The 56,030-nt window shown below is 64.7% G+C and carries 54 protein-coding genes, 1 tRNA gene and 1 pseudogene (2 of these 56 running past the window's edge); 25 read left to right on the top strand and 31 right to left on the bottom strand.

Going from position 1 to position 56,030, the window contains the following annotated elements:
• The 6 genes from QX094_RS21720 to QX094_RS21745 all read left to right on the top strand — a co-directional run.
• Positions 1-667, top strand: partial view of a S49 family peptidase gene (locus tag QX094_RS21720; protein WP_316188119.1) — the 3' portion only. It extends 236 nt beyond the left edge of the window; only the last 667 of its 903 coding nucleotides appear in the window; its start codon lies off the left edge, out of view; its stop codon occupies positions 665-667.
• A 105-nt stretch (positions 668-772) separates the two neighbouring features.
• On the top strand, positions 773-964 hold the full coding sequence (locus QX094_RS21725) for a hypothetical protein (RefSeq protein WP_315717238.1): 192 nt from the start codon (positions 773-775) through the stop codon (positions 962-964).
• Positions 965-1,092: 128 nt separating this feature from the next.
• Complete coding sequence (locus QX094_RS21730; RefSeq protein WP_316183782.1) at positions 1,093-2,052, top strand: glycine--tRNA ligase subunit alpha; 960 nt, start codon at positions 1,093-1,095, stop codon at positions 2,050-2,052.
• 280 nt (positions 2,053-2,332) lie between these two features.
• The gene (locus QX094_RS21735) at positions 2,333-2,776 is read left to right on the top strand and encodes an endonuclease domain-containing protein (protein WP_315717236.1); all 444 of its coding nucleotides are present in this window, start codon (positions 2,333-2,335) and stop codon (positions 2,774-2,776) included.
• A complete protein-coding gene (gene glyS / locus QX094_RS21740; protein WP_315717235.1) occupies positions 2,769-4,976 on the top strand; it encodes a glycine--tRNA ligase subunit beta in 2,208 nt (735 codons plus the stop codon). The genes QX094_RS21735 and glyS overlap by 8 nt, the downstream gene beginning before the upstream one ends.
• 2 nt (positions 4,977-4,978) lie before the next feature.
• A complete protein-coding gene (locus QX094_RS21745) occupies positions 4,979-5,572 on the top strand; it encodes a class I SAM-dependent methyltransferase (protein WP_316183781.1) in 594 nt (197 codons plus the stop codon).
• A 170-nt stretch (positions 5,573-5,742) separates the two neighbouring features.
• On the opposite strand, the gene QX094_RS21750 is transcribed toward QX094_RS21745, so the two are convergent.
• On the bottom strand, positions 5,743-6,096 hold the full coding sequence (locus QX094_RS21750) for a DUF1236 domain-containing protein (RefSeq protein WP_315717233.1): 354 nt from the start codon (positions 6,094-6,096) through the stop codon (positions 5,743-5,745).
• A 248-nt stretch (positions 6,097-6,344) separates the two neighbouring features.
• Between QX094_RS21750 and QX094_RS21755 the strand changes: the two genes are divergently transcribed.
• From QX094_RS21755 to QX094_RS21765, 3 genes are all read left to right on the top strand, one after another.
• Positions 6,345-6,500, top strand: a complete 156-nt coding sequence (locus QX094_RS21755) for a DUF3096 domain-containing protein (RefSeq protein WP_012042558.1) — start codon at positions 6,345-6,347, stop codon at positions 6,498-6,500.
• A gap of 106 nt (positions 6,501-6,606) precedes the next feature.
• Positions 6,607-9,570, top strand: a complete 2,964-nt coding sequence (gene ppdK / locus QX094_RS21760; protein WP_315826960.1) for a pyruvate, phosphate dikinase — start codon at positions 6,607-6,609, stop codon at positions 9,568-9,570.
• A 438-nt stretch (positions 9,571-10,008) separates the two neighbouring features.
• Positions 10,009-11,490 (top strand): cell wall hydrolase, encoded by a 1,482-nt coding sequence (locus QX094_RS21765; protein ID WP_316188120.1) that lies wholly within the window; start codon positions 10,009-10,011, stop codon positions 11,488-11,490.
• Positions 11,491-11,494: 4 nt separating this feature from the next.
• On the opposite strand, the gene QX094_RS21770 is transcribed toward QX094_RS21765, so the two are convergent.
• The 3 genes from QX094_RS21770 to QX094_RS21785 all read right to left on the bottom strand — a co-directional run bounded on the left by QX094_RS21770 (position 11,495) and on the right by QX094_RS21785 (position 17,335).
• Entirely contained in the window at positions 11,495-13,840 is a 2,346-nt protein-coding gene (locus QX094_RS21770) for an ABC transporter substrate-binding protein (protein ID WP_316188217.1), read from the bottom strand.
• Between the two features lie 152 nt (positions 13,841-13,992).
• Positions 13,993-14,886, bottom strand: coding sequence for a hypothetical protein (locus QX094_RS21775; protein ID WP_316183779.1), 894 nt, complete (start codon positions 14,884-14,886; stop codon positions 13,993-13,995).
• 850 nt (positions 14,887-15,736) lie between these two features.
• Positions 15,737-17,335 (bottom strand): L-aspartate oxidase, encoded by a 1,599-nt coding sequence (locus tag QX094_RS21785; protein ID WP_315826957.1) that lies wholly within the window; start codon positions 17,333-17,335, stop codon positions 15,737-15,739.
• A gap of 358 nt (positions 17,336-17,693) precedes the next feature.
• On the opposite strand from QX094_RS21785, the gene QX094_RS21790 reads away from it, so the two are divergent.
• The 5 genes from QX094_RS21790 (at position 17,694) to QX094_RS21810 (ending at position 23,524) form a co-directional block, all read left to right on the top strand.
• Positions 17,694-18,941, top strand: coding sequence for an MFS transporter (locus tag QX094_RS21790; RefSeq protein ID WP_316183778.1), 1,248 nt, complete (start codon positions 17,694-17,696; stop codon positions 18,939-18,941).
• 64 nt (positions 18,942-19,005) lie between these two features.
• A complete protein-coding gene (locus tag QX094_RS21795; protein WP_315717226.1) occupies positions 19,006-19,992 on the top strand; it encodes an MDR family oxidoreductase in 987 nt (328 codons plus the stop codon).
• A 114-nt stretch (positions 19,993-20,106) separates the two neighbouring features.
• Positions 20,107-20,775: a hypothetical protein gene (locus QX094_RS21800; RefSeq protein ID WP_315826955.1), complete on the top strand. Its 669-nt coding sequence runs from the start codon at positions 20,107-20,109 to the stop codon at positions 20,773-20,775.
• 176 nt (positions 20,776-20,951) lie between these two features.
• Positions 20,952-21,185, top strand: coding sequence for a DUF6894 family protein (locus QX094_RS21805; protein WP_315717224.1), 234 nt, complete (start codon positions 20,952-20,954; stop codon positions 21,183-21,185).
• Positions 21,186-21,835: 650 nt separating this feature from the next.
• Positions 21,836-23,524 (top strand): methyl-accepting chemotaxis protein, encoded by a 1,689-nt coding sequence (locus QX094_RS21810; protein WP_316167488.1) that lies wholly within the window; start codon positions 21,836-21,838, stop codon positions 23,522-23,524.
• A 12-nt stretch (positions 23,525-23,536) separates the two neighbouring features.
• On the opposite strand, the gene QX094_RS21815 is transcribed toward QX094_RS21810, so the two are convergent.
• The 7 genes from QX094_RS21815 to QX094_RS21845 all read right to left on the bottom strand — a co-directional run bounded on the left by QX094_RS21815 (position 23,537) and on the right by QX094_RS21845 (position 29,614).
• On the bottom strand, positions 23,537-26,218 hold the full coding sequence (locus QX094_RS21815) for a DUF2339 domain-containing protein (protein ID WP_316188121.1): 2,682 nt from the start codon (positions 26,216-26,218) through the stop codon (positions 23,537-23,539).
• 188 nt (positions 26,219-26,406) lie between these two features.
• Positions 26,407-26,913 (bottom strand): protein tyrosine phosphatase, encoded by a 507-nt coding sequence (locus QX094_RS21820; protein ID WP_315754022.1) that lies wholly within the window; start codon positions 26,911-26,913, stop codon positions 26,407-26,409.
• A 101-nt stretch (positions 26,914-27,014) separates the two neighbouring features.
• The gene (locus QX094_RS21825) at positions 27,015-27,239 is read right to left on the bottom strand and encodes a hypothetical protein (RefSeq protein ID WP_315717220.1); all 225 of its coding nucleotides are present in this window, start codon (positions 27,237-27,239) and stop codon (positions 27,015-27,017) included.
• The gene (locus tag QX094_RS21830; RefSeq protein WP_315717219.1) at positions 27,236-27,475 is read right to left on the bottom strand and encodes a hypothetical protein; all 240 of its coding nucleotides are present in this window, start codon (positions 27,473-27,475) and stop codon (positions 27,236-27,238) included. Before QX094_RS21830 ends, QX094_RS21825 begins: the two co-directional genes overlap by 4 nt.
• A gap of 1 nt (position 27,476) precedes the next feature.
• Positions 27,477-28,094: an HD family hydrolase gene (locus QX094_RS21835; protein ID WP_316167493.1), complete on the bottom strand. Its 618-nt coding sequence runs from the start codon at positions 28,092-28,094 to the stop codon at positions 27,477-27,479.
• Complete coding sequence (locus tag QX094_RS21840) at positions 28,091-28,720, bottom strand: DNA-3-methyladenine glycosylase I (RefSeq protein ID WP_316188122.1); 630 nt, start codon at positions 28,718-28,720, stop codon at positions 28,091-28,093. The genes QX094_RS21835 and QX094_RS21840 overlap by 4 nt, the downstream gene beginning before the upstream one ends.
• A 9-nt stretch (positions 28,721-28,729) precedes the next feature.
• Positions 28,730-29,614 carry a folate-binding protein gene (locus QX094_RS21845; RefSeq protein ID WP_316188123.1) on the bottom strand — a complete coding sequence of 295 codons (885 nt, stop codon included), beginning with the start codon at positions 29,612-29,614 and terminating at the stop codon, positions 28,730-28,732.
• Positions 29,615-29,812: 198 nt separating this feature from the next.
• Here QX094_RS21845 and QX094_RS21850 point away from each other — a divergent pair, with 198 nt between their 5' ends.
• Entirely contained in the window at positions 29,813-31,147 is a 1,335-nt protein-coding gene (locus QX094_RS21850; RefSeq protein ID WP_316188218.1) for a dihydroorotase, read from the top strand.
• A gap of 133 nt (positions 31,148-31,280) precedes the next feature.
• Here QX094_RS21850 and QX094_RS21855 read toward each other — a convergent pair whose 3' ends face one another.
• On the bottom strand, positions 31,281-31,799 hold the full coding sequence (locus tag QX094_RS21855) for a protein phosphatase CheZ (protein WP_315717215.1): 519 nt from the start codon (positions 31,797-31,799) through the stop codon (positions 31,281-31,283).
• Between the two features lie 737 nt (positions 31,800-32,536).
• Here QX094_RS21855 and QX094_RS21860 point away from each other — a divergent pair.
• Both QX094_RS21860 and QX094_RS21865 read left to right on the top strand, forming a co-directional pair.
• Complete coding sequence (locus tag QX094_RS21860; RefSeq protein WP_316159425.1) at positions 32,537-32,980, top strand: CBS domain-containing protein; 444 nt, start codon at positions 32,537-32,539, stop codon at positions 32,978-32,980.
• Positions 32,981-33,195: 215 nt separating this feature from the next.
• Positions 33,196-33,357 (top strand): annotated as a pseudogene (locus tag QX094_RS21865) (transporter); the annotation flags it as partial.
• A 62-nt stretch (positions 33,358-33,419) separates the two neighbouring features.
• Here QX094_RS21865 and QX094_RS21870 read toward each other — a convergent pair.
• Together QX094_RS21870 and QX094_RS21875 are read right to left on the bottom strand one after the other, a co-directional pair.
• A complete protein-coding gene (locus tag QX094_RS21870) occupies positions 33,420-33,605 on the bottom strand; it encodes an Ig-like domain-containing protein (protein ID WP_316175991.1) in 186 nt (61 codons plus the stop codon).
• A gap of 436 nt (positions 33,606-34,041) precedes the next feature.
• Entirely contained in the window at positions 34,042-35,301 is a 1,260-nt protein-coding gene (locus QX094_RS21875; protein WP_315754037.1) for an HlyD family secretion protein, read from the bottom strand.
• Positions 35,302-35,658: 357 nt separating this feature from the next.
• Here QX094_RS21875 and QX094_RS21885 point away from each other — a divergent pair, with 357 nt between their 5' ends.
• Positions 35,659-37,188: a DUF1254 domain-containing protein gene (locus tag QX094_RS21885; RefSeq protein WP_316171377.1), complete on the top strand. Its 1,530-nt coding sequence runs from the start codon at positions 35,659-35,661 to the stop codon at positions 37,186-37,188.
• Positions 37,189-37,407: 219 nt separating this feature from the next.
• Here the strand turns inward: QX094_RS21885 and QX094_RS21890 are convergent, their stop codons facing one another.
• Together QX094_RS21890 and QX094_RS21895 are read right to left on the bottom strand one after the other, a co-directional pair.
• Positions 37,408-38,760, bottom strand: coding sequence for an IS1182 family transposase (locus QX094_RS21890; RefSeq protein WP_316167505.1), 1,353 nt, complete (start codon positions 38,758-38,760; stop codon positions 37,408-37,410).
• Positions 38,761-38,898: 138 nt separating this feature from the next.
• Positions 38,899-39,162, bottom strand: coding sequence for a hypothetical protein (locus QX094_RS21895; protein WP_316171378.1), 264 nt, complete (start codon positions 39,160-39,162; stop codon positions 38,899-38,901).
• A 250-nt stretch (positions 39,163-39,412) separates the two neighbouring features.
• Here QX094_RS21895 and QX094_RS21900 point away from each other — a divergent pair, with 250 nt between their 5' ends.
• Positions 39,413-39,712, top strand: coding sequence for a hypothetical protein (locus QX094_RS21900; RefSeq protein WP_316171380.1), 300 nt, complete (start codon positions 39,413-39,415; stop codon positions 39,710-39,712).
• Between the two features lie 851 nt (positions 39,713-40,563).
• Here the strand turns inward: QX094_RS21900 and QX094_RS21905 are convergent.
• From QX094_RS21905 to QX094_RS21920, 4 genes are all read right to left on the bottom strand, one after another.
• Complete coding sequence (locus QX094_RS21905) at positions 40,564-40,830, bottom strand: hypothetical protein (protein WP_315717207.1); 267 nt, start codon at positions 40,828-40,830, stop codon at positions 40,564-40,566.
• Between the two features lie 168 nt (positions 40,831-40,998).
• Positions 40,999-41,397, bottom strand: coding sequence for a TIGR02301 family protein (locus tag QX094_RS21910; protein ID WP_315717206.1), 399 nt, complete (start codon positions 41,395-41,397; stop codon positions 40,999-41,001).
• Between the two features lie 31 nt (positions 41,398-41,428).
• Positions 41,429-41,848, bottom strand: coding sequence for an NUDIX hydrolase (locus tag QX094_RS21915; protein ID WP_315717205.1), 420 nt, complete (start codon positions 41,846-41,848; stop codon positions 41,429-41,431).
• A 65-nt stretch (positions 41,849-41,913) separates the two neighbouring features.
• The gene (locus QX094_RS21920) at positions 41,914-42,435 is read right to left on the bottom strand and encodes a hypothetical protein (RefSeq protein WP_315717204.1); all 522 of its coding nucleotides are present in this window, start codon (positions 42,433-42,435) and stop codon (positions 41,914-41,916) included.
• 86 nt (positions 42,436-42,521) lie between these two features.
• Between QX094_RS21920 and QX094_RS21925 the strand changes: the two genes are divergently transcribed.
• Positions 42,522-43,292, top strand: coding sequence for an SOS response-associated peptidase (locus QX094_RS21925; RefSeq protein WP_315717203.1), 771 nt, complete (start codon positions 42,522-42,524; stop codon positions 43,290-43,292).
• Positions 43,293-43,452: 160 nt separating this feature from the next.
• Here the strand turns inward: QX094_RS21925 and QX094_RS21930 are convergent, their stop codons facing one another.
• From QX094_RS21930 to QX094_RS21945, 4 genes are read right to left on the bottom strand one after another with little or no spacing between them, the layout of a single operon-like run.
• The gene (locus QX094_RS21930; RefSeq protein ID WP_315717202.1) at positions 43,453-44,034 is read right to left on the bottom strand and encodes an NUDIX domain-containing protein; all 582 of its coding nucleotides are present in this window, start codon (positions 44,032-44,034) and stop codon (positions 43,453-43,455) included.
• A gap of 9 nt (positions 44,035-44,043) precedes the next feature.
• Complete coding sequence (locus QX094_RS21935; RefSeq protein WP_315717201.1) at positions 44,044-44,499, bottom strand: GNAT family acetyltransferase; 456 nt, start codon at positions 44,497-44,499, stop codon at positions 44,044-44,046.
• 15 nt (positions 44,500-44,514) lie between these two features.
• A complete protein-coding gene (locus QX094_RS21940; protein ID WP_315717200.1) occupies positions 44,515-45,942 on the bottom strand; it encodes an FAD-binding oxidoreductase in 1,428 nt (475 codons plus the stop codon).
• An 18-nt stretch (positions 45,943-45,960) separates the two neighbouring features.
• On the bottom strand, positions 45,961-46,959 hold the full coding sequence (locus QX094_RS21945) for an L-threonylcarbamoyladenylate synthase (RefSeq protein ID WP_315717199.1): 999 nt from the start codon (positions 46,957-46,959) through the stop codon (positions 45,961-45,963).
• Between the two features lie 229 nt (positions 46,960-47,188).
• Here QX094_RS21945 and QX094_RS21950 point away from each other — a divergent pair.
• Positions 47,189-47,265 (top strand) — tRNA-Pro (locus tag QX094_RS21950).
• Between the two features lie 113 nt (positions 47,266-47,378).
• Here QX094_RS21950 and QX094_RS34600 read toward each other — a convergent pair.
• Positions 47,379-47,567 carry a helix-turn-helix domain-containing protein gene (locus QX094_RS34600; RefSeq protein WP_409977933.1) on the bottom strand — a complete coding sequence of 63 codons (189 nt, stop codon included), beginning with the start codon at positions 47,565-47,567 and terminating at the stop codon, positions 47,379-47,381.
• A 150-nt stretch (positions 47,568-47,717) separates the two neighbouring features.
• The gene (locus QX094_RS21955; protein ID WP_315715442.1) at positions 47,718-48,398 is read right to left on the bottom strand and encodes a class I SAM-dependent methyltransferase; all 681 of its coding nucleotides are present in this window, start codon (positions 48,396-48,398) and stop codon (positions 47,718-47,720) included.
• 290 nt (positions 48,399-48,688) lie between these two features.
• Here QX094_RS21955 and QX094_RS21960 point away from each other — a divergent pair, with 290 nt between their 5' ends.
• On the top strand, positions 48,689-49,012 hold the full coding sequence (locus tag QX094_RS21960; RefSeq protein WP_315715794.1) for a metalloregulator ArsR/SmtB family transcription factor: 324 nt from the start codon (positions 48,689-48,691) through the stop codon (positions 49,010-49,012).
• 40 nt (positions 49,013-49,052) lie between these two features.
• Here the strand turns inward: QX094_RS21960 and QX094_RS21965 are convergent, their stop codons facing one another.
• From QX094_RS21965 to QX094_RS21985, 5 genes are all read right to left on the bottom strand, one after another.
• Positions 49,053-51,044 (bottom strand): alpha/beta fold hydrolase, encoded by a 1,992-nt coding sequence (locus QX094_RS21965; protein ID WP_315715443.1) that lies wholly within the window; start codon positions 51,042-51,044, stop codon positions 49,053-49,055.
• Positions 50,941-52,194: a radical SAM protein gene (locus QX094_RS21970; RefSeq protein WP_315715444.1), complete on the bottom strand. Its 1,254-nt coding sequence runs from the start codon at positions 52,192-52,194 to the stop codon at positions 50,941-50,943. Before QX094_RS21970 ends, QX094_RS21965 begins: the two co-directional genes overlap by 104 nt.
• 25 nt (positions 52,195-52,219) lie before the next feature.
• A complete protein-coding gene (locus tag QX094_RS21975; protein ID WP_316185962.1) occupies positions 52,220-53,287 on the bottom strand; it encodes an NAD(P)/FAD-dependent oxidoreductase in 1,068 nt (355 codons plus the stop codon).
• An 8-nt stretch (positions 53,288-53,295) separates the two neighbouring features.
• A complete protein-coding gene (locus QX094_RS21980; RefSeq protein WP_316185963.1) occupies positions 53,296-54,327 on the bottom strand; it encodes a radical SAM protein in 1,032 nt (343 codons plus the stop codon).
• 65 nt (positions 54,328-54,392) lie between these two features.
• A complete protein-coding gene (locus tag QX094_RS21985; RefSeq protein WP_316185964.1) occupies positions 54,393-54,809 on the bottom strand; it encodes a hypothetical protein in 417 nt (138 codons plus the stop codon).
• 30 nt (positions 54,810-54,839) lie between these two features.
• On the opposite strand from QX094_RS21985, the gene QX094_RS21990 reads away from it, so the two are divergent.
• The 3 genes from QX094_RS21990 to QX094_RS22000 all read left to right on the top strand — a co-directional run.
• A complete protein-coding gene (locus QX094_RS21990) occupies positions 54,840-55,127 on the top strand; it encodes a hypothetical protein (protein WP_315715449.1) in 288 nt (95 codons plus the stop codon).
• Between the two features lie 259 nt (positions 55,128-55,386).
• Positions 55,387-55,767, top strand: a complete 381-nt coding sequence (locus QX094_RS21995; RefSeq protein ID WP_315752123.1) for a DsrE/DsrF/DrsH-like family protein — start codon at positions 55,387-55,389, stop codon at positions 55,765-55,767.
• A 13-nt stretch (positions 55,768-55,780) separates the two neighbouring features.
• Positions 55,781-56,030: the 5' end (the start) of a 4Fe-4S dicluster domain-containing protein gene (locus tag QX094_RS22000; protein WP_315828036.1), read on the top strand. 494 nt of this gene lie beyond the right edge of the window; only the first 250 of its 744 coding nucleotides appear in the window; it begins with the start codon at positions 55,781-55,783; its stop codon lies off the right edge, out of view.

Below are 56,030 nucleotides of genomic sequence, written 5' to 3' on the forward strand. Positions count from 1 at the left end.
CGGCGGCTCGCCGGTGCAGTCGCGCCAGATCTACTTGCGCATCCGTCAGCTCGCGGCGGAGAAGAAGCTGCCGGTGCTCGTGTTCGTCGAGGATGTCGCGGCCTCCGGCGGCTACATGATCGCCTGCGCCGGCGACGAGATCTTCTGCGATCCGTCCTCGATCCTCGGTTCGATCGGCGTGGTCGGCGGCTCGTTCGGGCTGCAGGACCTGATCAAGAAGATCGGCATCGAGCGCCGGCTGTATACGGCCGGCGAGCACAAGGCGATGCTCGATCCGTTCCTGCCGGAGAATCCCGACGACGTGGCGCGGCTGAAGAAGATCCAGCGCGAGATCCACGCGCTGTTCATCTCGCTGGTCAAGGAGAGCCGCGCGACCCGGCTGAAGGGCGCCGACGATGTGCTGTTCACCGGCGAGTACTGGGCCGGCGACAGCGCCGTCACGCTGGGGCTGGCGGACGCCATCGGCGACCTCCGCGCCGTCCTGCGCACCCGCTTCGGCGACAAGGTTGCAACGCCTGTCGTGGCGCCGGCGTCCGGCCTGTTGTCGGGTCTGCTCGGCCGCCGCGCCGCGGGCGCCGGCAGCCTGGGATTCGGCTGGACGGGGCTGGCCGAGGAGGTGATCTCCGCGGCCGAAACCCGGGCGATCTGGGCCCGCTTTGGGTTCTAGACTGGGGGCGCGCCATTTCGCCCCTCGCAATCCGGATTGCGGGGGGAACCGGGATCGGCGACAATGGGATTCGGGGTGGCTCTGTTCATGAACGAGGATCGACCAATGCCGCCGTTCGTTGCTTTCGCGGGTATGCTGGGCGGGCTTGCCGTGGTTCGCTGGGCCTACAAGGCTGCGCAGAAGATCAACCGCGAGCTCGAAGAGGCGCGGCTGTCGCGCGTCGCCGAGGCCGCACAGGCCGCCGAGATCAAGACTCTGCGCCGCGATCCCGTCACGGGCGCCTACCGGCCGGGCTGACGCGAGCCGCTGATCTTCGAACGACGGCACGTCGCCGCCGTTCGGAGACCCTATTGCCTTGATTCCTGATGTCCCCGCCGATACGGTCCGCGCGCTTTTCCGACGCCTGCGAAAGACCGATACCGACGATGGACTCGCTGCCTCCGCACATGCGCCCCGAACGTTCGTTCCAGGGCTTCATCCTGGCCCTGCAACGGTTCTGGGCCGAGCAGGGCTGCGTGATCCTGCAGCCCTACGACATGGAGATGGGGGCAGGCACCTTCCACCCGGCGACGACCCTGCGCGCGCTCGGGCCGAAACCGTGGAATGCCGCCTACGTGCAGCCGTCGCGGCGGCCGAAGGACGGCCGCTACGGCGAGAACCCCAACCGGATGCAGCACTACTACCAGTTCCAGGTGATCATGAAGCCATCGCCGCCGAACCTTCAGGAGCTGTACCTGAAGTCGCTCGGCGCGATCGGCATCGACGCCGCCGTGCACGACATCCGTTTCGTCGAGGACGATTGGGAGAGCCCGACGCTGGGCGCGTGGGGGCTCGGCTGGGAGTGCTGGTGCGACGGCATGGAGGTGTCGCAGTTCACGTATTTCCAGCAGGTCGCGGGCTTCGAATGCGCGCCAGTCGCGGGCGAGCTCACCTACGGCCTCGAGCGCCTGGCGATGTACGTCCAGGGCGTCGACCGCGTCTATGACCTCAACTTCAACGGCCGCGACGGCGACGCCAAGGTGACCTATGGCGACGTCTTCCTGCAGGCCGAGCAGGAATATTCGCGGCACAATTTCGAGCATGCCGACACCGACATGCTGTTCGAGCAGTTCAAGATGGCCGAGGGCGCGTGCCGCAAATATCTCGCCGCCGGCTGGCAAGAAAATTCAAAGCTGGGCAACCGCCGGGAGCATCAGATGGCGTTGCCGGCCTACGACCAGTGCATCAAGGCCAGCCACGTCTTCAACCTGCTCGACGCCCGCGGCGTCATCTCGGTCACCGAGCGCCAGAGCTACATCCTGCGCGTCCGCGAGCTCGCCAAGGCCTGCGGCGAGGCCTGGCTGCATACGGAGGCGGGCGGGGCGGGGCTGGCGTCAGCCGGTTGAGCGCGAAGGCTGACCCTTCACCCTCCCCTGGAGGGGGAGGGTCGGCACGCGATCGAGCGAAGCGAGATGCGTGCCGGGGTGGGGTGATCTCTCGGCTCGGACACTGTTGATGATGGATAGACTGTCACCCCACCCCGATTGCTCATGCTTGCGCATGAGCAATCGACCCTCCCCCTCCAGGGGAGGGTGGGCCCTGTGCTCGTGGCTGGATGACATGATCATCCTCCTCTGGAGGGGGAGGGGCGCTCGCGAAGCGAGCGGGGTGGGGTGAAGGTGCCAGATGGGCAAACGGCCGATCAGCGACTTCAAACGCCGAACCGCGAAACGGCTGCGCGAAAACACGACGGCGGCCGAAGACATTCTGTGGCGTCACCTGCGGCGCCTTGAGATCGAAGGGACTCACTTCAGACGACAGGTCGTCATTGGTCCCTATATTGCTGATTTTGCCTGCCTGGCCCGTCGCCTCATCATCGAGGTGGACGGCTCGCAGCACGGAGAGGATGCGAACATCCAGCGCGACGAGGCCCGGACGCGCTGGCTCAACTCGGAAGGCTTTCGCGTTTTGCGATTTTGGAACAACGACGTTATGACCAGGACTGAGGCGGTGCTCGAAGCCAATCACACGGAGATCGCGGTCACCCCACCCCGCCTGCCCTTGGCAGGCGACCCTCCCCCCTCCAGGGGAGGGTGGTTCTTCGTGCAGAGAGACCTGAGACATGCCTGATCTTCTCCTCGAACTGTTCTCCGAAGAAATTCCCGCGCGCATGCAGGCCAAGGCGGCCGATGATCTGCGCCGCATGGTGACCGACAAGCTCGTCGCCGAGGGCCTCGTCTATGAGGGGGCCAAGGCGTTCGCGACGCCGCGGCGGCTGGCGCTGACCGTGCACGGCATCCCGGCGCGGCAGGCCGACCTGAAGGAGGAGCGCAAGGGTCCGCGCGTCGGCGGCGCCGATGCCGCGATCCAAGGCTTCCTCAAGGCCACCGGCCTGTCCTCGATCGAGGAGGCCACGATCCAGCGCGATCCGAAGAAGGGCGACTTCTACGTCGCGCTGATCGAGAAGCCCGGCCGCGCCACGCTCGACGTGCTCGCCGAGATGCTGCCGGTGATCGTCAGGACCTTCCCCTGGCCGAAATCGATGCGCTGGGGCAAGCGCTCGGAGCGACCGGGCGCGCTCAACTGGGTGCGGCCGCTGCACGCGATCACTGCCACGTTCGGCCTGGAGACCGAGGAGCCGGACGTCGTCAGCTTCGCCGTCGACGGTATCGAGGCGGGCCAGACAACATTCGGCCACCGCTTCATGTCGCCGTCGCCGATTTCGGTGCGCCGCTTCGAGGACTATGAGGCCAAGCTGCTCGACGCCAAGGTCGTGCTCGATCCTGACCGCCGCAAGGACACCATCGTCACCGACGCCAAGCAGCTTGCGTTCGCGCAAGGGTTCGAGCTGGTCGAGGACCCCGTGCTGCTCGACGAGGTCGCGGGCCTGGTCGAATGGCCTGTCGTGCTGATGGGCTCGTTCGATCCGGACTACCTCAAGGTGCCCGGCGAGGTGATCCGCGCCACCATCCGCAACAACCAGAAATGCTTCGTGGTGCGCGACCCCAAGACGGGAGGTCTGGCGCCGAAATTCATCCTGACCGCCAACATCGAGGCCACCGACAGCGGCAAGACGATCATTGCCGGCAACGAGCGCGTCATCCGCGCGCGGCTGTCGGACGCGAAGTTCTTCTACGAGACGGACCTGAAGACGAAGCTCGAGGACCGGCTGCCGAAGTTCGAGCAGATCGTGTTCCACGAGAAGCTCGGGACCCAGGCCGCGCGCATCGCGCGCATCGAGAAGCTCGCCGCCGAGATCGCGCCGCTGGTCGGCGCTGATGTCGCGAAGACCGCGCGTGCCGCGAAGCTCGCCAAGGCCGACCTGCTGACCGAGGTCGTCGGCGAGTTTCCGGAAGTGCAGGGGCTGATGGGCAAGTACTACGCGCTGGCCCAGGGCGAGGACGCCTCTGTCGCCGCTGCCTGCGAGGAGCACTACAAGCCGCAGGGGCCGGGTGATCGCGTGCCGACGGATAAGGTCGCGGTCGCGGTGGCGCTGGCCGACAAGCTCGACACGCTGGTGGGCTTCTGGGCGATCGATGAGAAGCCGACGGGCTCGAAGGATCCGTATGCGCTGCGCCGTGCGGCGCTGGGCGTGATCAGGCTAGTCTTGGAAAGCGATCTTCGCATATCCATTGGTACTCTTGTTAGTCCGCTTTTTGAGAAGATAGATCTCGCCAATATCATGCGGGATATACAGGCTCGAGACGAGGCCTCAAAAAAACTTGGTATCACCGTTGGAGCGATTGCTAGCGGCGGACACCGCAGTGAGGTTTCTTTCGGTGGGCGCTTCTTGGATGAAAGGGCCGTTAACCTCCTCTCCTTCTTCGCCGACCGCCTCAAGGTGCAGCTGCGCGAGCAGGGCGCCCGCCACGATCTCGTCGATGCCGTGTTCGCGCTCGGCGGCCAGGACGATCTCTTGATGGTCGTGCGCCGCGTCGAGGCGCTCGGAAAATTCCTCGACAGCGACGACGGCAAGAACCTGCTTGCCGGCACCAAGCGCGCGTCCAATATCCTCGCGATCGAGGAGAAGAAGGACAAGCGCAAGTTCGACGGCGCGCCGGATGCTGCGCTGTACAGGCTCGACGAGGAGAAGGCGCTGGCGAAGGCGATCGGCGAGGTTGCGGCGGAAGCGGGCGCTGCCGTCGCCAAGGAGGACTTCGCCGCCGCGATGCGCGCGATGGCGAAGCTGCGCCCGGCGGTGGATGCCTTCTTCGACAAGGTGAAGGTCAACGACGACGATCCAAAGATCCGCGAAAACCGGCTCAGGCTGCTGAACGAAATCCGCAGCGCCACGCGCGCGGTCGCGGACTTCTCCAAGATCGAGGGCTGAGAGTGGACCGGCCGACGCTCGCTGCCTATGACCGTGAGGCGGCGGCGTTCGCGGCCGACTGGCATGCGCAGCCGGCGTCGGCCGATCTCCACGACATCGTCAGGCGCTTCTTCGTGTCCGGTGGCCGCACCGCGGACATCGGCTGCGGCAGCGGCCGCGAGGTCGGCTGGCTCAATGCCAACGGGTATCCTGCGGAAGGTTTCGACGCGTCGGAGGGACTGCTGGCTGAAGCGCGCACGCGCTATCCGAACGCGTCGTTCACGCATGCCGAACTGCCCGCTCTCGCCAATATCGCGGATGCAAGCTTCGACAACGTGCTGTGCGAGACCGTGCTGATGCATCTCGATCGCAGCGACGTGGTGCCGTCGGTGCGGCGGATGCGCGCGATCACGAAGCCCGGTGGCGTCCTGTATCTGAGCTGGCGGGTGACGGAGCAGGCCGATCAGCGCGATGCCCACGGCCGGCTCTATGCGGTGGTCGACCTCGCAACCATCCGCGCACTCTTCGCAGCTGACACGAGCCTGCTCGATGAGGAGGTGGTCAGTGCCTCCTCGGGCAAGGTCATCCATCGCCTGGTGGTGAAGACGGCTGCCTGAGCGCAAAGTGCGCCCTGGCTCACAGCACGCGGCGTCGGTCGCCCTGGATCGCGTCGCGACGCTTGCGATGACGGCGAAAAAAGTAAGCCCCACCCGGCGGGGGGAACCGGGCAGGGCCTTTCACATCTGGCCGCTTGCGGGGGCGTTGGCGACCAAATGCAGCTCTATAACTACTCAACAACCTGAATGATCCGCCGGGATCGCGGTTCGACCAGAACAGTTTCGCCGTTGACCACGGTGTAACGGTAAGGTGTCGCACCGAAGCGCTGCGGGACGTCGTAATATGTAACACCGGACTCTGGCAGCACGGTGCCAACAACGACGCGATCGGGGATCACATAGTTGGGAACACGCTCGCGGACGACATATTCGCGAAACTCCGGCCGTCGCTCGACCGTGATCACTGGAGCGTCCTCCTCGACCACGACGCTGCGGCCGACGCCCGTGGTGTAGGATTGCGCCTGTGCGGCCGCCGGAATCACGAGTGCGGCCACGAGGGCGGCAAGGGTGAGATGGGTTCGCATGGACGGGACTCCTGAGCTGTTGATCGCTGAGAGAGACCGGCGCGCGCCGGCATCTGCTCCCAATGCCGGCAACAGATCATCGTTCCGCGCAACGCCACGTGGAACCGGCGGCATTTTTGCGGCAGATCCAGCGGTGGGGGAACCGGAACTCGTGCCCTGCGTCTCCTATTCCGCCACGATGGGCCAGGATAAAGTCCGGCCAAATCGAATCGCCCCAGCCTCGTCCTTCAATCATTCAGAGCTCGTCGATGACCCTGACCGTTGCCCATATCTCGCCGATCATGTCCGTGATCGCCGGCGTCCTGATCCTGATCATGCCGCGCCTCTTGAACCTGATCGTCGCGATCTTCCTCATCCTGAACGGCCTGATCGGCATGGGCCTGCTGAAGTGGCTCCACTTCTAGTCCCAGGTTCTAGTCCCAAGGTCGGGAACCCCCGAGCTTGCGCCGCAGCGCCCAAAGTGGTGTAAGGCGCGCGATTTCTCCTCCCATTTGCGGATCGAAGCACCTCATGGCCAAAGCGGTAGCGAAGTCTAAGAAAGTTACAGCGAAATCAAAGCCTTCCAAGCCCGGCAAGGCCAAGACCGCAGCACTCGCTCCACCGCGCAAGGCGCTCAAGACGGCGTCGAAGCCCGTGGCCAAGGCCCCGGCCAAGGTCGCGCCCAGGTCTGCACCGAAAGCGCCAGTGAAAACCGCTCCGAAGAAGCCGGCCAAAACGGCTGCCAAGCCGGTCGCCAAGGCCGCGAAGGCGTCGGCTGCCAAGGCCCCGGCCAAGAGCGCGGTCACCGCGATCAAGCCGAACAAGTGGGTCTACACCTTCGGTGACGGCAAGGCCGAAGGTAAGGCCGGCCTGCGCGACCTGCTCGGCGGCAAGGGCGCCAATCTGGCCGAGATGGCCAATCTCGGCCTGCCGGTGCCTCCGGGCTTCACCATCCCGACCTCGGTCTGCACCTACTTCTACGCCAACGACAAGACCTACCCGAAGGAGCTGCAGTCGCAGGTCGACAAGGCGCTCGACTACATCGGCAAATTGACCGGCAAGAAATTCGGCGATCCGGAGAACCCGCTGCTGGTCTCGGTGCGCTCCGGCGCCCGCGCCTCGATGCCGGGCATGATGGACACCGTGCTCAATCTCGGCCTCAACGACCAGACGGTGGAAGCGCTGGCACAGCTGTCCGGCGACCGCCGCTTCGCCTTCGACAGCTATCGCCGTTTCATCACGATGTATTCGGATGTCGTGCTCGGCTTCGAGCACCATCATTTCGAGGACATCCTCGACAGCTTCAAGGACACCCAGGGCTATCAGCTCGACACCGACCTGAGCTCCGAGGATTGGGAGATGCTGGTCGGCAAGTACAAGGACGCCGTCGCCCACGAGACCGGCAAGGACTTCCCGCAGGACCCGCACGACCAGCTTTGGGGTGCCATCGGCGCGGTGTTCTCATCCTGGATGAACGCGCGCGCGGTGACCTATCGCAAGCTGCACGACATCCCGGAATCCTGGGGCACCGCCGTCAACGTCCAGGCCATGGTGTTCGGCAACATGGGCGACACCTCGGCCACCGGCGTCGCCTTCACCCGCAATCCCTCGACCGGCGAGAGCAAGCTCTACGGCGAGTTCCTGATCAACGCGCAGGGCGAGGACGTCGTCGCCGGCATCCGCACCCCGCAGGACATCACCGAGGACGCCCGCGTCGAGTCCGGCTCCGACAAGCCGTCGATGGAAGTCGCGATGCCCGACGCGTTCAAGGAGCTGACGCGGATCTACACGCTGCTCGAGAAGCACTACCGTGACATGCAGGACATGGAGTTCACGGTCGAGCGCGGCAAGCTGTGGATGCTGCAGACCCGCAGCGGCAAGCGCACCGCCAAGGCGGCGCTGCGCATCGCGGTCGAACTCGCCAATGAGGGCCTGATTTCGGAGAACGACGCCGTGCTCCGCGTCGACCCGGCCTCGCTCGATCAGCTCCTGCACCCGACCATCGATCCCGCCGCCAAGCGCGACGTGGTCGCGACCGGCCTGCCGGCCTCGCCCGGTGCGGCATCGGGCGAGATCGTGTTCTCCTCGGACGAGGCCACCAAGCTGCAGGCCGACGGTCGCAAGGTCATCCTGGTCCGTATCGAGACTTCGCCGGAGGACATCCACGGCATGCATGCTGCCGAGGGCATCCTGACCACGCGCGGCGGCATGACCTCGCACGCCGCCGTCGTCGCGCGCGGCATGGGCAAGCCCTGCGTCTCCGGCTGCGGCACCATCCGCGTCGACTACGGCCGCGGCACGATGAGCATCGGCGGGCGCACCTTCAAGACCGGCGACGTGATCACCATCGACGGCTCGGTCGGCCAGGTGCTCGCGGGCCGCATGCCGATGATCGAGCCGGAGCTGTCCGGCGAGTTCGGCACCCTGATGGGCTGGGCGGACGCCGTGCGCGAGACCGGCGTGCGCGTCAACGCCGACACGCCGGAGGATGCGCGCACCGCCATCAAGTTCGGCGCCGAGGGCATCGGCCTGTGCCGCACCGAGCACATGTTCTTCGAGGAGACCCGCATCCGCACGGTGCGCGAGATGATTCTCTCCGAGGATGAGCAGGAGCGTCGCGCCGCGCTCGCCAAGCTCTTGCCGATGCAGCGCGCCGACTTCGTCGAGCTGTTCGAGATCATGAAGGGGCTTCCCGTCACGATCCGTCTGCTCGATCCGCCGCTGCACGAGTTCCTGCCGCACACCCAGGCCGAGGTCGAGGAAGTCGCCCGCGCGATGAACACCGATCCGCGCCGCCTGGCCGATCGCGCTCGCGAGCTGTCGGAGTTCAACCCGATGCTCGGCTTCCGCGGCTGCCGTCTGGCGATCGCCTATCCGGAGATCGCCGAGATGCAGGCGCGCGCGATCTTCGAGGCCGCGGTCGAGGCCGAGAAGCGCACCGGCGAGGCCGTCGGCCTCGAGGTTATGGTGCCGCTGATCGCGACCAAGGCCGAGTTCGACCTGGTCAAGGCGCGCATCGACGCGATGGCGCAGGCCGTGATCCGCGAGACCGGCGCCAAGCTGGAGTATCAGGTCGGCACCATGATCGAGCTGCCGCGCGCAGCCCTGATGGCCGGCCAGATCGCCGAGGCCGCCGAGTTCTTCTCGTTCGGCACCAACGACCTGACGCAGACGACCTACGGCATCAGCCGCGACGACGCCGGCAGCTTCCTCGGCGCCTACGTCGCCAAGGGCATCCTCGAGATCGATCCGTTCATCTCGATCGACCGCGAGGGCGTCGGCGAGCTGGTCAAGATCGGCGTCGAGCGCGGCCGCGCCACGCGACCCAACCTCAAGGTCGGCATCTGCGGCGAGCATGGCGGCGATCCCGCCTCGGTGGCGTTCTGCCACAAGGTCGGCATGAACTACGTGTCGTGCTCGCCCTACCGCGTGCCGATCGCCCGCCTGGCCGCTGCGCAGTCCGCGCTCGGCAAGGAGATCGCGAGCCAGGCCTGATCCTGCTGCGATCGATCTGATCTGACGAAGGCCGGCACATGTTGCCGGCCTTTTTCATTGGTGAGGGTTCGTCGCGATGCTGCGCGCACGTGACGCAAGGTGCACTTCTTCTCCACCACTGCCGCCATGCCGGGGGCGCTCCGGAATGACGAGTGGAGAGAGCGAACGTCGCAGGCCGATGGAACACTCCGCCTCATGATGTGCAGATGATTTTCATTCACCGCATCTGTTGACTGAATGTTCACCCGTTCTCGTCGGTGCGCTGTTTACCAAGCATCTCGATCGCTCGGCGCTCTGCAACTTCCCCGCTTGCCTGTTTCACAATTGCAACGCGGATTAACTCCTCGGCAACCTAAACCCGATACGAAGAGAGAAGATCGAATTGCACGGAAGCACTGTTGTTCGGTCGATCCAGTAAGCGTTGCGTTGAGCGTATCGATGTTAGTTCTGCGTCCCGATCCGAAGGGCGCGCGATTTGCGTCCTTCGGACTCGGTCTCTGCGTCTTCGCTCTGATGCCGACAGAGACCGGGTATCAAGACATCGCCTCTCTGCTCGCCCGCCAGCCGGGCGTCGCCGAACGCTGGCAGAAGCGTGTGTTCTCGGCTGCGGCCTCCATTCAGCTCGCCACCTATAGTTTCGGTCGTCCGATCGGAACCTCGGCGCCGCAGGCGGTGAGCATCCGCCTCGCAAGCCTCGATGGGCGCGATCTCGACATCACCGGATCGACGCCGCGCAATCCGGCGCTGCAGGTTCCGCCGCGCTATCAGGCCTCCGATTTTCCCAAGGTCGATCGCACGCTGAAGGGCGATCGTCTCGTCGTGCGTCCCCCGACGCCGTCGGCGCAGCCGACCGAATCGGCCGCGCCCGTCGAGCCCGCGCCCTCCGAGCCCGCACCCACGCCATCGACACAACCGGATTCGAATTCCTCGGTGTTCGGCGCCAAGACGACGGAAGCGCCGGCGCAGGAGCCGCTCCCGCAGCGTTCTGCACTCGATCCCGAATTGCAGGAGGCGCTGAGCGCGCCGCCGCTTGTGCAGTACGACGCGGCGAAGTCCGAGATCCAGCCATCGGGCGAACTGAAGCCTGCAGCCGATCAAATCCGGGTGGACGGCGCCGTCAGCTATGACGGCCTCACCATCAAGACGTCCAACCTCTATTTCGGCACGTCGTCGCTGGGCGGTGCTGCCGGCACCATGGAGACATGGCTGCCGGGCGAGGCGCCACTGATCGTGATGCCGGATCCGGACCTCAAGCCGATGGCGGTGCTGTCACATCCGGCCGACGATGCTGCCAAGGCCGGCGATGGCGGCGAGAGCATCGCGCCGAAGGGCGAGGTCAATGCCGACAATCAGCGCGACAGGACTCCGGCCGAACGGTTGGGGCTCACGGACGAGAAGGCGCGCTTCAAGTCCGAGAAGTGTCTTGCCGAAGCAGTCTATTTCGAATCCCGCGGCGAGGCGGTGCGCGGCCAGATGGCCGTGGCGCAGGTCGTGCTGAACCGAGCGTTCTCCGGCTATTATCCGACGACGGTGTGCGGCGTCGTCTACCAGAACAAATACCGCCACTTCGCCTGCCAGTTCACCTTCGCCTGCGACAACAATCCGGATGTGATCCGCGAGCCCGAGATGTGGGATCGCGCCAGGAAGATCGCGAAGGCCATGCTGGACGGGCTGATCTGGCTGCCGGAGGTGGGCAAGTCGACCCACTATCATGCCTATTGGGTGCGGCCGTCCTGGGTCGCCGAGATGAAGCGCATGTACAAGTTCGGCGTTCACACCTTCTACCGGCCGAAGAAATGGGGCGACGGCAGCGACGCGCCGAGCTGGGGCACGCCGCAGCAGACCGCGGCCATTTCGGCCGAGCTCACCGAGGCCGCCAAGAGCGAGGCCGAGAGCAATCCGAACTGGACGCGGCGCTAATCATCTAGCGACGCGTCGCATTCCACTCGAGAAAGCGGCGATACAACTCGGTCTGGCGCGCCTGGTCCGGCGGCGTTGCGGCCGTCGGCTTTGCCGTGACAGGAATGCGCGGGGACGGTGCGGCGGCCGCGACCGGCTTCGACGGTCTAACGGTGGCCGTAGTGGCCGCCGGAATCCGTGTCGTCCCATCGAGCCATTCCTGCGCGGCCCGGAACCTGGTCCAGCCGGCGACCGGCGCGCGCGGCGCCATCTCCTGCCATTTCGGATGGAAGGGAGGCCGCTGCAGCTGCGACATGCGCGAGAACAGCGACTCGACCAGCAGCGACAGCCGGCGATCGCGGTCGCTTCCCGGCTGCCAATTATACGACGCCAGGATTGCCTCTGCTGCGATCGTTTCCACCGACTCGGAATTGGAGATCAGGTTGGGGTAGTCGTCCGCGGTGAGCTTGGATGGAAGGTAATCCTCGCGCAAGGTCTTGTCGTAGCCGACCGGGACGAGATGCAGATTGGCATCCGTGATCTGGCTGAGCCAGGGCACCGGCTTGCCGTCGACCGCAATCATCGCGTCGATCTCCCCCTTGCGCAACATTTCGAGCGCGATGCGCGGCTCGATATAGAGCAGATGCGGCTTGATCGCGAGCCGCTCGAACACGTTGATCGCGGTCACGAAGGTGCTGCCGTCCGGCAGGTCGACCGCAACGGTCTTGCCGTCGAGCTCCCGCATGGTGCGGATCGATCGCGGTGCCAGAACATGCATTTCCTCGTTGAACATCTTGGTGACGTAGACGAGCTGATTGCGGATGTTGCTCGCGAAGTCCTTGCGTTCGAGATAGGACAGCGTGTCCTTGCGCACGATTCCCACGTCGACGCCCTTGAGCATGAGGATGTCGGCCACCGCCTGAACCGAGCCGCTGCCGAGGACCGGCATGACCCGCAGGTTGATGCCGTCATTGAGGACCGAGGCGACGTCGGCGCCCATCTGGGAATAGGTGCTGCCATACGAGCCCGTCATCAGGCTCACCGTATTGGCGTTGAGCTGGCTCGCGAGATCGCGCTTGGCCGAGGCATAGCGGAAGATCGCCTTGAAGGAATCGCTGACCGCACCCGGGTCGATTCCGCTGCGCACCGGCCCAAACCGTTCCCAATGGCCATCGACGAAACGCTTCATCTGCATCTGCTCGATCGGCGCGTGGTCGCTGGCGCTGGTATTGGCGACGATCCCGGGAATCAACATGGGAATTGGCGTCCCCTTCAAGGAACGCGCCTGCCTCATGATGTTGTCGCGGGAGAAGTCGTCGCCGCAATTGCGCAGGACCGCAACCATCAGGTTGGCAAGCGCGTAGCCCACGATTCCCAAGCTGTTGTTCTTGCTGATTGCAGGCGCGTAGCGATCCATGAACGCGGACCACTCGGCGAAGCCGGGATCGCCGCCCTGCACACCGCCCTCGTACAGGATGGTGGCGGAAAGCAGTCCTTCCGCGTTCTGCAGGCCTGCAGGCTGCAGCACGGTGGCAACCGAATCCGAAACCGTGGGGATGATGTGCTCGGGTCTCCAGCCGAGCTCGGCGAGGCGGCGGATCGCGAGCACCGTGAATTTCGGGGTGCTGACGTCGACCAGGATGTTGGCTCCGGCGGTCTTCAGCTTCGCGATCTGCTGATTGATGTCGGCATCGGTGACCGCGTAAGCCGCTTCCGCGACGATCGGCAGCTTGCCGCCGAGCCCGTCCTTCAAACCCTTCAGATAGTCCTTGCCGAACTCGTCGTCTTGATAAAGCACACCGATGCGCGCGCCACCGGCATGTTGCTCGAGCAGATATTGCGCGTGAATATGAGCTTCAATCTGGTAGCTGGGTTGCGCTCCCATGGTCCAAGGATAGTCGCGAGGCTGATCCCAGATCGAGGCGCCGGAGCCGACGAACAATTGCGGTATCCTGTTCGCGTTGAGATAAGGCCGCACCGCCGCGCTGGTCGCTGTTCCAACGCTCGCAAAGATGACGTCGACCTTGTCTTCCTCCACCAGCCGTCGTGTCAGCTCCATCGTCTTCTGCGGATTATAGCCGTCGTCATAGGAGATGTAGGTGATCTTGCGGCCCCTGATCCCGCCCTCGTCATTCACCTTCTGGAAATAGGCGGAGATGACCTTGCTCACGCTGCCGTAGGCGGCCGCCGGCCCGCTGTAGGGCGTCGTATTGCCGATCCGGATCTCGCCCTCGGCAGCACGCGCCAGGCCTGGCACGGCGGCAAGCACGAGGAGCAACGCCACGGTCGGAGAACCCGGCGCGCCAAGCAGCCAAGGACCACGGGGCGCCGACGACAAGGCCGATTGCAACAGACGATCAAACATTCCCATCATGGACCTCATCACGCAACACAACACTTTGCGGGGACGCGCGTCGCCCGCACGACACCATCGACCAGGATCCGGCGGTCCGCGCCCCGCCGCAATTCCTGCGCAGCGACCGGCGTGAGACCGCGCTGGATCACCCGGTTTCGAAGCCCGGGTCACTCGAGCCGCCGTCGAGCCTCGAGTGACCCGAGTTCGGCGGCTCTCGCGTACCAGGCGCGGGCCTTGGCCGGATCGGGCGCGACGCCAACGGCTTTCAGGTTGGACAAGATCGCGGGGTCATAGGTGCCGGCCAGCGTCAGTGATGCTTCGGCGTCCGCTTCCGCGACATGCGCCAGGATCAGGCGGGCACTCGCAACGTCGCCCGCGCCGATGAGATCGCGTCCGCGCTTCAGCATTTCGCTGATCTCGTTCTTGGTCAGCGCAGACGCGGCCGCCGGTGCAGGGCTCCTGGTCGCGATGGTCCGAGATGCTTTCGGCGGAATTGACTGCGGGGTCTCGCCTCCGCCCGGAGCCGGCTTGACGATCGGGATCGACGCCAAGATCGAATCGGCCCGTCCGATCGTGTGCGCCGCGGCGTCCAGCGATGCTTGGCCGTCATCGGATTTCGATTTCCCCGCTGTCCCGAAGTTTCGGGGAGACGATGAAGCGGTCGCTTCAGACTTCGTAACTGTTTCAATGTTCGGAGCCTGCATGATGCGCACCGCAAAGAACGCGAGGCACGCAAGCGCGGCCGCTGCGGCACCGAACCGGAAAACAGAATCGAATTCGAGCCGTTCGGGCGGAGGTGGAGGCATCACGACGGGATCGAGTGAAGGGATCTGCCAGGATCGGTCCGCTTCTGCTGGCGCCATTGGCATCGGCGCGTCGTCAACCGCTGAAGCGGTTTGCCACCACGGCCGGGAGAGATCGGTGGCCGCATCCTCATCAGGCTCAGACGTCGCATGCGCGAGGCTGTTGGACAAAGCGGCAGGCTTTGCCGGGCGCCAACGTTCGCTCTGCGCATCACCCACGGTGATCCGCGATCCGCTACTCCGCAATAAGGAACTCATCCTCAACTACTCCTGCGGACACGCGCCCTCGCGTCGCCCCGCAACACTCCCTGGACCGTTTGGCGCCTTTCTGCTCGGCGACTCGGCTTCCAAATCGGCGGCGAGACCGATGACCGAATCTATGGCCATGCCAAGCGGTGAATCGGCGATCTGGCAGCCGTGAATTCCCATTTCCTCGTCAGCAGGACGGACAAAACGCGCGCTACTACTTGAGCACCGCTAAATTTCGACCATCTCTTTTTCTTATTTGTACAGGTTCCGCGGTTCTTTTGCCGAAATCATGGCGAACCTGTCCAGCCATTTAGTTGGTGCTGGTAAATGCCGTCGGCGCCGGGGCGCACGAGATAGTGCGGCGGCGTCTGGCCGAGAACGATCTGAAACCATGGCGCAGGAGCATGTGGCGTATACCCACAGATCGATGCGAATTAGTCGCGCGCGTAGAGGATGTGCTCGATCCGTGCGGCGAGTCGCATCAGCGTCAGCCGGTGATCTGCTTCGACGAAAGGCCTCGTCCAACTCATTGGCGAGGGCCGCTCAGATCGTGCGCGTGATGACTACGAGCACCAGCGCAACGGTACGGCCGATTTGTTCGTCCAGCGCCCGCGGATCAATGGATGCACGCGGCCGACACGGCACGCACTAATTACATCGTGCCTGCCCCCAAATACCGGCGAGGCAGCAAATAACAACGAGTCGTAATATCTGTATTGGGCGACGATGGCTGCTTCGTCATGAGCACCGTCATTCCGGGACAAGGCCGCAGGCCCTGAACCCGGAATGACGGTGATCACGAATGACGGTGAAAACGCGACTGCCGAGCTCCGTCGTGACGCAGTCGGATCAGCTCTTGCTACGCGCTCAATGGCCGCGACTGCCGCGCCGTCGGCCGTGCCGCGAGCTCGTCGGCGATCTCGCGGGCAGCGGCCAATGTGGTCATCGTCCGCTGCGCGAAACTCGGATTCTCCGCGGGGCAGTCGGCGCGGCAATGCGCGCCGCGGCTCTCGCGCCGGCTCCAGGCCGCGGTGGCGATCAGCAGCGCGGCGCTCGCCATGTTGCGCAGCCTCGGGCTGCCGGCGTCGCGCTCCATCCTGGCAATCGCGGCGATGGCCTCGGCGAGCCGCTCCTCGTCGCGGATGACACCGAGCTGGCTCGTCATCATCTCGCGCAGCGACACCTGCGCTGCGCCCGCGCAGGATCCGGCCGGATCGGCGAATGCAACGTGCTGCAGGGTGGAGGACGCGGTCAACGTCCGGCCGGAGATGTCGTCGGCAATCCGCCGGGCGAACACCAGCGCCGCGAGCAGCGCGTTGCCGGCGATGTGGTTGGCGCCATCCGTTGCCGTCGCGGCGACTTCACCTGCCGCCCAGAGCCCCTCGATCGAGCTGCGGCCCTGCGCGTCGACCGCGATCCCGCCCATGTGGAAATGCGCCGCCGGCGCGACTGGAATCGGCTGGCGGGTCGGATCGAGCCCCGCGGCGACGCAGGCCCGGTGCAGCATCGGATAGCGCTCGGCGACGTCGTCATCGAGCACGTCGCGCGCATCGAGAAAGGCGCCGCGTCCAGCGATGATCTCGGCCATGACGCCGCGGGCCACCGTGTCGCGCGGGGCAAGATCGACCAGCGGATGGCGCGGCAGCATGAAACGCTGGCCGCGCCGGTTGATCAGGATCGCGCCGGCGCCGCGCAGACTCTCGCTCACAACCGGCGCCGGATCGTGACCGGCCATCATCGCGGTCGGATGAAACTGCACGAACTCCGGATCGGCAATCACCGCGCCAGCGCGGGCGGCGATGGCGAGGCCGATGCCGGTGGCGTGCGGCGGATTCGTGGTCGCCGCGAACAGCCGGCCGATGCCGCCGGTGGCCAGCACGATTGCCGGCGCCGCGATCAGCATCGGCGCGGCCGCGTCGTCATCGGTCGGCCGCAGTTGCAGGCCACGCACCGCGCCGTCTTCCGTCAGCAGCGCGTCGGCGACATGGCCCTCGATGATGCGGATCGAGGGCGTCGCGCGCACGGCTTGCGACAGCGCGGTGATGATCGCCTGTCCGGTGAAGTCTCCGCGAACGCTGAGAATTCGTCGCGCGGCGTGCGCAGCCGCACGAGACGTCGCCAGCCTGCCGCCGTGATCACGATCGAATGCCACGCCGAGACGGACCAGGTCCTCGATTGCAGCCGAGGCATCGCGCGCGAGCGCCAGCGCCGCCGTCGCGTCGACCAGGCCGCCACCCGCAGCGATCATGTCGGCGGCATGGGTATCGGGGCTGTCGCCGGATGACACCGCTGCCGCGATGTCGGCCTGCATCGTCGTGCCGAACGAGGCCTCACCCAATGAGGTCGCGGAGATCAACGTGACCGGCTGCGGGGCGAGCTTCAGCGCGCAGAACAGTCCGGCAACTCCGGCACCGACGATCACGACGTGGCCGGATGTCTCGATCTGATCGTGGTCCATGTGCTGTCCAAATTCCACATTCCGTGCGCATGTGTACCGCGGTACCTGTTAGTTCTTCTTCAGAGACTTCCTTCGCTGTTTATCGGTGTTTGGCGACAAATAGCGGCCGTTCTGAAGGTCGCTCCCGCACAGGATGAATCGTCGTTTGCGACTCGCGCATCAGGACGTTTTCGCGCGGGGACAAAGACGCATGAGCGAGTTCCGGTGCCGGAACTCGCTTCGGATGAGACCTGCTCATGGCTGGCCCCCGCATCGAAATTTTTCATGACTGGGTTCCGCTTTTGAGCTTGGGAGTTCAATGCAAATGCATTAACCGGAGAGGCGCGGCGGACAGCGACCGCGGCATGGGAGGACACTGATGTCGGTACAGGCAGGCGATCTCGGTATGGTGTCCCGCAATCAGGGCTGGCGCACGCCGGTGGTCATCATCGTGTGCGGCTGCGCCATTGCGCTGCTGAGCTTCGGTCCGCGCTCCAGCCTCGGCTTCTTCGTGCAGCCGATGAGCCGTGAATTCGCCTGGGGACGCGACGTGTTCGCCCTCGCGGTGGCGGTGCAGAACCTGTTGTGGGGACTCGGTCAGCCGCTCGCCGGCGCGATCGCCGATCGTTTCGGCGTGATGCGCGTCATCTGTGTCGGCGCGCTGCTCTATGCCGGCGGCCTGCTGATGATGCGCTATTCCAGCTCGCCGCTGTCGCTGAACATCGGCGCCGGCGTGCTGGTCGGCTTCGGCCTGTCGGGCTGCTCGTTCAATCTCATCCTGTCGGCCTTCAGCAAGCTGCTGCCGCCGGAGCGCCGCGGCATCGCGCTCGGCGCCGGCACCGCGGCCGGCTCGCTCGGCCAGTTCCTGTTCGCTCCGTTCGGCGTCGCGCTGATCGACCAGTTCGGCTGGCAGAGCGCGCTGATGGTGTTCGCAACGCTGATGCTGTTCATCGTGCCGCTGTCGCTCGCCGTGGCGACGCCGCCGGCAGCCGAGGCCAAGCCGTCGGAGGCCGAGCAGCAGTCGTTCACGACCGCGCTGATGGAGGCGTTTGGCCACCGCTCCTACGTGCTGCTGGTGCTCGGGTTCTTCACCTGCGGCTTCCAGCTCGCCTTCATCACCGTGCACCTGCCGGCGTTCCTGGTCGATCGCGGCCTGTCGGCGCAGGTTGGCGGCTGGGTGATCGCGGCGATCGGCCTGTTCAACATCATCGGCTCGCTCAGTGTCGGCTGGCTGCAGAGCCGGCTGCCGAAGCGCTACATCCTGTCCTTCATCTATTTCACGCGTGCGCTGGCGACGCTCGCCTTCATCTCGTTCCCGGTCACGGCGGCTTCCGCGATCGCCTTCGGCGCGGTTTCCGGGCTCGCCTGGCTCTCCACGGTGCCGCCGACCTCGTCGCTGGTCGCGATCATGTTCGGCACCCGCTGGCTCGCCACGCTCTATGGCTTCGCCTTCGTCAGCCACCAGGTGGGCGGCTTCCTCGGCGTCTGGCTCGGCGGCATCGTGTTCGAGCGCTACGGCTCGTACACGCCGATCTGGTGGCTGTCGATCCTGTTCGGCGTGTTGTCGGCGCTGATCAACCTGCCGATCGTCGAGAAGCCGGTGGCGCGCGCCGTTCCCGCGACGTGAGTTGCGCGGCCGATCCGATCGGCTAAACATGGCGTGAGACGAAGAAAGTGCAGGGAGTGCGGCTGTGGGAACGTTCAAGGCGATCCGGATCGACAAGGCGGACAAGGGAACGACCGCGACGCTGACGCAGTTCGATGAAGCCGAACTGATGGACGGCGACGTCACCGTGAAGGTCGAGTGGTCGGCGCTGAATTACAAGGATGGGCTGGCGCTGACCGGCAAGGCGCCGGTGGTGCGCCGCTTCCCGATGATCGCGGGGATCGATTTCGCCGGCACGGTCGAGCAGTCCAGCCATCCCGACTGGAAGCCGGGAGATGCCGTGATCTGCACCGGCTGGGGCATGGGCGAGACCCATCTCGGCGCCTATGCCGAGAGGGCGCGGGTCAAGGGCGACTGGCTGGTCGGCCTGCCGCAGGGGCTGTCAGCCCGGGACGCGATGGCGATCGGCACCGCCGGCTTCACCGCGATGCTTGCGGTGCTCGCCCTGGAGAAGCACGGGCTGACGCCGGCGAGCGGGCCGGTGGTGGTGACGGGCGCGGCCGGCGGCGTCGGCTCGGTGGCGACGGCTGTGCTCGCCAAGCTCGGCTACCATGTGATCGCCTCGACCGGCCGCTTGGCCGAGGCCGACTATCTCAAGTCGCTCGGTGCCGCCGAGATCATCGACCGCAACGAGCTGTCCGGGCCGGCCAAGCCGCTGGCGAAGGAGCGCTGGGCGGGCGGCATCGACAGCGTCGGCTCCAATACGCTCGCCAACCTGCTGGCGATGACCAAATATGGTGGCGCCATCGCCGCCTGCGGCCTCGCTGCCGGCATGGATTTGCCAACGTCGGTGGCGCCGTTCATTTTGCGCGGCGTGTGCCTCCTCGGCGTCGATTCGGTGATGTGCCCGCTGCCGGCGCGCAAGGCGGCCTGGCAGCGCCTCGCGACCGATCTGGATCGTGCAAAACTAGCTGAAATCACTCACGAAATCGCCTTGGACCAGGTGGCGTCGCTGGGGCCGCAGATCCTCGCGGGCCAGGTCCGCGGCCGTACGGTGGTAAGAATATCCTGAGGACGTTCAGACTTTTCAAACCATGCTGCTCCATTGTTGCCATGGTTGGTATGGTAAGCATGGGGTAAAGATACCGCCTTACCCGCTGCGTGGGGTTAAGTGGGAGTTTGATGCATGCTCGCGCGTATATTGCTGGGGACCGTGACTGCCGGTGCCGTGATTGCTCCTGCGATGGCGGGTTCGATGACAGCCGACGAGGCCCGCAAATTCGTCGCCGGAAAGGTGTTCGCCTTCACCTGCGTCGACGGCACCCGTGGCGCGGGCCGCATCCTCGACGACATGGGCGCGGCCGGTGCGGTGCAGTTCTCCGGCTCGGGGCCGGTGCGTCACATCCGCCTGCCGGGCAATACCCTGCAGATTCGCGGCCAGAATGTCTGCGCTGCCATCAAGGGCATGCCGTTCGAACCGTGCTTCAACCTCGACAAGAAGGACGATCGCAGCTTCCGCGGTTCGGTCTCCGGGCTCGGCGCCTTCGCCTATTGCGACTTCCAGCACCAGGGCGGAGCCACCATGCTGATGGCGCGCGCCGTGGCGCGGCCGCGCGCCGCACGCGCTGCTGGACCTGCGGCTGACGGCTCCCACACCGAAGTAGCGGCACGGGTCGAGACCCCGCGGGTGGAACGCAGCAAGGTGGAACCCTTGAAGGCAGATGCTGCGAAGGCCGCCAAGGCGGAAAGTTCCAAGACGGAGAACATGAAGGCCGAAAACGCGAAGACTGAAATTACCAAATCCGATAACGCGAAGTCGGATGCGGCGCCGGAGCTGCGTCGCTCGACCGATTAGTTGTTAGTTCACCGATCATTGAAAAACCGGTTCCCTATTATCATAGAGTAATTTTTTAAGCTGACCGCACGTTAGTGGTCATTGCGCCGTAGTCGTACGGAATCTCAAATTCATGCCTCGGTAGCGACTCGTGTGCAGTTTGCAACCAGGGGGGTGGCCCACGAGAAAGGGTCGTTATGTCGCTTTATTTCTTCCGGATCAGCCAGGGCCGCTATTCTGGCGCGGCTGATCAGCCTTATGAATTCGCCAACCGGGAAACCGCCTGGAACGAGCTGACGGCTGTCTGCTCCGACCTGATCGGCGGGATCTCGAGGTCGTTGCAGCAGGGGGCCGAGTGGCAGATGGAGCTGCTCGACGAAGCCAAGCAGCCGGTGTTCCGGATTCGCCTGGTGTCCGAAGCGGTCGGCTGAGGTCTAGCTGTCCGGGGTGATTGCGCCGCTGGCCGTCGGATTCGAGTCCGGTTTGCCGTGGCTGCAATCGTCTGCGCGCAGGCGCCTTTTGATGAAGTCCGCGTCCACCTCGGGCGCGTCAGTCGGGATTGATGGAGTTCGGCCTAGGCTCCGCGTCGTGCCCCGGCGCCGCCGATCTCCGTCACGCTCTCGTGCTCAGTCGCTTGTGATGCTGTCGGACGTCGGTCCTGGCCCGGCCACCTCATCTCCGGATTCATCCGCGCGGTGATCAGCGTCTTCCGGTTGCTGCGGCGCAGGTCGTGGCGGCAATCGTCCTTTGCCCCGTGCGCGTTCCAAAGGTCTTGCTTCGACGCGATCCTTTAGCGGTATCGGGAGACCAGGTGTAGCGGCAGACGGTTTCAGGGTACCGTGTCATCCCTGAGCGCCATCATTTTATGGGCATTGTCAGTAATCTTACGGTTCCAGCATTAACCTCTGATAAGCCTGTTTCGCGCCCAATGAGGTCGGCAGAGACGACATGCGGGTTCGGAATTTTCGGAGCCCTCTGATCCTCTGACCTCGACCGCGCAGCGCAGCGTAGACCTGGATCTTCGGGCCGTCTTTGGCGCTGGCAGAACGCGGCCGAACCACGCAGTCAGCTGGGGTCCTCCGTGTCAAAGATGTCCATCCGTACGAAGATCATATCGGTCATCGCCTTCATGCTCGTCACCATGTGCGGGCTCGGCGTGCTCGCCGTCACCAGCATGCAGTCGATCAATGCCAACACGGTCGACATCGCCACCAATTGGCTGCCGAGCGTGCGCGCGATCGGCGAGCTGCGCGCCGACATCAATCTGCTGCGCATCGCCTTGCGCGCGCATGTGATGTCGGAGACGGCCGAGGCCAAGCAGGGCGCGGAGAAGCGCGTCAACGGAATCCTCGAGACGATCAACAAGGACCGCAAGACCTACGAGCCGATGATCACCTCGGCCGAGGAACGGGCGATCTACAACAACTGGGTGCAGTCCTGGGAGAAGTACGTCGTCGCGGTCAAGCAGGTGATGGACGAATCCAACAAGAGCGTCGGAAAGATCCCGCGCGAAGCCACCGAAATGCTGGAAAAATCGGCCGCGGCGATCGCGCGCGACGCCGACAAGTATTTCATCCAGGACATCGAGTTCAACAACAAGGGTGCCGACAACGCGACGCGGCAGGCCGCGGAGAGCTTCACGCGTGCGATCTGGCTGGTGATGTCGATCATTGCCGCGGCCGTCATTGCCGGCGTCGCCGTCGGTTTCTATCTCGTGCAGAACGTCTCGTCCGGCATTGCGTCGATCATCAAGCCGATGCAGGAGCTCGCCAAGGGCGATCTCGGCGCGGAGGTGACGCATCGCGGCGAGCCGACCGAGATCGGCGCCATGGCCGATACGCTGCAGGTGTTCAAGGAGGCGCTGATCGCCAAGAAGGAGGCCGACGAACTCGCGGCCCACGATGCCGAGGCCAAGATCGAACGCGGCCGGCGCGTCGACAACATCACCCGCCAGTTCGAGGCGACGATCGGCGAGATCGTGCAGACGGTGTCGTCGGCCTCGACCGAGCTCGAGCATTCCGCCGGCGCGCTGTCATCCACCGCGACGCGCTCGCAGGAGATCTCGACCGCGGTTGCGGCTGCTTCGGAGGAGGCTTCGACCAACGTACAGTCGGTCGCTTCCGCGACGGAGGAGCTATCGTCGTCGATCACCGAGATCAGCCGCCAGGTGCAGGAATCCGCCCGCATGGCCACCGAGGCCGTCGACCAGGCGCGCATGACCAATGATCGCGTGAGCGAGCTGAGCAAGGCGGCGGCGCGCATCGGCGACGTGGTCGAGCTGATCAACACGATCGCCGGCCAGACCAACCTGCTGGCGCTGAATGCGACCATCGAGGCGGCGCGCGCCGGCGAAGCCGGTCGCGGCTTCGCGGTCGTCGCCTCCGAGGTGAAGGCGCTGGCCGAGCAGACCGCCAAGGCGACCGACGAGATCGGCCAGCAGGTGTCCGGCATCCAGGCCGCGACGCAGGAATCGGTCGGCGCCATCCGGGCGATCTCCACGACCATCGAGCGGCTGTCGGAAATCTCGTCGGCGATCGCGGCGGCCGTGGAGGAGCAGGGCGCCGCCACGCAGGAGATCTCGCGCAACGTCCAGCAGGCATCGGAGGGCACGCAGCAGGTTTCCGTGAACGTCGTCGACGTGCAGCGCGGCGCGACCGAGACTGGTACGGCTTCCACGCACGTGCTGGCCGCGGCGCAGTCGCTGGCCTCGGACAGCGACCGGCTGAAGCGTGAGGTGGCGTCGTTCCTGGAGTCGGTGCGCGCGGCCTAATCCGACATGGCGCTACGCTGCCGGCTGAGCCGGCGGCGCCTGCTGCTGCCGTCGGAACAGCACCTTCTGGTACAGCCAGCCGATCGCGACCAGCACCAGGCCGAGCCCGATGAACGACAGGGCGCGCCACACGCCGGTCAGCGCCGACATGTCGATCAGGAAGGCCTTCAGGATCGTCAGCGCGATCACGATCGCGGATGCCAGACGCGCGCGCTGCGACTGCACGATGATTCCGATCCCGAGCAGCATCACGCCGAAGGCGAGCCAGGCGATCGAATAGGTGTACTGCTCGGCGGCGCTGGTCGGTCCTGCCGTCAGATCGGGGCCGTGATAGATCCGGCGGATCTCGAGGCTGACATAGGACAGCGCCAGGATCAGTGCGCCCGCGGCCAGCGTATTGCCATAGGCTGGCGGACGGTGGCCTGCGACCGCGTAGGACAACAGCAGCATCAGTACCGCCGGGAACGCATAGGCCAGGATCAGGATGTTGAGCAGGCCGCCCTTGATCGCGACGTCCGAGATCATCGGGTTTTCGAACAGCAGCAGGCCGAGCACGGTGGCGCCGCCGGCGAATCCGGTGAGGATCACGGCGCTGATGTTGTGCACGATGCTGCCGCTGCGCTCCCGCAGCCGCTCCAGCCCGATCGCCAGCGCCAGGGCCACGCAGACGTCGAGTCCCACTTCGGCGAGCGACGGCACCGCCAGCATGTCGCCGTCGTTGACGGCGTGGCGGATCTCCAGGAAGGCGAGCAGGGTCGTGAACAGGATCGCGGCGGCCTCCACCGCGCGCAGCGGCGCGTCGTCGCCATGGCGGCGCATCAGATAGCTCGCGCCCCAGAACGACGCCGCCGGCACGCCATGGCCCCACAGCAGCCAGTTGAAGATCGGCGTGGTGCCGACATCGGCGCCGACGATGCGCGGATCATGGCCGATGCGCAGCACCACGAGCCCGGCAAAGACGGCCGCGAGCGTGCGCAGGAACGGGATCGGCCGGCTCTCGAAGATCCAGGCGGTGCCGAGCGACATCAGCGCCAGCGCGATCGTCAGCCAGCCCTTCTCAAGCGCGAAGGTCAGGGCCAGCGCCAGCGCGGCCAGCGTGCCGGTCGCGAACAGCGCGATCGAGGCACTGAGGCCGGGACGTTCCTCGCGCCGCGTCAGCGCCTCGGTGGCGACGGCAAAGCCGGCGGCGAGCACGACGGCGAGGATTGCGAACGGGATCGAGCGGTCGAGATGGGCGATGCGCGCATAGAGCGCGACCAGCAGTGCCAGCGGCGTGAACACGCCGGCCGCCGACCACACCACCGGCACGACGGCGTTGTGCGCGCGCCCCTGCGCCAGGAAGCCGGCGCCGCCGAAGCCCAGCGCGAAGATCGCTGCCGTCACCAGATGCGACGTGACCGACGCGCCGAGCGGGTTCGGCCCCATCCCGGGCAGCGCGCCGCCGGGCAGCACCAGCAGGTCCGGATTGTCGCGCAGCGCCCATTCGGCGAACACGAGGAACACGGTCGCAGCGGCGGCGGCCACCGCGCCGACGGCGCTCGGCGCGCGCCAGGCGACCGCCAGCGTCGCCGCGACCAGCACCGTGAAGCCGATCAGCGCCAGGCCGTCATGGAAGCTCGCCAGCACGACCAGCATGGCGCCGAGCAGATAAACCGCCAGGCCGACGGATGAGATCGGCTCGACCTCGTCGTTCTCGGCGGCGGGTCCGAACATGAAGCCGCAGACCACGATCAGCGCGGCCAGCGCGAAACCAACCGCGACGTGGAAGACATGCGGCGCCACCGTCTCGACGCCCGCGTCGAGTCCGGGCAAGGTCCACAGGAACGACAGCCCGATCGTGGTCATCGCGAGCCAGCGCCACAGCCGCACGCGTGCCAGCGCGAACGCGGCGGCGGTGACGATGGCGAGGTAGATGTACAGCGCCCAGTAGTTCGGCTCGCCGGTCGACACCAGCACCGGCGTCGTGAACGCCGCGACGATGCCGAGCCCGGCGAGCGCCGGGCCGTGCAGCAGCGCAGCCGCCAGCGTGCCCAGCGCGACGATGCCGAGCAGCACGAAGGCGATCGCGGGTGGCAGGAAGTCGTACAGCGCGTAGGCCGCATAGATGGTGGCGAAGGCGACCGCCGTGCCGGCCGCGGTGAGCATCGCCGGAATGTTGGCGATCGGCAGCGCCGCGATCTGCGAGATGCTCTCCTTGCGCCGCGTCCATTCGCCGGCCGCGAGCAGCGCGGCGGCGAACAGCGCGCCGAGCGCGACGCGCACCTCGGGGCCGACGAGGCCGGCCTCGATCGAGTAGCGCACCATGAAGAAGCCGCCGAGCGCCAGGGTCAGCCCGCCGATCCACACCACCCAGCGGGTGCCGATGCGCTCCTCGAAGCCGGCCGCGGGCTGCGGCACGGGTGGCGGCGACGCGAGCGGCGGCTGTTCGGCCGCTGCATCGCTCGCCATCGCCGCCGGCTGCAGGGCAGCCTCGGTCAGCTCCGGCAATGGGGGCGGCATTGGCGGGGCTTCAGCGGGCTCCTGAAGCGGGCTGAGCGGCGGCGCGACCACCGGCGCGGCCGCGATCGGGCGTGCCGCCTCGAGCTTGGCCAGCCGTGCCTGCACCTCGGCCAATCGGTCGGAGGTTCGGCGCGCGAAGGCGAGCGCCGCGAACGCCACCAGCAGGGCGATCCAATCCAGGGGCCAATCGAACATCACGCGGGAATCCTGAAATCGATGCCGCCGGGAGGCGTCACGGGTGGAGGGAAGCTGCGAGCCCTTGCGGACCCCGGCGAATCGGCCAACCGCTCCGTCGGGCCGCACGATGGCCGTCGTTCCCTCTGTGTCAAACCGTGGAACATAAGTTCAAAGCGCACCGGTACGCGGCTACGCAGCGTTGCAACTCAGTCCAGATCGATCCGGAACGGCGCGCTGTCGACCATCATGGCGCCGGGCCCGATCGCGTCCAGCGCGCGCACCATGCGCCCCTGGCGGCCCAGTGCCCTGTCGGCCAGGCTGACGATCAGCCGGTTCGGCGAGGCGATCGGCGAGGCCTGGCGGATCGCCCAGGCGATATCGAGCTCGTCGCGATTGGGGTTGAGCGCGCAGGCCGCGGCGAAGGCGCTCGCGGTGGAGCGGCTGATGCCGGCATAGCAGTGGATCACCAGCGGCGCCGCACGATCCCAGCCGCGCACGAACTGCAGCACCTGGGCGACGTGATCCTCGCTCGGCGCCATGAAGCCAGGAAGCTGCTCGGTGATGTCGTCGACCGAGACCCGCAGATGGTTCTCGGGGCGGATCGTCTCCGGTCGCCGCACCTGCTCGACATTGGCCATGATGGTCAGCACGTGGCTGGCGCCGGTCAGGCGCACGGTCTCGGGCAGGGCGGCGAGTGAGCAGACGTGGATCATGGCGAGCCTTTGAACGCCCGATTATACGAATGGGGGCACAAGGGCAAAAGCGCGTTTTGGATGTCTGCCGTCGGGCTGGCGCATGTGTGCGCCGACGGCCCTCAGCGCGTGTTCTTGAGCTGCCGCAACTCCTGGCGGACCAGATGGGCCTTGCCCTCGATCTCCGCGTTGAGCCGCTCGAGATGATCGAGCACCCGCTCACGGTTCTGGGGGGCGATCTCGACCGGTTTCTCGGACCAGGGACGGCGCACGAACAGGGCCACGATGGCGACGGCCAAGGCGGTCAGGAGCGGAAAGCTCAGGGCAACGAACTGGTGCGTGGTCATCGAAGACCTCCCAGGATCCACTGACCGAGCAAATGTATGAGCACTCCGGTGATAATGCAAACGACCCCCGACCCGTAGATCAGGCCCGCGGGGGTGCTGGGCGGCAGCACCCCATAGACGAACTGGGCAAGCGGCACGAACGTCCCGGCAGTGACGATGGCCGTCGCCAGCGTGTTGACCCAGTTGGCGGCCAGCTTCAGCCGTTCGTTGCGGCGCTCGTCCGGCGTCAGCGGCATCTCAGCACGCCCCCAGCACCGCGTTGAAGCGGGTCAGGAACTGCTTCTCGGCCTTGGCCGCACTCCAGGGCGTCAGATAATCCGTCACGGTGACGTCCGGCAGGCCGGGGTCGCGACCGAACAGCTTCTTCGCCTCGCTCTCCGAGAAGCCGGCCAGCCGGGTCGCCTCCAGAAAGGCGGCGCCGCGGTCGGCCGCCTTGATCTGGCGCTCGATCTCCGGAGCAATCTCCGCCGGCAGCCCGAAGCGGATGTGGATCGCCCCGAGCAGCCGCTTCTCGACTGATTTGTAGCCGTCGCCGAGCACCGCCTTGAATGGCGAGATCATGTCGCCGATGACGTATTCCGGTGCATCGTGCAGCAGCGCGGCGAGCCGCAGCTTCGCATCGATGTTCGGTTTGCGCGCGCGCATCACCGTCTCGACCAGCAGCGTGTGCTGCGCGACCGAGAAGATGTGCGCGCCGGTGGTCTGGCCATTCCAGCGCGCGACACGCGCGAGCCCATGGGCGATGTCGGCGATCTCGACATCGAGCGGCGAGGGATCGATGAGGTTGAGCCGCCGGCCGGACAGCATGCGCTGCCAGACGCGGTCGTGCCCGCTCGGGGCCTTGTCAGTCGTCATTTGGGAGGCTTGAGGCGCGGGGCGCGGCGCTTGCCGCTGCAGGTCTCGTGGCAGAAGCAGGTGACGAGATGGTCGTTGACCATGCCGGTCGCCTGCATGAAGGCGTAGACGATCGTGGGACCGACGAACTTGAAGCCGCGGGAGGCCAGCTCTTTCGAGATCTTGATCGACAGCGGCGTCGAGGCCGGCACGCTCGCGGTGGTCTTGAACTGATTGACCTTGGGCGCGCCGTCCATGAAGTCCCACAGCAGCTTGGAGAAGCCGGGACCCTTGTCCTGGATGTCGAGCCAGGATTTCGCGCTGAGAATAGTCCCTTCGATCTTGGCGCGGTTGCGCACGATGCCGGCATCGTTCATCAGCGTGTGGATCTTCTTGTCGCCGTAGCGCGCGATCTTCTCCGGCTGGAAATCATCGAAGGCGCGGCGGAAATTGTCACGCTTGCGCAGGATCGTGATCCACGACAGCCCGGCCTGGAAGCCGTCGAGGATCAGCTTCTCGAACAGCGCGCGGTCGTCATATTCCGGCACGCCCCACTCGGTGTCGTGATAGGCGACATAGAGCGGATCGCTGCCCGGCCAGGGGCAGCGCGTCAGGCCATCGGGATGGACGACAGCAGCGCGACCCATGAGACCGGCTCAGGCGACCGTCTGTTTCGGCGCGCCCTGCAGCGCGTCGGGATCAGCGATGCGCAGAACGAGGCCGCCGGCGGTGAGCGGCGTTCCCGCCTCCAACGCCTCGGCGGCGCGGTCGATGCGCAGCAGCGCCATGCCCTTCTGCGCGGCGGCCGAGCCCATGGTGCCCACGGTCTTGTCGCCGGCCAGAATCGGCGTGCCCGGCTCGGGACTCGGCCCGTCGAGCAGCACCTTCGCCGCGCGCGTGCGCGTGGTGCCGCGATGATGCATGCGGCTCACGACCTCCTGGCCGACATAGCAGCCCTTGCCGACGTCGACGCCGTGCAGCCGGTCCATGTTGGTCTCGTGCGGGAAGGCGTCGCCGTACATGAAGTCGAGCCCGCCGCGCGGCACGCTGCAGTCGATACGATGCGCCTCATAGGCGTCGGAATCGACGATCTCGGCGCCGAGCCGTGCGGCGATCTCCGCGAGCGCCTCCTGCGGCGCAATGACGCGCGCGCCGAGGCGCTCATGACGCGGATCGACGAAGCTCGGCTCCGGCGTGGCGCCGATGGCACCATCCCAGACCGCGATCACGCCGAGCTCTCCGGAGCGATTGCTGACCGCGACCTTGGCCCTGAGCTTGTAGAGGTTGAGCTTGTCGGTGAGCGCCTGCGCCAGCGCGCGCGGACAGTCGAGCAGGAAGCGCTCGCCGGCGTCGGTCGCCGGCACCTGCGCCACCAGGAAATCAACGATGATCTTGCCTTGCGGCGTCAGCAGCGCACCGAACCGGGCCTCGCCAGGCGTGAGCTTGGTGACGTCGGTGGTGAAGAGACCGTTGAGGAACTTGCGTGCATCGTCGCCGCTGACCTGGACCACGCCCCGGTCGTCGAGAAACGTCGCCTTCATCCGAAAAACCTCTTGCGACAGGCCGCACTGAAACGTAAGCCGCCCTGGCATAAACCACAAGGCTGAAACGCCGCCGCGCGGTGGCTTCATTCTAAAGATCGAGACTCGCGTGCCACCGGAGGCCAGCAAATGGGCAGGCGCGCAGCATGATCGATCTGTCTTGGGGCGGTCAGGAGAATGAAATCCTATGAGGGCTTCATGAGCGCGCGCTTCGACGTCATTCTGAAATCCGGCACCGTGGTCAATCAGGACGGCGAGGGCGTCCGCGACATCGGCATGTCAGGCGGACGCATTGTCGAGATCGGCGATCTCGGCACAGCCTCGGCCGCCGAGATCATCGACTGCAAGGGACTGCACGTGCTGCCCGGCGTGATCGACACCCAGGTGCATTTCCGCGAGCCTGGTCTCACTCACAAGGAGGACCTTGAAACCGGCTCGCGCAGCGCCGTGATGGGCGGCGTCACCGCCGTGTTCGAGATGCCCAACACCAATCCGCTGACGGTGACCGAGGAGGCGTTCACCGCCAAGGTCGCTGCCGGCCGCCATCGCATGCATTGCGACTTCGCCTTCTTCATCGGCGGCACCCGCGAGAACGTCGAGCAGCTCCCGGTGCTGGAGCGCGCCGAGGGCTGCGCCGGCGTCAAGGTGTTCGTCGGCTCCTCCACCGGCTCGCTGCTGGTCGAGGACGACGACAGCCTGCGCCGCATCTTCCAGGTGATCCGCCGCCGTGCCGCGTTCCACGCCGAGGACGAGTACCGCCTCAACGAGCGCAAGGACCTGCGCGTCGAGAACGATCCGCGCTCACACCCGGTGTGGCGCGACGAGGAGGCGGCGTTGCGCGCCACGCAACGTCTCGTCACCCTCGCGCACGAGACCGGCAAGCGCATCCACGTGCTGCACATCTCCACCAAGGAGGAGATCGTGTATCTGCGCGACCACAAGGACGTCGCCACCGTCGAGGCGACGCCGCATCATCTCACCTTGGCGGCGCCGGAGTGCTACGAGCGGCTCGGCACCTACGCGCAGATGAATCCGCCGGTGCGATCAGCCGATCATCGCGACGTCATCTGGTGGGGCGTCCACCAGGGCATCGTCGACATCTTAGGCTCCGACCACGCGCCGCACACCGCGGAGGAAAAGTCCAAGACCTATCCGGCCTCGCCCTCCGGCATGACCGGCGTGCAGACGCTGGTGCCGATCATGCTCGACCACGTCAATGCCGGCCGGCTGTCGCTGCAACGTTTCGTCGACCTCACCAGCGCCGGCCCCGCCCGCATCTACAACATCGCCCGCAAGGGCCGCATCGCCGCCGGCTACGACGCCGACCTCACCATCGTGGACCTCAAGCGCAGCGAGACCATCACCAACGAATGGGTCGCCTCGAAAGCCGGCTGGACGCCCTATGATGGCCTGCGCGTCACCGGCTGGCCGGTCGGCACGTTCGTCCGCGGCCAGCGCGTGATGTGGCAGGGCGAGCTGCTGACGCCGGCGACCGGCGAGCCGGTGCGGTTCATGGAGACGCTGCGGCCGTAACGGCGCTGCGCGTTGGTTTGCTCCGTCATTGCGAGCGCAGCGACGCAATCCAGAGTCCTTAGCGCGTCCCTGGATTGCTTCGTCGCTCTGCTCCTCGCAATGACGCGGAGCGGGCATCACACCTCGCCGTCGTTCACGCGAACAGCTTGTCGATGTCGTCCTGGGAAATCGCCACGCCCGGCCGCTTCGGGCCCTCCATCAAGTCCGGGGCGCTTGGGGCAGCAAGCTCGGTGGCCAGCCGCGCCAGCTCCTCTTTTCCCCAGATGCGGACGAGCTTGTTGATGTGGTCCTCCATGAACTGCAGCGACTTGACCACGCGCGTGATCCGCTGCCCTGTGAGGTCCTGAAACGCGCACGCCTCGAACACCTTGTTTGTGCTGTCGACGATCTCGTCGCAGACCACTGCGGCAGTCGGGTCTTTGACTTTCTGCAACTTCGCGACGCTGGCGCCGATCGCCTCCATGCTTTCGAGGATCGCGTTCCCGGCCGTCTCCGTATTCTCGACGATCGCGTCGAGGGTGTCGGTCATCGTCGCGAAACTGCCCTTGCCGTCGCCTTGAAGAGCGGCGAGTTCGCGCCGCATGCTGCTGATCTGGCCGAACATCTCGACCAGGTACGTCTTCAGCAATCTCTCTTCTTCCGGCGCAATCATCAGAAATCCCCGAATTTTCCCTAACGTTTCCTTACCAATTCTTCACGCGGCAGTTGCAAACCCCGGCCTGCTCTTCTGTGAAGGCATTTCGGATTTCGCTTCGGCGGTGACCGGCTCGCGACGCGGCTATCGAGATTTCACGTCAGCTCGAAACGGTACTGTGGTCAGGTAGGTGAAGATCAGCGACCTATTTTTGCCCGTTTTCGTTAAGGGCGCATGTTCATTCACGTCAAAGCCTTCAAATTGCTTCGTGAAGAGTTTCCGAGCCGACGTGGCTGCCGGGGGAGGCCATTGGGCAGTGCTCGGTCTGCTGTCGGTTTCCGCGACGCGCGGACAGCGCTTGGAGCCTGGATGAGCGCGCGGGCGTCACGACAGGAGGCAGGCGGCGCGCGGCCGGCCAAAATGAATGCGAATGTCCGCTGCCAGGGACGACGCGGACGTGGGGGAGAAATTCCGGTACGCCGCCTCTTGACCCAGAGCTCTCTACCTGACCGCAATCGTCGATCGACTTGCGTTTTGCCGAGCAACATTCTTGCCGGCACCCGATGGTTCCGCTCTCGGGGACGACCTGACCTCTGCAATCCCGGGAATCGATAGGCCCGCCTGTGACCCCGATCATCGTTCGGTTCACGGCCAGGCGCGCGGCATCGGCGCGGCGCTGACGAAGCCGGATATTTCGACTATCCTGCCATGTGGACCATCAAGGCGGGGCAGGATGGGTCCAGGAGGGGACATCGATGAGCACAGTAAGAAGCGCGCTGGCGCAGAAGAGTGGCGCCGTGATCCATGTTCGTTCCGACGACATGGTCGTCGAAGCCTTGCGCCAGATGCGCGACAACCGGGTCCGGTCGGTGCTCGTCATCGACGACGGCGCGCTGGTCGGCATCGTGACGCAGGGGGACTGCGCCATCAAAGTGTTGCTGCCCGGGCTCGACGCCAAGCAGACGCCGGTGGGCCAGGTGATGACGGGCAACCCGGTGACGGTCAAGCCGGACCACCGGCTGGACAGTTGCATGGCCATGATGTCTCAGCGTGGTTTTCGCCATCTGCCGGTGCTGGACGCGGGCAAGGTCGTGGGCGTGATCTCGATCGGAGACGTCGTCAAGAACATCATCCGGGATCTGGAGCACAACGTCGACGACCTGATGGGCTACATCATGAAGGACGGCCCCGGGGGCTGACGGACGAACGTGGTGCCGTCGCCCTCCGCCTATGTCTGCTTTTGTGAAGGGTTTCGGATGCCGGCCGCATGATTGATGGCGCGGCATATTCGGGCGGCCGGCGTCCGAAAGCCTCCAAGGGAGGAAACCGCGCTTGGTGGGCAGGACTGGTGCGGCAGGCTCTATGGGGATTTGATGGACGGCAGGTGTGGCAGCACGTCTGCGAGGCTACCGCTACGCAGTACCAGAGCGGCATCGACTTCCATTTCGACTGGGGCGTATCGCAATTCTTGTCGAAGCAGGTCTTTGTCGGCTTCGTCGGCTACGCCTACCAGCAGACTACCGATGATTTCAGTCAGCCCGCCGTGCTCGGCGGTTTCCGTTCGCGCGTGCTCGGCTAAACAAAAGCGGCCCACTCCGGTTGGAAGTGGGCCTTTGTCTATCGGCGAAAAAGGAAGTCCTATTGAACCGTCGCGTTCATGGTGATCACCGACGTTCCGGAGGCAGTCGGTCCCTTGCCAGCTGCCGTCACGGCGAAGCTGTCGGGGCCCTTGTAGCCTGCTTTCGCCGTGTACTGGAATGTCGAAATATTTAGCTTCTTCAGGGTGCCGTGAGCCGGCTTCTGTGAAATGCTCGAGCTTTTCATCACGCCCGCTATCCGAATTGGAAACAGGCAGCTTCCACCAGAAGCGACGTTGAAGTAGCCGGTCGAATTGATACCCCAGTCCGATAAGCTTCCGGAAGCTGGACACTCCGAAGCTGCGCGTGCTGGCGAGAGTGACGCCGAGATGGGCGCGGCGGCAACGAGGGCTAAAAGAACTGCTGTCGAACATCGCATGAAAGCCTCCCTTGTTTTTGAGTAACAATAGGATCGCGCTCCCAGCGTTTCCAATATTGACCAGGATCAACATACACCGCCCACTTGGCTGAAATGCGTGCCAAGGTGTGACCCTTGGCGAAAATTCGCAACTCCTGTGGCACCCAAGACTGCTCAGACAGCTAGATGTCTGCTCCAAAGCGGTCATTAGACCGAGACTTGATTCCTCGTCGGAGCCGTCGGTGTATTTGAGCTACGCAGAGTCTCACAAGTATGCGAGGTACGAACTTATCCAGACGAGAATCGACGTGATCATTCCGATTGGGCCGGCGTTTGCGGCGATGGCCCATGCGCTGCCGGGCATCCCGAGGCGCAGCCGCGTCTTGTCAAAATTATCCGGCAACGAGATCGTCGCCGGGTAGCCCTGAGCGCCACCGATCGAACCGACGCGTGCTAATTGGCCGGAAACGGCGATCTGGCCCTGACCGATGCCGCGAGGGATTTCGAGTATTCGCGCCCCGAATATCTCGCCGGGATTATCGTCGAAGACCAGCTTTACGGTTGCTCCGGGCTTCACTGTTTGGAAGGCGTTCGGCTTGAACGTCGCGAGAATGGTGATGTCGTTGGTGAGGATGAATGACATCTCGGAACGCGTCTGCAATGCCCGAGCGCCAACCGCCAGTGCCAGGCTGCTGACGTAGCCGTCGCCCGTTGCCCGAATGGTGGTCTGATCCAGCTCCCACCGGGCGTTTTCGAGCTGAGCCTGGAGTTGTGCAACGTTGGTATTCTCGCCTCCGATCTCGGATTCCATTGCGAGCCGGGCGTTCTCTACTGCGGCTTCCGCTGCGAGCAATTGGTATTGCACGGTGTCGTACTGCACCTGCGTGTCCTGCAGACGAAACTCAGCCTGAGAGCCGGTTGCGACGAGCTTCCGAATGTCGGCCAACCTTTGGGTCTGGTAGACGAGCTGTTGCTTCAAGGCATCGGCGTTCGCCTTGGCTTGATCATAGCTGGCCTTGAGTTGTTTGACTTGCTGCTGCGCCTGAGCGAGCGAGGCCTCCAATTGGCTGACCTTGTATTTGTAAGGTGCCGGATCGATCTGGAACAAGATGGCGCCGGCCTTCACCGGGGCGTTGACTTGGACGGGGATGCTTACGACCTGGCCCGAGACGTTGGGTGTGACCTCGACCACCCTAGAGATCACGACAAAGCGGCCGGCGGGCGTGAGCGAGTTGAACAGGCCAAGGAAGACCATCAAGATGAAAGCGCCGATGACAACGGTGATGGTGCCGGCCCCCCATCCCCATTTCACAAGCTTCAGCTTCGAGAACAGGAGCCAGACCATGACGATGTAGAGTACCATCACGAGGACCATGGCGCTTCGCTCCTTCGTATGCCGCGAGACAGCCGAAAATTGAGCCGGCCGCATTACGGCGGTTTGCCAAGGACGATTCGGCTTCTCGCAAACGGCATCTGCAACATTCTCATCCAAATTATTCTGAGTTGGCCTGTTGATCTGGATCAACGCGAAGATCGATTCTAATGAAACTATTCGTCTTTGGCGGAGGAGGCGAAAATGAAGCTCTCAATCGCAATAGCGACTACGCTGCTGATAACCGGGTTCGTAGCCGCGAGCACTGAGAAAGCCAGCGCTGTGGTGTACTGCACATACGTTGGCTATCCAGCCAATTGCGTCGTACGGCCGGGCGTAGTTCTGAGGCCGCGACCCGTTGCACGACAGGCGGTGGTGGGTGCTGGGACGGTAAATCGCGGTGGCCCGGTCAATCGCGCTGGCAGACGTTGATTGGTCATTCTGCGAGCTGCGAGATTTGTAGCCCTGCACGAAGTCCCGATAATCATGGGACTTACGAAGAGATGCTTTATGAATTCAACATCTGACAAGAAGGGCCGTATCATGAAATTAGCGTCATCAGTAGTTTCTGCGTTGTCTCTTGTGGCGCTCTCGGCAATTCCGCTCAACGCTCAGCAATACAAGATGCAAACGCCGATACCGCCGGGCGTTGCAATCCCGGACAAGGTGGAGACCCGCCTTGGGACGCTGAACTTCTTCGACGGTTTTCCCGACGATGCGACCGTGGAAAAGCTCTACGACAATCTGGATTTCCAACACGCCGTCCAGGCCTACATGTTGGCGCTGGCTCCAGTGAACCAGTTGGCAAATCGAAAGGGAATGGCGGAGCTGGGTCCATTCAATCTGACGGTGCCGATCTTCGAGGATAGGATGGACTCGAAGTCGCTTTTTCTCACGCCGAACAACAACACGCCGTACACTTGGTTTTGGCTCGACCTGCGTGACGGGCCTCTGGTGCTCGAAGTGCCACCCAATGTGCTCGGCCTCATCAACGACATGTGGTATAATTTTGTCACTGATGTTGGACTCGTCGGTCCGGACAAGGGTCAGGGCGGCAAGTACCTGATCTTGCCGCCCGGCTACAACGGCGAGGTGCCGACCGGCTTCTTTGTCGTGAAGCCGGCGACGTTCAGCGTCTGGGTTCCGTGGCGCTCGTTCTTGGTCAATGGCGATCCGAAGCCCGGCGTCGACGCGGTCGAAGAGCACACGAAAATCTATCACCTGAAAGATGCTGCGAATCCGCCGAAACTCAATTTCGTGCATGTTTCCGGCAAAGCATTTAGCACGCTGGCTCCGGGAGATTATCCCTTCTGGGAGTATCTGAATCAGGTTGTGCAGGAGGAGCCGACCGATACAGTCGACCCGGTCACACTCGGCCTCTACGCATCGGTCGGCATCCGCAAGGGTAAGCCCTTCGCGCCCGATACACGGATGAAAAAAATTCTGACCGAAGCCGCCCTGGTAGGCGATGCGACCGCCCGTGCGATCAATGGTCGGTTGCGGATCAAGGAAAGCTACTATTACCCCAACAGCGCGTGGCGAACGGGCTTCTTCGGCGGCTACAAGTTCGAAGAAAACGGCGCGCGTATTCTCGATGCCTACTCGGCATTCTTCTTCTACGCGACCGGCGTGACACCGGCGATGGATTCCAAGTCGGTTGGCGAGGGATCGCAATATATGGCCGCGTTCGTCGACAGCCAAAACAAGCCATTCGACGGCGGAAAGAACTACAAGCTGCACTTGCCGCCCAATATTCCAGTCAAGCAGTTCTGGTCGGTCATCCTCTACGACAATCAGACCCGCTCCATGCTGCAGACCGACCAGCGCTGGCCAGCCGCAACCAGCCAGAACCCGAAACTCATGGTCAACGCGGACGGGTCAGTGGACGTCTATTTCGGGCCCAAGGCTCCGGCTGGGAAGGAGAACAACTGGGTGCAGACCATCCCCGGCAAAGGATGGAACACGCTCCTGCGCCTCTACGGCCCGCTTCAGCCGTGGTTCGACAAAACTTGGCGTCCCGGCGAGATTGAGCCGATATAGCAAGAAGGAGGTCCGAGCTTCGACGCGCCTCTTCATTTCCGCTCCTGGCCCCATCTCGGACCTTCCGATCGGCCCTGGCCGACGTCGGCTGCTGGGGCTCAACCGGAAGTAAGCACTCGCGGGAGCGGAGGGCTGCTTTTGATCGATTCCGTTGAAAAAGTCGGCAGTAGTTTCGTCGTGAACGCCATCTGTTTCGAGGACGAATTGGCGCGTTGTGGTTCACGCGGGCGTCAGCGCGGGCATCGGGATCAGCTTGGCCATCTTACGAAGGTTCTGAGCGGCTGCAGCGAGGGTGAACTCGTCGCGTGCGCCGTTCGGCCCTCTTAGTCGCAGCCGATCTAGCTTGAGGATGCGCTTGAGATGCGCGAACAGCATCTCAATCTTCTTGCGGAGCCGGCGTGAAGTGCGGCCTTCCCATGAGCTTGCGATCTCGCGTGCCATGTCGCGAGCGCCCTCGTAGATCGAGCGCGGCACTTTTCGAGCCGGGGTGTTGGGGCAACACCTGCTTCTTAGAGAGCATGCTTGACAATCGCGCTTGCTCGCACGGTAGAGGACCGTCGTGTCGTTGTTCACCAGCGTCCCTGTAGTGGTGAGGGGGTTGCCAGCGGGGCAGCGATAGACGTCCCTGGTATGGTCGTAGGTGAAGGCCTCACGCGAGAAGGTCCCGTCGGTGCGGGCCGACTTGTCGAAGACGGTCACGTGCGGCTCGATCCCGTGCTCGTAGACCAGCCACCCGAGCATCTCAGCGGAGCCATAGGCGCTGTCGCCGAGAAGCCGGCTTGGATAAAGATCGAACCTTTCGATTGAACGCTCAATCATGCGCTTGGCGGCCAATACTTCTGCCTGGCGGATCGCCGTGGTCGCTTCGACATCGACGATGATCGCATTCTCGACGTCGACCAGATAGTTCGTCGAGTAGGCGAAGAAGGCTTGGCCGCCGTGCGCTCCCGTCCAGCGCGCCGCCGGGTCGGAGGGCGATACAAACTTGGGCGTGACCTCCGTCGCGGCACCGAACGCGGCATCATCAAGAACGGCAAGATACTCGTCGATCGCTCGACCCGCAGCCTCCGGCGGAAGCCTCTTATCGCCTTCGATTCCCTTCTGCCGATTGGCATCCGCCTTGATCAGGCTCGCGTCGACTGCGAACCCTTCGCCGCCGATCAGGCGCTCCCGGATGCAGCGGCGCAAGACGGTCTCGAACACGCGACGGAAGAGATCGCTCTCACGGAAGCGGCCGTGCCTGTTCTTCGAGAACGTCGAGTGATCGGGGACGCCTCCATCTAGACCCAGCCGGCAAAACCAGCGGTATGCCAGATTGAGATGGACTTCATCGCAGAGGCGCCGTTCCGATCGGATGCCGAAGCAATAGCCGATCAAGAGCATCCTGATCATCAGCTCCGGATCGATCGAGGGCCGCCCGATGTTGCTGTAGAACGGCGCCAGCTCCCGCCGTAAGTCCTCAAGGTCGACGAACCTATCGATCGACCGCACGAGGTGGTCGGCTGGGATGTGCCTTTCCAGCGAGAACTCATAGAACAACGCAGCCTGTTCGACTTGCCGATGCCCCATCATGACCTTCAGTCCTGCCCACTAGACAGACTGAATCACCGATATCTCTGCGTCGCAACTGCTGACTTTTTCAACGAAATCGATCCCTAGCGGAAGTCAGCCTCATGTTGAGCCATTTCCTGCAGTCGTCGCCAGCCGGCTTCAGGTCGCGCAACAGCGCGGCAAATCCTGCAAAAATTGCAACCTTGTGACTCGCTGCTCGCCCGCCTCAGATGGGTCCAAGACGTCCACGATCAGAACCGAATCTCCATCTGGCTCGACGAAAACCTCGAAGCGGTTGAACTCGAAGCGCAATTGAGATGCCGAGGGTTCGGCCATTGCGCTCGTCAAAAGCGCCTTCACGCTAGGCGTGCATTCATAGGCCAGAAACTGTTCAAGGAGACTAGGCCACGTTTCATCGTGCATAGCGCGGTCCATCAGTTAAGACCCGTTCACATAACACTCCGCACTTTCGATGTCTCCTGCTGGGCCCATAACGGATCTGGTCGCCGGCTCGCGTGAGGGTCTGCTTCTGATGCTCAACCGGAAGCAGGGGCCCGGGAACAGCGCTCCGACTCGGCTGTATTTTGCTGTCTTCTTAGGGTTGAGGAAACCGGTTCGCGCTATTCGCCTGTGACCTTCAAGACGGTAAGGTTGGCCCCAAGGATAATGTCCGGTGTACTTCATCGCGTTTATGATCGTGGTCGTCTTGACTGCCGTGGTGTCGCTTCGCCGATCCATGACTCTATCACGGAACGCTCGGGGGGCTGGCCCGGCCCAGCGGCTGGCAGCGCGGCGGCGGGCGCTTTGGCCTGTATTCTGCGCGGCAATTTTTGAGCTTGGGTTGATTGGACTCAGTCATGTTCAAGACAACCAGGAACTTGGTCCCTCCGCGACGATCCATCTCATGGCGCTTCCGGCCGCTTTTATCGGCGGCTGGTTTCTTGGCGTCATTGGCGGAATGGATTGGGACTGAAGCGCCGCAAGAAATGCAAAGCAAAAAGCCCGTCGGGCGAATCAGTCGCGCGATCTTGTCTGCAACGCCGTCGTTCTGGCTCGCCGCAACTACACGAAACGCCTGTGCCGAAACGGCAATTTTGCGTATTGTCTCAACGTGATCGCGCCCGCAGCCTCTTCCGGGCGAAAGATTTCACTTTCGTTTTTCCAGAATACGTGTCTATCCTCCACCCATCCCGCCTCAACGAGAGGGGCGTACGCGCGGTCGTCACGAGACGCGAGGCGGGCAGGCGGTGGACGCGTCGGGTTGCAGCGTGGCTTTGGCTGCGCGGACGAACAATCCCGATGCGGACGTGAAGTCGCGTGGTCCTGGCCTCCCGATGCCGAGGTCAAGCCTGAGCGTGATGCGAGAGCATCGGCGCAGGCGATGGGGGCAATCAAGCCGGTCCCCAGGGAGAGCGCGAAAGAAGCGTTAAAACCATCGCGCAGGGAAGGCTGGGCTCATCCGGCTGCACCTGTGGTTCCTGCCCCGTGCACTTTTGTTCGCACGGGGGCCATGGGCGTCAGCCGACGCCCAGCCTTCCCTGCGCCCTCGATTGAATGAGGGCCGAACGTTGGTCATCGCTCGGACGCATCGCGCCGCGAGGACGATGAGGCGTGTCTCGATGCTGTTTGAGATGTGGAGACGGATCTCGGCCCGATGGGCGCTCTCCGTTTTGGCTCCGTCATTGCGCTCGCAATGACGCGGAGTTTGTCGACGTAGTTGTCGTAGCCTGGACGAGCGCAGCGATATCCGGGTTCAACGAGGCTGCGGATGAGACCCCGGATGTCGCTGCGCGCATCCGGGCTACGCGCGAGGAGCGGGAGACCCTACTGCGTCGCGCGCGACAGCGAGAACTCGCCGTTGCGGACGCGCTCCGGCAGGCCTTCGACGAAGGTCGCCACCGCGTCCTCGCCATAGGTGGTGACGAGTTCGGCCAGCGCCGCGAACAGGCTGGCCTGCGCCAGGCAGTCGCCGTCGACGCCGTCATGGCGCGCTTCCGCCCAGGCTTCGTTGAGGTAGCTGAGCGCGGCCTGCTTCTGCTCGTGGTCGGGCAGGACGGCGGGGAGGGCGCTGAAAGTGACGGGAAAGCTCATTGAATTCAGTCTGGCGAGGCCGCGAGGCGCGTTGAATTCCGAACGCGGACGCGCCGGACCAGTGAGGTTTACCACGCAGGCGGCAGACGCCTAGGCCAGTTCTTTAGGAAAGGTTAACAAGGTTAACGCAAACGTGGATAACGCCCGCGCGCCGTCAACCATGGGCCATCAGTTGGCGTAGCGCGCCGTGAGGTCGCGCGAGATCTTCGAGCCCTCGTCGATGTAGCGGCGGATCGCCACCATCGCCGCCGGCGTGCAGGTCCGATAGGTCTGCTGAAAGCCGTTATAGCCGCGGTTGAAGCCGGCGATCATCCGGGCGCGGCGTTCGCCCGACGGCGTCTCGGCATCGATCAGAGCCTGCATCTGGTTGCGCCATTTGGCGCCTTCATTGCTGCCGCAGATGCCGCGGAGGTAATGCAGGGTTCCGAGGATCTCGGCCAGCCGCTGCAGATCGCCATCGAACGGCGCGGCCGCATCCTGCGCGCGCGCGGGCACAATGGCGCAGGCGGCAACGAGCATGAGGACGGCCAGGAGGCGCTTGGGGATCATGGGGAACACCGACGTCATATGCCTTTGCCGGACGGCGGACGCAAGGCGCCTACACCAGGGTCCGTGCGGCGGCGATGATCTCCGGCAGTCCGTCAGTCAGCGTGAGGCTCTCGAGCGCATCGGGGAGGCGCCACTGAAAGTCGTCCAGTTCCGGGTTGAGCCGGGGCTCTCCGGCCTGCCAGCGGGCCGCAAAGGGAAGGATCACATAGTGGCCGCCGCCGCCCTGGGCCGGCAGGACCTCGCGCCAGCCGGCCAGCCCGACAATTGCGATCGAGAGTGCGGTTTCCTCCATGACCTCGCGCGCGACGGCCTCGTGCAGGGTCTCGCCGAGCTCCACCCGGCCGCCGGGCAGCGTGTAGACGCCTTTGGCGGGGGAACGCGCCCGGCGTACCAGCAGGAGCTTGCCGTCGCGGAAGATGGCGGCGCTGACGGCGAGCTGGGGGTGGCGGGGCGGCGTCGGGGCGGTCATGCCAATGGCTCCAGGCGTGGTCTGCACCGTAGCGTGAAGACGACCGGGCCGGCAGCCCGTGCCGCTCAGAAGCTTGCCATGATGGCATCGACGGCGTCGACCTCGTCGACCGGGTCAGGGTCGACCTCGATGTCGCCATTGATGATGCCGCCGGCCTGCGTCACCAGCGGCTTGACCCACGCCGCGGCCTGCTCGGCGAGCTTGGCCTTGGTGGCGTCCTGCTTGGCTGCGCGCATCGCGCTGCCGACCGCGAGCAGGATGTCGGTCATGGTCTTCGTGAGATGATCGAACTTGTCGCGAATCGCGGGGTCGGCCTGCTCATAGGCCTCGATGACGAGATCGCGGGCCTTGAAATTGGTGTGCGTGAAATGTTCTGGATAGGTCAGCGGCGACCACGCCAGAAAATCCTCGGCGCATTCCGGAATATCGGGAATCATTTCGAGCAGCATCACGGCTTCGTTGAAATGATTCAGATAGTCGGTGGCGAGCCCGGTGCGCGGATTGATGTTGGCGGCGCGCAGCATCGCGGCCCGCGCCGGGTCAATGGCGCTGCCCGCCGGTCGTTGGGTCGTGCGATCGGTAGGCACGGAATGGGTCGCCGCTGCGGTCATCCGCTGCAGTGTTGGCAACCCAAGTTAAAAGGTGCTGAACACACGACGATTTGAGTGAGATTATGTGTGGACGCTTCGTGATCACTTCACCACCCGCGGCTCTCAGGCAGATTTTCGGCTACGAGGAACAGCCGAACTTTCCGCCGCGGCACAATATTGCTCCGACGCAGCCGATTCCCGTAGTTCTTCTGGATCAGGACATCAGGCATTTTCGGCTCATGCGCTGGGGATTCATTCCGGCCTGGGTCAAGGATCCCCGTAATTTCACGCTGCTGATCAATGCGCGTTCGGAGTCCGTACACGAGAAGCCGGCGTTCAAGAATGCGATCCGGCGGCGCCGCGTGCTGGTGCCCGCTGATGGATATTACGAGTGGCAGGTGATCGATGGTCGCAAGCGGCCGTTCTTCATCCACCGCAGTGACGGCGCGCCGCTCGGCTTCGCGGCCCTCGCCGAGACCTGGTGCGGGCCGAACGGCGAGGAGGTCGATACGGTGGCGATCGTCACCGCGGCTGCGAGCCCCGATCTCGCCACGCTGCATCATCGTGTTCCCGTGACGATCAGGCCGGATGATTTCGCGCTGTGGCTCGACTGCCGTTCCGATGATCCTGAGGAGGCCATGAGGCTGCTGGTCGCGCCTCGCGAGGGCGAATTCGCGTGGTACGAGGTGTCCACGCGCGTCAACGCGGTGGCCAACGACGACGAGCAGCTGCTGCTGCCGATGACCGCGGAGCTGCGCGCCGCCGAGGACGCGCAGCGCAAGCCGGCGAAGAAGGTTGCATCCCGCAAAGTTTCGCCTGCGCCTGCGGATGACGGGCAGGGGAGTTTGTTCTGAGGCGGGATATCTCGACAGAGAAGATCGTCATCCCCCGCGAAAGCGGGATCCAGTGCGCCGGGGCCTCTCGTGCCGAAACGGCTGCCGGTGGAATACTGGGTCCCCCGCCTTCGCGGAGGACGACAAAGGAGCAAGACCCGCGACCGAGCGTTGGCCGCGCTCAGCCAAAGATCCTCAGCGCGGCGTGCTGCAGCAGCATGATGGTCTTGGCGTCCTGGATGCGGCCGTCGGCGATCATCGCCAGCGCGTCGTCGATCGAGACTTCCAGCACCTCGATCTCCTCGCCCTCATGCGCGAGCCCGCCGCCGGCGCCGACGCGCATGTGAGGCTCGTACTCGGCGACGAAGAAGTGGATCTTCTCGGTGACGATGCCCGGGCTCATGAACGCCTCGAACACGAACTTGACGTCGTGCAGCCGGAACCCGGTCTCCTCCTCGGCTTCGAGCCGGATGCGCTCCTCCGGCGAGGCGTCGTCGAGCAGGCCGGCCGCCGCCTCGATCAGCAGATCGTCATGGCCGTTGACGAACGCGGGATAGCGGAACTGCTTGACCAGGATGACGCTGCGCTGGGCGAGGTTGTAGGGCAGGATCGCCGCCGCGTTGCCGCGGTCGAACACGTCGCGGCTCTGCATCTGCCACGTGCCGTCGTCGCGCCGCCACTCGAACTTCGTCGAGGTCAGCGTGCCGTAATGGTCGGAGAGCACGCGCGTCTCGTGGACGCGGATGCGGTCGGAGATGCTCATCGCTCGCCTCTATTTCATTCCGGGCGTCGGCGGGCGGCCGTCGAGCCATTTCGAGAACACGACGCTGTCCTGCACGGCATAGTCGAGCGCCTGGTAGAATTCCTGCACCTTGGTGTTGTCGCCGCGCACCATCAGCATCAGCTTGGCGATGCCGCGCGCCCGCAGCCAGTCCTCGGCGGCGGCCATGATGCCGCGGCCATGGTCGCGGCCGCGATGCTCGGGATCGACGCTGACATAGTAGACCCAGCCGCGATGGCCGTCATGGCCCACCATGACGGAGGCTGCGATGGCGCCGCCGCTGCGGCCGACCAGCACGGTGGAGCTGTCGCCGCGGCGCGCGAGCGCGATGTCGGCGGCCGGATCGTTCCAGGGCCGCGTCAGGCCGCAGCGCTGCCACAGCGAAATGATCGCGGGCACGTCGGCATCGGTGATGTCGGAAATGGCGAGAGCGGGAGCAGAATCCATGGGAGCGTCGACAGCCTAGAGCACCTTGCCGGGATTCATGATCCCGAGCGGATCGAATTGTGCCTTGATCGCGCGCATCAGCGCGATGGCGGTCGGATCCTTGACGTCAGGCAGCTCGTCGCGCTTGAGCACGCCGATGCCGTGCTCGGCCGAGATCGAGCCGCCCATGCGCAGCACGATCTCGAACACGACCGCGTTGACCTCGTGCCAGCGCGCGAGATAGTCGGCGGTGTTGGCGCCGATCGGCTGGCTGACGTTGTAGTGGATGTTGCCGTCGCCGAGATGGCCGAACGGCACCGGACGCGCGCCGGGCATCAGCTTCACCACGGCGGCATTGGCCTCGGCAATGAAGGCGGGCACCGCGGCGACCGGCACCGAGATGTCGTGCTTGATCGAGCCACCCTCCGGCTTCTGCGCCGCAGAGATGTCCTCGCGCAGCTTCCAGAACGCCATGCGCTGGGCGAGGCTGTCGGCGATCGCGGCGTCGTCGACGATGCCGTCTTCGAGGCCTTGCTCCAGAATGGTCTCGAGCGTGGCGCGGGCATCCTCGCGCGACGACGACAGTTCCATCAGCACGAACCAGGGATGGACGCCCGACAGCGGCGCGCGGTTGCCAGCGGCGTGGCGGATCGAGAAGTCGAGCGCGATCGCGGCGATCAGCTCGAAGCTCGTGAGGCTGCCGGCGGCCTCGCGTTGCGCGATCGCCAGCAGCTTGAGCGCGTCCTCCGGCGACTTGAGGCCGACGAAGGCGGTCTCGATCGCGCGTGGCTTCGGGAACAGCTTCAGGCTCGCCGCGGTGATGATGCCGAGCGTGCCCTCGGCGCCGATGAACAGATTGCGCAGATCGTAACCGGTGTTGTCCTTCTTCAGTTTCGACAGCGCATTGAGCACCCGCCCGTCGGCCAGCACCACCTCGACCCCCAACGCCATCTCACGCGCCACGCCATAGGCGAGCGCGGCGGTGCCGCCGGCGTTGGTCGAGAGATTGCCGCCGATGGTGCAACTGCCCTCGGCGCCGAGCGACAGCGGAAACAGGCGGTCGACCTCGGCAGCCTTCTGCTGCGCCACCTGCAGCACGACGCCGGCCTCGGCGATCATCGTGTTGGAGGCGGTGTCGACGTCGCGGATCTTGTCCATGCGCCTCAGCGACACCACCACCTCGCCATTGTGCGGCGTCTGGCCGCCGACGAGGCCGGTGTTGCCGCCTTGCGGCACCAGCGCGATGCGATGCTGGCTGGCAAGCTTGCAGATTGCGGCGACCTCGGCCGTCGAGCCTGGGCGCAGCACCAGCGGCGAGCGGCCGTGGAACAGGTTGCGCTCCTCGGTGACGTAAGGCGCGACGTCGGTCTCCGCGGTCAGCGCCTGGCGCTCGCCGACGATGGCAGCGAATTGCGCGATCAAATCGGGCGGCAGCGGCGGCAGGGCAGGCTGGCTGATGTTCATGCTTAGTCGCTTCCAGTGTTATCTCGGCGCGGCGGCGCGGCGCAGCCGGTCGTTGATGGCCTCGCCCAGTCCGTCGTTCGGGATCGGCATCACCGCGATGCTGCGCGCTCCCTTGGCATCGAGGCTGCGAAGATAGCCGAAAAGATGCGTCGCCGCCTCTGCCGGATCGCCAGAGGGCGACAGGTTCAGGATCGCGGCGGCCTCGTGGGCTCCGGGCAGGGTGGTGGGTCCGAAGGCGAGCAACGCCTCGCCGGGCGCGACCTCGCTGGCATCGAGGCGCACGCGGGCGCGCGGGGCATAGTGGGAGGCCAGCATGCCCGGTGCCAGAGGCTGCTCGGACGTCTCGGTCTCTGCGGCGGGCCGCGCCAGCACACGGCCGAGCACGGCCTCGATCGCCTCGCTCGGAACTCCGCCCGGGCGCAGCAGCGTCGGCGCATCGAAGCAGCCGACGATGGTCGATTCGACGCCGACCTCGACCGGCCCGCCGTCCAGGATGAGGTCGATTCGCCCGGTGAGATCGGCCGCGACATGCGCCGCCGTGGTCGGCGACACGTGGCCGGAGATGTTGGCGGAGGGCGCCACGACGGCGCCGCCGAACGCCATGAGCAGAGCTTGTGCGGTCGGATGCGCCGGCACGCGGATCGCCACCGTATCGAGGCCGGCGGTGGCGAGGTCGGCGACGGGACAGCCGTCGCTCTGCGGCACCACGAGGGTCAGCGGTCCCGGCCAGAACGCAGCGGCCAGACGCTCGGCGGTGGCATTGAAGCGGCCGATACGCTGCGCCGCTGCGATATCGGCGACATGGGCGATCAACGGATTGAAGGCGGGCCGGCCCTTGGCCTGATAGAGGCGTGCGATGGCCGCGGCATTGGCCGCATCGGCGCCGAGGCCGTAGACGGTCTCGGTCGGGAACGCGACCAGTCCGCCGCGCGCGAACGTCGCCGCGGCTTGCGCGATTCCAGCCGCGTCGGCGGGCAGGATCCTGGTCTCGATCGCTTGCATGTCTGGGGCGGGCATCGATGGTACGGGACGGCGGTGGCTTCCGCGCTCGGCTATAGCGGGCGCGGACGTCCGAATGAAGCGCGCAAATCGCCTGTCGCCTTGCGCTCGCGCCATGGCCGCCGGACAAAGCCCCACGGCCTCAAGCAGTTAACCCCTCCGCCGACGATCGACGATTTCGATGCGATTTCCTGCCTTGTGTCCTTGCGAAGACGGAAACCCGACGCTATAAGCCGGCTTCCCAAGTCGGAGCGTGGCTCAGCCCGGTAGAGCACTGCGTTCGGGACGCAGGGGTCGCAGGTTCGAATCCTGCCGCTCCGACCATTTTTTCAGGCGCCTAGCTTTTCATCTCCCGAGAAGCGCAACGAAATCACACGGCGCCACCCTGCACCCATCCGGCTATTCGTGAGCATTTCGCCGCGGCAGACGACAGCGCTTCATGGAGCGTCCAATTCCTTCAGCTTCCGGTCAAGCGTGCGCAGGCTGATGCCGAGGGGTTTTGCAAGCGATTCTCGATTGCCGCGATGCGTCAACAGGGCGGTCCGAAGCGCTCGCGCCTCGCGCTCCTTCGATGACGGCGAGTTCTCATCGTCAGCAGGCGCCAGCTTTGTTGCGGTTCGCTGCAAGCAGCGCTGCGGCGAGAAGCGGTCGATCAGAGGCGCGGCCGCGCAATGCCGGCAGAAGGATCGGAAAGGTTGACAGTCGGTCGTAAAGATCGTTTCTCGACGATGCGAGACGCGTGCGCGCGATCAATTCCGGGGACCAGCAGAGCGCGATCAGGAAGGCCGGTGCGCGACCATTCCGATCAGCGCAGAGCGACCGTGATGGCCGCTGCCTTCGCTGAGCTCGGTCTCGTATTCGCGCAGTTCGATGATTTCCAGCTCACGGAACGCCTCTCGGAGCATGGTTTCCGTATAGAGGTGCGAGAGGGCGGAAGGGCCGCCCGTCTTGTACTCCAACTGCTTGGGCGTATAGCCTTGCAGGATCAGCGTCCCGCCCGGCTTCAGGCTTGCGATCATGCGCGCGAACAGCCGTTTCCTCAAATCTGGGGCGGCGAACTGCACGAAAATCGCTGCGATGCCGTCATACGCCGCACTTGGCCACGCGAAGCCGTCGCAATCGGCAAGCTGGTAGTTCACGCTGACTCCGGCTGACGCGGCAAGTTTGCTCGCTTTCGCCAGACCCACCTCCGAGATGTCGAAGGCGTCGACCTGAAATCCCTGCCGGGCGAGCCAGACGCTGTTGCGGCCTTCTCCGTCGGCGACGCAGAGAATGCGACTGCGGTACGGGAACGTGCCGACATGGCGGCGCAGCCATTGATTGGGTTCGGTTCCGAAAACGAAATCATCGCCTTCGAATCGTCGGTTCCAGCGGCCGGCGTCGGCGTCTGGCGGTACGTTCGTGACCATCGGCAGTCCCACTTTGAAGATGACAAGCGTGTTTGTTGGCAGCCGCAAGGAGCTTGCGAGCTCCTCGGTATCAGCTTGCGAACCCTTGATCGCAAGTTAGGTGAACTGGAAGCCGGATCGTAGTTCATCAGCCCGTCAGACGCGGCAGGCGCGTGAGCAGGGGACGATCGCGCCGGCGGCTCGATACCGTCTCGCACGAACCGCGCTGGCACAGGCTCGACCGCCTGTTTGTTATCGTCTCGCCAAAGTGATAGCAACACGGGGCGGCCTTGCGGCATGACGCCGTGGCCGCCGATGTAACGGACCGAATTGGTCGATTGAGGAATATGCGGACGAATATGGCAACCAAGCGTGCACGCAGCAGGTCTTCGCTCGAGCCTGACGCGTTGCTCGAGAAGGCTCACAAGGCAAGCGAATTCCTCAAGGCGCTGTCGCACGAAGCGCGGCTTGCCATTCTGTGTCTGCTGCTTGACGGAGAGAAGTCCGTCAGCAGCATTGAGGATTCGCTGCAGCTCCGCCAGCCGACGGTGTCGCAGCAACTTGCCCGGCTGCGCGCGGACGATCTCGTCAAGGTGCGCCGGGACGGCAGGAACGTGTATTATTCGGTCTCGCGGCCGGAAGTGATCGAGGTCATGTCCGCTCTCTATCGCGCTTTCTGCTAGGTGGCACTGATGGAGTCTCGCTGCCCGCGGGGATCGTCCGTCAGGCGGAGCCGGGGACAGCGGCGACTGTGTTTTCTGCGGTCACGCGATCGATGAACCCGGCTGCCGCGGCTATCACCGCGGAGGTCGCCTGTTGATGAGGCGCATGTCCACAGCCTTCCAGCACGCAGGTCTCGATCCGGGCTGGCACGAGGGCGCGGAGCGTCTCAAGCTGAGTATGCGTGAAGAACTCGTCTTCGCTGCCCTGAACGGCGAGCACCGGGGCGCGAACCCGTCCAACGTAGGGCTTGATACCCCAGTCGCGCGGTTCTTCTCCAGTCCAAGCATCGACCAGCCGGCCAAAAAGATGATCGGTTCTGCTGCCATGATACCGTGCGAGCCTCGCCCTCAGGTCGCCGTGCTCGAAGTCCCTGATCTGGGCGGCGATGCCGTCAACCGTCCGCTGTTCGCGGAAGAGGTGAGGGGCGATCGCGACGACCCCGCTGACCTCATCGGGAAACGCGCCGGCAAACGTCAACGCGATCGCAGCACCGTCGGAGTGGCCGACCAGGATCGGACGCCGCGCTCCGGTCGTCCGTAACACTTCGGGCAGGGCATCCAGAGCCTCGGCGAGCAGATATTGCCGCGAATGGGGCGGCTCGAGCGGCTCCGAGTCACCCGAGCCCCAGCGGTCGAAGACCAGGACGGAGCAGCCGGTCGCAGCCGCAAGCCGTTCGGGAAAATCGCGCCAGAGCCGGGCGCAGCCCAAGGCGTCATGCAGCAGGACGAGCGGCGGACGTTCCGGTCGCGTCGCCGCGAGCCAATGGCCGCGAAGCCTCCGGCCGGCCGCAACGAAGCTGAGCTGCCGCGCCGCCGCGACGACCACATCGCGAATGTCCGGCGGGCCGAGATTGACGAAATCGGCCGACGTGCGCGAGAAGAAGTCCTCAACGACCGATCCGGCATCGGCCAGTTCGGCGCCGCGCAGCGCCGCCTCGAGATCAAAGATGACGCGGGGCGGTGTGACGAAGAAATCGCCGGTGATCAGAGCTTCGCGAATCCGCCTGCGGTCTGGGCCCTCGAGGCGGATATCCGCGCGCAGGCTGCCGCCGCGCCGTGTCAGAGTGGCACTGACCAGCGAGCCGTCCACCTCGGGAGCGTCGACCATCTCGACGAAGTCGTCACGGCCGATCTCGTCGCGATATAGCTGCTCGGCGAGTTCTTCTTCGAGCATCGATACCTGGCCCCATTGCGGAACAATGCCGAGGCCTTCCGCCAGGCCGTCGAGCAGGCCTTGCTGGATGGCGGCCAGATCAGGAAGCTTGTCGCCGAGGATCTCGCGCATGCTGACGACGCGCTGGCGGGCCGAGGCGAGGTCGCGCTTGGCGAGCTTTTCCACCGGCACTTTGAGCGCAGCGATCATCTGCTCGGGGTCGAAGTCGATCAGCAGTGTTCCCTGGTAGAACAGCGTATCGCCGTCAAAGAAGCCGCCGGTGCCGCTGATCTTGCGGCCGTCGACGTCGATGTCGTTGCGCGGGCGGTAGCGCGCGGGGACGCCGAGCTTGTTGAGCCCGAGTGCGACGCTTTCGCAGATCCGGCGCGTCGTTTCGGTGAGATCCATGGCGCCGAGGCTGGAGCGGCCGAACACGAGCTCCCATCCGATCTGACCCTCGTCGAGATAGAGACCTCCGCCTCCCGTGATCCGCCGGCCGACCTCGATTCCCTTGCTCCGGCAATAGTCGAGCCGGACCTCATGGCTCAGGATCTGGTGGATTCCGACCAGCGCCGACGGACGAAACCGCAGGAAGCGGATGGTATCGGGAATCCGCCGTGCCTTATGAGCGTCGATGAGCGCCTGGTCGAAGGCGATATTGGCGCGTCCGCCTCGAATCCCGGTGTCGATGACCCGAAATGACTTGTCGCTGCTGGCCATCGCATCTTCCTCCCGGTTATTTGGGTAGTCCGCGCCGGAGTTGGCCGCGCACGTGGCGAATGTCGCGGCGATCGAGCTTGAAAGGGTATGAAGCAATGTCGCGCGGCGGCGAGTCGCCATAGGGGCGGTCGCAGGCGGACACATCGGCGGCCTCCTTGCCGGGGCAGCCGGACGTGCGGAAGGCCACGCCCGCGTCGATGATCGCGTCGACTTCGTCCTGCGGCAGACCGAAATCGACGAGCTGACCGCGCTCGTCGAAACGCATGCGCTGCAGGGAATGGCTTCGATAGTCGATGAGATAGCGGGCGAGCTGGATGCGTCGCCATTGCGGGCGCGGCGCCGGCGGGAGATGATCCATCAATGAGCCTTGTTCGGGAAAGAACGCGAACAGGTGGCTGTGGCCGCCGAGGTCGCGAATTCTCTGCACCTGCGAGAGAACGTCGTGGTCGCTCTCGCCCATCCCGACGATGAGATGGGCGCCGAAACGTTCCGGGCCAAATATCTCGGCGGCGGCCAGCAGGATCTCCCAATATTTGTCCCAGCTATGCGGCGATTGAACCCCGCGGCCGCGGGTGCGGTCAAAGATGACCGGGTTGGCTGCATCGAGCGCGACCGTAAATATCTCGGCGCCGAGATCCTTGAGCTCCTGCACATCCAGTCGGGTCATCGTCGTCGGATTGGACAGGATGGACACGGGCACGTGCCTGATGCGTTCAACCCATTTCCGCAGGACGATGCGGGTGTCCTGGTCCGACCGCGGATGCGTGATCATGCTGATGCACATGCGATGGAAGCGCCCGCCGTCGCCGCCCGATGCAACGATGTCAATCACCTGGTCGTAGGGCACCGCAGGCCAGTCGACCCGAATGAAGTTGCGGTCGGCATAGTTGCGCTCCGCTTCGCGATGGCGCGCAAGCCCGCAATAGGCGCAGTTGGCGCGGCAACCTTCCGGATAGGTCAGCAGCAGGTTCAGGCAACGGGTGCAACTGGTGCGATGCATGTAGCCGTTCATGATGCCGAGGGTGATCGCCGCCGCCGTCGACATTTGCACGTACTCGGGCGACCGCATGTTCGGCGTCAGAACATTGTCGTTCGGCAGGTACGTGCCGACCGGCCGCACATCCTGCGCTCTCACGCGCCCGCCGTTGCGTGCTTCCGCCGGCACGGCGCCGGGCGCGCGCGGCCGCATGGCTTCGGCCGCGTTGAAGGTGCGCGTCTCCCCGGTGAGGAAATCCGGCACCGGATGCGTCGGTCCTTCGAGACAGCTCATGACGTCCTCCCCTGATCCTGCATCTTCACGCCCAATAGTTCGGCGAACTGATCCATCCCTCGGCGAGCGCAGTCGCGTCGGGGCGACGGCCGTCGCCATAGTGCGCCAGCACTTGCCGTCGTCGCAGCAATGCCCGGCTCAAGGCCGCATCGAAAATGTCGCCGAGCTCTTCGTCATAGTCATCGAGGGCGCCGCTGCGGCCAGACAGCATGTCTGCCGCGGCGTGCCCGGCGAGTGCCCCCGATTGCACGGCGGAGGCGATGCCGGCGCCGGTCACGGGGTTGGTCAGGCCTGCCGCATCGCCGGCCAGCAACACCTGGGTTGCGCCGAGCCGGCCTGTCGAACCCACCCTGCCGCCCACGGGTATCGTCCCGCCCGTCAACGCGAACGGGCGCGTTCCGATGCGGCGCGATGCCGACAGCGAGGCGAAGAGCGCGGCGAGCATCGGTTTCAGGCGCCGCCGGTCCTCTATCATGACGCCGACGCCGATATTGGCCACGGCGCCCTTGGGAAACAGCCAGCCATAGCCGCCGCGGTAGTCGGCGCTCAGGAAGATATCCGTGGCATCGTGCGGCACGATCAGCGGCGCGGTCAGTTGCCTCGTATCGACAAGCGCGCGATTGATCTGGCCGATGGCCGCGCCGACCCGCGAACGGGGGCCGTCGCAGCCGATGAGGACGCGCGGTTTCAGGGCAAGACCATCGGACGTATGAACTGTGCCGTCGAAATCGATGGCAACCACGGAGGTGCCGTATCGGCACGCGGATCCCGCATTCGCCGCCTCATCAGCGAGCATTCGATCGAAGGCGGCGCGATCGATCATCCAGCCGCGGAAATCCGGCGTTTCCTCGCAATCCGTCGCTTCGGTGAAGGTCAGCATGCGCGTGATCTTCTGTTGGGCGACGGCCGTGACGTTCGGAACGTCCCGCTCGATCATGGCGGGCACGAACTCGGCACACTGGACCGGGCGACCCGCCTCGAGCCGGCGATCCACGGCGACGACGCGGTAGCCGGCCTTCGCGGCAATTGCAGCCGCACGGCTCCCGGCCGGTCCAAGCCCGACGACGACGATATCCGCTGCCTCGGCGTTCATGGTGCACCTCAGGCTGCGCAAGCCCGCCGTCCGGCGAGGCCGTCAAGCGCGATCGAGCAGCAGGCATGCTCCTGCTCGACCGGCCGGCCGATGGCGCGGGCGAGAGCTACGATGCCGTCCGCGGGATAGGCGATACCATCAAATCCCGCCATGACGGCGTATGCGTCGGTCGTCAGCTTATGGCGGCCCGCGGGGCGGATACAGCCAAGTTGAACCGGTGCGTGACTGATGCGTTGCCGCGCGGCGACCAGCACCTTCGCCACGTCGTCGGTGGATATCGTGGCGAAGGGCCGATCCGGCGGCGCATAGATCGGAGTCACCACCACCAGGATCAACGCGGCAACCGGATGGCGCGAAACGATGTCCAGTGCGGTCGCTTCGCCGAGCAGCCGGCCATAGTGCAGACCGATGACGATGTGTGGCACGACCTGCATCTTGGTGCCCGAGAGCGCGGCGAGCGTCGCCTCGAAATCCGCGACAGGACGGTCGAGGTGATAGACTTCGCGGATCGTCTGCTCCGAGCCGATCACGTCGAGCATCGCGACGTCGACCCCGGCGGCCTCCATGGATCGGGCGCGCCGTTCGTCGAGCAACGCGGAATGGACGGCGATGCGCAGATGGGGAAAGTCGCGCTTGAGCCTTTCGATGGTCGGATAGAAGCGATCGTACGGAACCTCGTTGCGGCGGTTGGATCCGCCTGAGAGCAGGAACCCGCGCAGATCCTTGAGCAGAATGAAATCGCGCACCTTGCGGTCGAGTTCGTCCGGTGTCGTTGCCGCGATCATCGGCTCGAGGATCTTCGCCTGACAGTGATCGCAATTCAGCGCGCAAACGCCGCCCGTGATGGAAAAGGCAGGAAAACTCGCTTTGCCGCAGCCCTTGAGTTCCTCGCTGGCATAGGCGCGGAACGTCGGCGTGTAGAACCGCATCGGTCCGAGTGCGCGCTCGCGGGCTGCCGCCTCGAGTGCGTCGACGAGCTCGCGATCAAAACGCAGGTCGTCGAGCGGTTCGATCTCCTGCAGCTTCTCATACCACGCCATTGCGTTCCTCGCTTTTCATATGCGAAAAAACATATATATTGTAGGTCCGCCGTCGGCTTCGGCCGTCATTGATGCCTCATCAGTCGTCGCGGTTCGCCATGAAGACACTCTGCGTCTTGCAGCATTTTGAGGCGGACTATCTCGGCTTGATGGAAGACCAGTTCGAAGGCCGCAACGTCGGCTTTCGCTATTGCCGGCCGTTTACGGCCGGAGGATCGATACCTGCGACGGCCGGGGATTTTGACGGCCTCGTTGTTCTTGGCGCCGGACCGCTCGGAGTCGTCAGCGGCAACCTGCTTCCGAGCCTTGGGCCCGAGTTGCGGTTGGTACAGGATTTCCTGGCGCGCGACCTGCCCGTCATCGGCATCGGAGCTGGCAGCTGCATAGTTGCAACCGCGTGCGGCGGCGGCACTCAGGAAGCTCCGCTCCGCTTCGTTGTGGAGACGGCCCGACGGGTCGATCCCGCGGCGCTCGGCGGTCATCTGCCGCAATCCTTTCCCGTCGCGATCTACATGCGCGATCGCCCGGTGCTGCCGGCCGATGCCCGTGTTCTCGCGATCGACGCTGCGGGGGAGCCGGCGGTGTTTCAGCTTCGTGATAACTGCTTCGGGTTCCTCGGCCATCCCGGAATCAAGTCGGCCATGATCGAGGATCTGATCATGGAATCCGAAGAATGTCCTGATCGCACGGCGGAAACGCTCGCCGACCTGCGCGTGGTGCAGCGCGAGATCGCTGCGGCGCTCGGACCGCTGATGATTGGTTTGATCGAGTCGACGCATTTGATGCGGCCGCTCCCGTAGGACCGTTCTCCCGAGCAACGAATTATTTTCTTCAGCCTATAGATGTCATTCAAAAAATGGAATATGTTTTGTGCGTTCGTCCGACGGATTGGATGAATTCGATGTGAGCTTGTTGTTCACCCAGGACTTCGGTTCTTGGGCATGTTGATCTTCATCAACTCCAAGGTGATGCGCCTCAAGATAAACTTATTGTGCACGCTCGTGTGTCGATGTGCGTTGCGCACGCTCAATAGCAGATGATCGGGAGGACATCGTAAGAATGGCCAAAAAGCTCATCATCATCATGGTCAATACCGATCCTCGCAACGGCGAGGAACTGGGCGCGCCGTTCTTCCAGGCCACCGTTGCCGCGGCGATGGACTACGAGGTGGAGGTCGTCTGTACCGCGACGTCGGGGCAGCTCATGAAAAAGGGCGTGGCAGAGAAGCTCGTGGTCAAGCCCGGGTCTCCGAAAACCGTCTATGACTTCATCAAGGACGCGCACGGAGCGGGAGTGAAGTTCTATTGCTGCTCTCCGAACCTCGATCTGTTCGACATGACCGAGCAGGACCTGATCCCTGAATGCGAGGGCATCGTCGGGGGTGCAAAGGTCATCGAAGAGGTGATGGAAAACGATAATGCCAAGGTGCTGACCTACTGAGGAGAGCCGCCAGATGACGAGCGGAGCTTCAATCGAGCTGACCTCTATCGGCGACCCGGTCTCCGAGGCGCCGGTCGTTCCCTACGAGAAGCTGGAAGAGGTGTTCGACGACATTCGCTCGCACGTCCTCTACGATCATGAGCTGCATGGCTGTCTCAATTGCGGCATCTGCACCGCGACCTGTCCCTCGGCGCACTACTACGATTATTCACCCCGCGAGATCGTCCAGCTGCTGTGGACCGAAAATCTCGAAGGCATCTACG

The sequence above is a fragment of the Bradyrhizobium sp. SZCCHNS1050 genome, from assembly GCF_032484785.1.
GTDB lineage: Bacteria > Pseudomonadota > Alphaproteobacteria > Rhizobiales > Xanthobacteraceae > Bradyrhizobium.

Excerpts from the sequence above, each read along its gene's own strand:
- QX094_RS21855 (WP_315717215.1), bottom strand. The coding sequence starts at position 31,799 with ATGATTGCGCCGGAAGAAGAGAGATTGCTGAAGACGTACCTGGTCGAG.
- QX094_RS21975 (WP_316185962.1), bottom strand. The coding sequence starts at position 53,287 with ATGAACGCCGAGGCAGCGGATATCGTCGTCGTCGGGCTTGGACCGGCC.
- QX094_RS21750 (WP_315717233.1), bottom strand. The coding sequence starts at position 6,096 with ATGCGAACCCATCTCACCCTTGCCGCCCTCGTGGCCGCACTCGTGATT.
- QX094_RS21800 (WP_315826955.1), top strand. The coding sequence starts at position 20,107 with ATGCTCGCGCGTATATTGCTGGGGACCGTGACTGCCGGTGCCGTGATT.
- QX094_RS21885 (WP_316171377.1), top strand. The coding sequence starts at position 35,659 with ATGAATTCAACATCTGACAAGAAGGGCCGTATCATGAAATTAGCGTCA.
- QX094_RS21925 (WP_315717203.1), top strand. The coding sequence starts at position 42,522 with ATGTGTGGACGCTTCGTGATCACTTCACCACCCGCGGCTCTCAGGCAG.
- QX094_RS21990 (WP_315715449.1), top strand. The coding sequence starts at position 54,840 with ATGCGCGATCGCCCGGTGCTGCCGGCCGATGCCCGTGTTCTCGCGATC.
- QX094_RS21775 (WP_316183779.1), bottom strand. The coding sequence starts at position 14,886 with ATGAGTTCCTTATTGCGGAGTAGCGGATCGCGGATCACCGTGGGTGAT.
- QX094_RS21770 (WP_316188217.1), bottom strand. The coding sequence starts at position 13,840 with ATGGGAATGTTTGATCGTCTGTTGCAATCGGCCTTGTCGTCGGCGCCC.
- glyS (WP_315717235.1), top strand. The coding sequence starts at position 2,769 with ATGCCTGATCTTCTCCTCGAACTGTTCTCCGAAGAAATTCCCGCGCGC.
- QX094_RS21905 (WP_315717207.1), bottom strand. The coding sequence starts at position 40,830 with ATGAGCTTTCCCGTCACTTTCAGCGCCCTCCCCGCCGTCCTGCCCGAC.
- QX094_RS21815 (WP_316188121.1), bottom strand. The coding sequence starts at position 26,218 with ATGTTCGATTGGCCCCTGGATTGGATCGCCCTGCTGGTGGCGTTCGCG.
- QX094_RS21935 (WP_315717201.1), bottom strand. The coding sequence starts at position 44,499 with ATGGATTCTGCTCCCGCTCTCGCCATTTCCGACATCACCGATGCCGAC.
- QX094_RS21930 (WP_315717202.1), bottom strand. The coding sequence starts at position 44,034 with ATGAGCATCTCCGACCGCATCCGCGTCCACGAGACGCGCGTGCTCTCC.
- QX094_RS21850 (WP_316188218.1), top strand. The coding sequence starts at position 29,813 with ATGAGCGCGCGCTTCGACGTCATTCTGAAATCCGGCACCGTGGTCAAT.
- QX094_RS21915 (WP_315717205.1), bottom strand. The coding sequence starts at position 41,848 with ATGACCGCCCCGACGCCGCCCCGCCACCCCCAGCTCGCCGTCAGCGCC.
- QX094_RS21830 (WP_315717219.1), bottom strand. The coding sequence starts at position 27,475 with ATGCCGCTGACGCCGGACGAGCGCCGCAACGAACGGCTGAAGCTGGCC.
- QX094_RS21965 (WP_315715443.1), bottom strand. The coding sequence starts at position 51,044 with ATGGCGACTCGCCGCCGCGCGACATTGCTTCATACCCTTTCAAGCTCG.
- QX094_RS21995 (WP_315752123.1), top strand. The coding sequence starts at position 55,387 with ATGGCCAAAAAGCTCATCATCATCATGGTCAATACCGATCCTCGCAAC.
- QX094_RS21845 (WP_316188123.1), bottom strand. The coding sequence starts at position 29,614 with ATGAAGGCGACGTTTCTCGACGACCGGGGCGTGGTCCAGGTCAGCGGC.
- QX094_RS21890 (WP_316167505.1), bottom strand. The coding sequence starts at position 38,760 with ATGATGGGGCATCGGCAAGTCGAACAGGCTGCGTTGTTCTATGAGTTC.
- QX094_RS21755 (WP_012042558.1), top strand. The coding sequence starts at position 6,345 with ATGACCCTGACCGTTGCCCATATCTCGCCGATCATGTCCGTGATCGCC.
- QX094_RS21805 (WP_315717224.1), top strand. The coding sequence starts at position 20,952 with ATGTCGCTTTATTTCTTCCGGATCAGCCAGGGCCGCTATTCTGGCGCG.
- QX094_RS21765 (WP_316188120.1), top strand. The coding sequence starts at position 10,009 with ATGTTAGTTCTGCGTCCCGATCCGAAGGGCGCGCGATTTGCGTCCTTC.
- QX094_RS21825 (WP_315717220.1), bottom strand. The coding sequence starts at position 27,239 with ATGACCACGCACCAGTTCGTTGCCCTGAGCTTTCCGCTCCTGACCGCC.
- QX094_RS21980 (WP_316185963.1), bottom strand. The coding sequence starts at position 54,327 with ATGGCGTGGTATGAGAAGCTGCAGGAGATCGAACCGCTCGACGACCTG.
- QX094_RS21730 (WP_316183782.1), top strand. The coding sequence starts at position 1,093 with ATGGACTCGCTGCCTCCGCACATGCGCCCCGAACGTTCGTTCCAGGGC.
- QX094_RS21985 (WP_316185964.1), bottom strand. The coding sequence starts at position 54,809 with ATGACCGCCGAGCGCCGCGGGATCGACCCGTCGGGCCGTCTCCACAAC.
- QX094_RS21940 (WP_315717200.1), bottom strand. The coding sequence starts at position 45,942 with ATGAACATCAGCCAGCCTGCCCTGCCGCCGCTGCCGCCCGATTTGATC.
- QX094_RS21840 (WP_316188122.1), bottom strand. The coding sequence starts at position 28,720 with ATGGGTCGCGCTGCTGTCGTCCATCCCGATGGCCTGACGCGCTGCCCC.
- QX094_RS21945 (WP_315717199.1), bottom strand. The coding sequence starts at position 46,959 with ATGCCCGCCCCAGACATGCAAGCGATCGAGACCAGGATCCTGCCCGCC.
- QX094_RS21895 (WP_316171378.1), bottom strand. The coding sequence starts at position 39,162 with ATGCACGATGAAACGTGGCCTAGTCTCCTTGAACAGTTTCTGGCCTAT.
- QX094_RS21725 (WP_315717238.1), top strand. The coding sequence starts at position 773 with ATGCCGCCGTTCGTTGCTTTCGCGGGTATGCTGGGCGGGCTTGCCGTG.
- QX094_RS21910 (WP_315717206.1), bottom strand. The coding sequence starts at position 41,397 with ATGACGTCGGTGTTCCCCATGATCCCCAAGCGCCTCCTGGCCGTCCTC.
- QX094_RS21860 (WP_316159425.1), top strand. The coding sequence starts at position 32,537 with ATGAGCACAGTAAGAAGCGCGCTGGCGCAGAAGAGTGGCGCCGTGATC.
- ppdK (WP_315826960.1), top strand. The coding sequence starts at position 6,607 with ATGGCCAAAGCGGTAGCGAAGTCTAAGAAAGTTACAGCGAAATCAAAG.
- QX094_RS21735 (WP_315717236.1), top strand. The coding sequence starts at position 2,333 with ATGGGCAAACGGCCGATCAGCGACTTCAAACGCCGAACCGCGAAACGG.
- QX094_RS21820 (WP_315754022.1), bottom strand. The coding sequence starts at position 26,913 with ATGATCCACGTCTGCTCACTCGCCGCCCTGCCCGAGACCGTGCGCCTG.
- QX094_RS21870 (WP_316175991.1), bottom strand. The coding sequence starts at position 33,605 with ATGAAAAGCTCGAGCATTTCACAGAAGCCGGCTCACGGCACCCTGAAG.
- QX094_RS21960 (WP_315715794.1), top strand. The coding sequence starts at position 48,689 with ATGGCAACCAAGCGTGCACGCAGCAGGTCTTCGCTCGAGCCTGACGCG.
- QX094_RS21970 (WP_315715444.1), bottom strand. The coding sequence starts at position 52,194 with ATGAGCTGTCTCGAAGGACCGACGCATCCGGTGCCGGATTTCCTCACC.
- QX094_RS21835 (WP_316167493.1), bottom strand. The coding sequence starts at position 28,094 with ATGACGACTGACAAGGCCCCGAGCGGGCACGACCGCGTCTGGCAGCGC.
- QX094_RS21790 (WP_316183778.1), top strand. The coding sequence starts at position 17,694 with ATGTCGGTACAGGCAGGCGATCTCGGTATGGTGTCCCGCAATCAGGGC.
- QX094_RS21785 (WP_315826957.1), bottom strand. The coding sequence starts at position 17,335 with ATGGACCACGATCAGATCGAGACATCCGGCCACGTCGTGATCGTCGGT.